Origin of the sequence: Pantoea sp. GM_Pan_4, from assembly GCF_026541005.1 — a bacterium.
Taxonomy (GTDB): Bacteria; Pseudomonadota; Gammaproteobacteria; order Enterobacterales; family Enterobacteriaceae; genus Pantoea; species Pantoea dispersa.
Genome location: NZ_JALNUZ010000014.1, coordinates 1 through 57,671 on the forward strand (window position 1 = coordinate 1; position 57,671 = coordinate 57,671).

The following is a 57,671-nucleotide window of genomic DNA, read 5'->3' on the forward strand; positions in this document are numbered from 1 at the left end:
TCTGAATCGTCTACACTTCAGGTTGAAAAAGCCGCAGCGGTGTAAAAATGGCGTAAAAATTTGGCCGATTGGTATAAAAATCGTGTACAAAAAAACGCCACCCCCTACCGATTACGCCGCTGAAACGCTATCTTCGCCAGCATAAAAGTGGGTGATTGCGACACGCCAGTGCGGTTGATGGCGCTCGCCCTTTCTCCCTGAAAAAACAGGAAATGTATGAGTCAATCAGAGAAACAGTCTCTGCCTGCTGGCATGCTGGCCGCCGCCGGCATCGTGTTTGGTGATATCGGTACCAGCCCGCTGTATACCCTGAAAGAGTGTCTGTCGATTTTGCCGGACGGCGCGCCGTCGGCGCTGGCGGTGATGGGCTTTCTGTCGCTGATCTTCTGGGCGCTGACGCTCATCGTCACGTTGAAATATGTCTGCTTCGTGATGCGCGCCGACCACGACGGCGAAGGCGGCATTCTCACCCTGATGTCGCTGGCTCGCCGCAACGTTGGCCGCAAAGCCGGTCATATCATCGTGCTGGCCGGTCTGATTGGCGGCGCATTTTTCTATGGTGATGGCGTGATCACTCCAGCCATCTCGGTGCTGTCGGCCATCGAAGGGATTCAGGTGGTCTCGCCCGGGCTGGAAAAATATGTGGTGCCGCTGGCGCTCACCATTCTCGCGCTGCTGTTCATTATTCAGAAACACGGCACGGAAAAGGTCAGCCGGGTGTTTGGCCCGGTGATGTTTGTCTGGTTTGTGGCCATCGGCGCACTTGGCATACGCGGTATTCTGCTCAACCCGGAAGTGCTGCACGCGCTCAGTCCGTCCTATGCGCTGACCTTCCTGCTCAGCCACAAAGCGCTCTCGCTCGCGGCGATGGGCATGGTGGTGCTGGCGGTGACCGGCGCGGAAGCGCTGTATGCGGATATGGGCCACCTGGGCAAAGCGCCGATTCGTCTCGCCTGGCTGGTGATCGCCATGCCGGCGCTGATACTGAATTACTTCGGCCAGGGCGCGCTGGTGATCGCCGATGCGCAGGCGCTGAACAATCCGTTCTTTAACCTGGCTCCCGGCTGGGCGCAGATTCCGCTGATTGTGCTGTCAACGCTGGCCACGGTCATCGCGGCGCAGGCGGTGATTTCCGGTGTCTATACCCTGACGCATCAGGCCATTCGCCAGGGCTTTTTACCGCCGATGCGCATCATCTTTACCTCGCATACCGAGTCCGGGCAGATTTACATTCCGGTGGTTAACTGGCTGCTGTTCACCGCCGTGATGCTGATTGTGCTGGTTTTCCGTCAGTCGTCGGCGTTGTCCTCGGCATACGGCATCGTAGTGACCGGCACCATGGTGATCACTGCGTGTCTGGCGGGCGTGGTGGCGCTGCGTAACTGGCGCTGGCCGCTGCCGCTGGCGCTATTGTTCCTGCTGTGTATGCTGGTGGTCGACGTGCCGCTGTTCATCGCCAACCTGATGAAACTGCTGTCCGGCGGCTGGGTGCCGGTGCTGCTGGCGCTGACCATGATGGGATTGATGCTGATCTGGAGCAGCGAGCGTAACCGCCTGATTCGCCGTTTGAATAACGATCATGACGGTTTACTGGCGCTGGTGAAATCGCTGGAGAGCAATCCGCCGAACCGCGTCGAGGGCACCGCCATCTTCCTCGCGCGCAAGGAGTTTGAAATTCCCCAGGCACTGTTGCACAACCTCAAGCACAACCGCGTGCTGCACCGCCGCGTGGTGCTGTTGCATATCCGCACCACCGACACGCCGCGCGTCTATAACCAGCAGCGCATTAGCATTACGCAATTGTCGCCGTCGTTCTGGCAGGTCACTGCCGCCTACGGCTGGCGTGAAGTGCCGTCGATGGCCGAGATTCTGCATCTGTGCGGACTGGAAGGTTTTGGCTGCACGGTGAATGAAGCGTCATTTTTTACCGCGCACGATACGCTGGTGATGAAAAAACGCCGCGGCCTGGCGCGGGTGCGCGGCGGGATTTTTCACTTCTGCCAGCGCAACGCGCTGCGCGCCCATGAGCAATTTCATATTCCGCCCAATCGGGTGATCGAACTGGGCGGCCAGCGCGAATTTTAAGCCGCAGGGCCACGGATGGCCGGATTTGCCTGCACATGATGCAGCGACTTTTTTAATGGCAAATGTAAGCAGATGAAAAAATATTAGCGAAACATTACCGGAGTTGTGGCGGAACTTTTCTTAACATCTGATTAGCAATTAAAGCTAAAACGCATAACCTCAAAAGGTGTTTATTAACCCTACCGGCATGATGATTCACCGTGCGCTTTGCCGGAATGTATAAACCAATAAACAACGATCTCAGGATCGGTTAATTCACTTCCGGCTCTGTTGTTATTTTTGAGGAGTAAGACCATGAAAGCGTTAATTAACGATGTGATTTCCATTTTTACGCCGCAAAATGTTAAACCGGTTTTAATTCGCGCCGATTTGACGCACCGCGAATTATCCTCAATCCATCCGGCAGGTGTGACCTCAGTAAGCTGGGCCACGTCAATGGAAGAGTTAACAGACGCCATTGTGAAAAAAGCCCAGGCGGCTGGAGCCGTCGGTTATCACATCACCGACGTTGAATCGCATGAGCCGGGCCACGACGGCCAGCACGTGATGGCTGCCACCGCCACGCTTTATCACATCAATGACAAGGTGGCTTACGGCTGATGCCGGGATTAACGCGTTTTTCTGTTTATGGCCTGCCCGTCATTTCCGGCAGGCTTTTTTCATTAAAATAGGCGGCGAGAAAATCGAGAAAAACTTTAATACGCTGCGATTCTGCGGCGCGTTGCGTATACACCGCCCAGATATTGGCTTCCTGATACCACTGCGGTAATACCGCCACCAGCTCGCCCGTCGCCAGATACGGCGCCACATCCCACGCTGAACGCAGCGCAATACCATGCCCCTGCAACGCCCAGTGCAGAATCACCTTGCCGCTATTGGAAGAGTAATGGCTGTTCAGGCGACACAATACCTGCTGCTCGCCATTGGTCAATGCCCAGTTTCCAAATGAATTATCGCGTTCATTAATGATCAGACAGCTGTGATGAATTAACGCATCCAGCGAGGCTGGCATACCGGCGCGGGATAAATACGCCGGCGCGGCACATAAAATGCGCCGGTTGGCAATCAGCCGGCGGGCAATATAGGAAGGATTGAGATCGTCGCCAACGCAGATTTCCACATCCGTGCCGCTCTGTAGCAGGTCGAATGCCCGATCGCTTAGCATCAGTTTAATATTCAGCGACGGATGCTGGTGAATAAATGCCGAAACCGCATCCGATAAATAGTCCTGACCGAAACCAAATGAGCAGCCGACGGTAATTTCCCCGGTCAGCTCGCCGCGCCACTGACGGAAATTATTGAGAAAGCCATCCATTTCCTGCACTACCTGCAGCGCGCCCTCCAGCGCTTTTTCACCTTCCGGCGTCAGGCGCATCACGCGGTTAGTGCGGAAAAACAGCCGCGTCTCCAGCTGTTTTTCCAGAATGGCGATGCGTTTACTGATGTAAGACGGTGACTGACCCAGCTCAATCGCCGCGCGGCCGAAACCGTCATGCCGCGCCACGCTGATAAACACGTACAGGTCTTCAATCGACGGCCAACCCTGTAACGGCTTCTGATAACTTTTTCCGGCAAGCAGTATTTTCATAACAGCACATGGTGAGTGAACGCCACGTGGTTATAACACAGATCCCAGGAAGCGCTGAAGCGAGTGCAGAAACCGCTCTGGCACCTCTTCCTGCGGTGAATGGCCGCACGGTAACGCCTCGCCCTGCACCCGCAGCGCCTTGTCCTGCCAGGTGTGCACCACATCATACAGCTGACCGACCGTGCCCTTTTCGCCCCATAGCAGTAACAGCGGGCAGGCAATGCGCCGGTCGCTGTCAGCGGCATCGTGTTGCAAATCGATGCTGGCGGCGGCGCGATAATCTTCACATACTGCGTGGATCATCGCCGGATCCCGATAGCAGCGCAGATAATCTTCGAATATCGCCGCTTCGGTCGCACCCGGCGTTTTCAGCTGGCCATCAATGTGTTTACGCAAAAAGAACGCCGGATCGTGACCAATCATGGTCTCCGGCAGCGGGTGCGGCTGAATCAGGAAGAACCACCAGAAATAGCGCGTGGCGAACGCCTGATCGGTCAGCGCGTACATGGTGGCAGTGGGTGCGATATCGACAAACACGCAGCAGCTGACTTTCTCCGGGTGATCGAGCGCCAGCCGGTGCCCGACGCGCCCGCCGCGATCGTGGCCGACAAACGCCACGCGCTGCAGGCCGAGCGCGTCGATCAGCTGGCTGATATCCTGCGCCATGCTGCGTTTGGCATACGGCAGATGTTCAGCGTCACTGGCGGGCTTGTCGCTGGCACCGTAGCCGCGCAAATCCGGCAGGATCACCTGATAGTGCTGCGCCAGCTGTGGTGCGATTTTACGCCAGGCCAGATGATTTTGCGGATGGCCGTGCAGCATCAGCAAAGGCGTGCCCTTGCCGCCGCTGGCCACGCGTAGCGTAACGCCATTATCCAGCGTCACATCCTGCAGGGTAAAACCGGCGATAAACGGCGACGGGCCGCGGTCGATAATCTTACTCATGGTTGCTCCCTGGTGCGCTGCAGCCACGGGCGCTGCGCAAAGTGCTGCGCTTCAAACTGGCGGATATCTGCTTCATATTGCAGCGTCCAGTCTACCGCGCTGCCGCCACCGATCAGCATCTCGCGCTTCAGGGCACTGACCGTAAAGTGAATCACTTCATCCGCGAACCGAATGGTTTGCTGCTCCAGCGATACGCTGATGGTGTTGCGCTGCGCATCGGCGGCCACCGCGCTCAGACGCTGATAATCCGCCTCGCTCAGGCTCAGCGTCAGCACGCCGTTACGCTGGCAGTTGTCGTCAAAAATGCCGGCGAAGCTGGTGCCGATAATCGCGCGGATGCCCAGCTGATTCAGCCCCCACACTGCATGTTCGCGGCTGGAGCCACAGCCAAAGTTGGCGCCGACCAGCAAAAACGTCGCGTTCTGCCAGCCCGGCTGATTGAGGATGAAATCAGGGTTTGGTGCACCGTCGGCCAGAAAGCGCAGGTCAAAGAACACGCCGCGATCCAGCCCCTGCCGGTCAATGCCTTTGAGAAACTGCTTGGGCATAATCACATCGGTATCGATGTTAGCAGCCGGCAGCGGTGCCAGCTTGCCGGTGATGGTAGTGAAAGCTTGCATATTAAACCCCGGATTGCAGATAGTGACGAACATCAACCAGATGGCCCGCCAGCGCAGCGGCGGCGACCATCGCCGGACTCATTAAGTGAGTGCGCGCGCCCGCGCCCTGACGGCCGGCAAAGTTACGATTGGTGCCCGATGCGCAACGATCGCCCGGTGCCAGCACATCTTCGTTCATCGCCAGACACATCGAGCAGCCCGACTGACGCCACTCGAAGCCGGCGTCGATAAAGATGGCCGCCAGCCCTTCCGCCTCCGCCTGCTGCCGCACCTGGGTTGAGCCCGGAACAATGATGCCGCGCACGTGCGGCGCGATTTTTCGGGTGCCAATCACTGCTGCCGCAGCGCGCAAATCTTCAATGCGCCCATTGGTGCAGGAGCCGATAAACGCGTGGGTGATGGCAATGTCGGCCAGCGGCGTGCCGGCCTGCAGCCCCATGTAGTGCAGTGCATTTTTAATCGCCTGCTGTTTCACCAGATCGGGTTCGTCAGCCGGATTGGGCACGTGGCCGCTGATGGCGCAGGCCTGATCCGGGCTGATGCCCCAGGTGACTTTCGGTTCCAGATCGCTGCAATCAATGGTCAGTTGCCGCTCAAATACCGCATCATCATCGCTGCGCAACGTGCGCCACTCGGCCAGCGCCTGCTGCCACAGCTCGCCCACCGGCATTTGCGGTTTGCCGGCAATGTAAGCGTAGACCTTGTCATCCGGCGCGATAATCGCCCCGCGCGCACCGGCTTCCACTGCCATGTTACACAGCGTCATACGCCCTTCCATGCTCAGCGCATCGATCGCGCTGCCGGTAAACTCAATCGCATACCCCGTAGCGCCGGATGCGCCAATCTGTTCGATCAACGCCAGCACGATGTCTTTGGCGGCGCAGCCAAACGGCAGCTCGCCGGTAACTTCAACGCGCATGGTTTTCAGCGTGCGATAAATCAATGTCTGTGTCGCCAGCAGGTGCTCGATTTCCGAGGTGCCGATGCCAAACCCCAGCGCGCCAAACGCCCCGTAAGTGGTGGTATGGCTGTCGCCGGCGGCAATCACCATCCCCGGCATCACCAGCCCCTGCTCGTGCGCCACCACATGTTCAATGCCCTGTCGCGGGTCGAGCACGTCAAACAGTTCAATGCCAAAGTGCTCCGCATTTTTGCGGAAGTAATCGACCTGCAGCTGACCGCCTGCGTCGGTCATCGCCGCATCGCGCACCGGCCGCGTCGGGTTCACGTGGTCAACGTTGAGTAGAATGGTGGCCGGATGGCGCACGCGCCGCGACCGGTCGCGCAGACCGCTAAACGCCTGCGGGCTGGTGTATTCATTGAGGATTGACCGGTCGATGTAGAGCAGCACGTGCCCCTCATCGTCCAGGTGACGTACCACATGCTGTTCGATCAGCTTTTCATACAGGGTTTTGCCCGCCATGCTCATGTCCACGCGAAAGTTAAACAAGCCATCAGAGACCTTAGGGTAAACCCATTCGGCGTCAGATCATCAACACGCTCCGTGCAGTGATAGTGCATGATTTGTCATCGCGGCAGCGGATTTAATTTGACCTAAGTCGTGCCCGTGGTTATAAATAATAACCGCGCTCCGTTAGCGGATATATTGTTGCTTTTTCCCGCATTGCTGCTGTATTCCTGCCGTTTATTTCGCCATCCCGCTTTTATGAAAGTTAATTAATTGCCATCAATAGTTAATTAACTAAAAACAAGTTAATCTTTTCGTAACAATCTTTTAATTTGCCAACCGAATTTTTAACGTTCATCTGCAAAGAATAAACAGGACTGGCATGACTCAGACCAAAAAACTTGTGTCCGCGCTTTCGCTGACGGCACTGCTTGTCTCTTCAGCGGTTCACGCTGAGAACGCACCAGAAAAAACCGACGTGCTGCTGATTGGCGGCGGTATCATGAGCGCCTCGCTCGGTACCTGGCTGCAGGAGCTGCAACCGGGCTGGAAACAACTGATGGTTGAGCGTCTCGACGGCGTCGCGCTGGAATCCTCCAACGGCTGGAATAACGCCGGTACTGGCCACTCTGCCAACATGGAGCTGAACTACACGCCAGAGCGTGCAGACGGTTCCATCGATGTGAGCAAGGCGCTGGAAATCAATGAATCGTTCATGATTACCCGCCAGTTCCTGACCAGCCAGGTACAGCGTGGCGTGCTGCACGATCCGCGTTCGTTCATCAACTCCACCCCGCACATGAGCTTTGTCTGGGGCGACAAAAATGTCGAATATCTGACCAAGCGCTATGCGGCGCTGCAGAAAACCACCCTGTTCCAGGGCATGAAGTTCTCTACCGATCACAAGCAGATCGAGCAGTGGGCACCGCTGGTAATGGAAGGTCGCGATCCGAATCAAAAAGTGGCCGCCACCTGGACGCCGGTGGGTACCGATGTGAACTACGGTGAAATTACCCGTCAGCTGATCGGCAGCCTGCAGAAAGATCAGAACTTCAAGCTGGAAACTTCCTCTGAAGTCACCGATTTCAAACGCAACAGCGACAACTCCTGGCACGTCACCATCAAAGACGTGAAGAGCGGCGCAAACCGTGAAGTGGATGCGAAATACGTATTCATCGGCGCGGGCGGTGCGGCGATCAAGCTGCTGCAAAAAACCGGTATTCCTGAAGCCGATAACTACGGCGGTTTCCCGGTGGGCGGTTCGTTCCTGATGACCGAAAACCCGGAAATCACCAGCCGTCACCTGCAGAAAGTATATGGTCAGGCTTCCGTAGGCGCACCGCCAATGTCGGTACCGCACATTGATGCCCGTAACCTCGACGGTAAAAAAGTGGTGCTGTTTGGGCCGTTCGCCACGTTCTCAACCAAATACCTGAAGAACGGTTCGCTGTTTGATCTGCTGAGCGCCACCACCACCAGCAACTTCATGCCGATGACGCACGTGGGCATCGATAACTTTGACCTGGTGAAATACCTGATTGGTCAGGTGATGCTGAACGATGACGACCGCTTTGCCGCGCTGAAAGAGTACTACCCGAACGCGCGTAAAGAGGACTGGAAACTGATTCAGGCCGGCCAGCGTGTGCAGATCATCAAGAAAGATGCTGAGAAAGGCGGCGTGCTGAAGCTGGGTACCGAAATCGTGACCGATCAGCAGAAAACCGTGGCGGCCCTGCTGGGTGCTTCACCGGGTGCATCTACCGCGGCACCGATCACCCTGAACGTGATGCAGAAGCTGTTCCCGCAGCAGTTCGCGTCACCGGAGTGGCAGCAGAAGATCCGCGCTATCGTGCCAAGCTTCGGCCAGAAGCTGAACGGCAACACCGCGCTGACCCAGCAGGTATGGGATAACACCGCATCCGTGCTGCAGCTGACCAAACCGCCAGTGATTAACATGGACGATCAGCAGTCGGCACCTGCGCAGGCCAAACCGCGCGAAGAGTCCGCGAAGCAGGATATGGCGCTGTAATAGGCCATCGCTGAGTCAATCGAACCGATGCCGGTGCGCGAGCAATCGCCCATCGGCATTTTTTTATCTGGAATCTGATGATTGCTATGTCAGGTTGCGCAATAAATTGCGCCGCTACGGTTTGTGCGCGCTGTGTTTTCTACACCTTGCAACCGCACCTGGTGTAGCGGCACGATTTATCGTGCTGGTTGTCCATCGCACTGCTGCCTGTTGCGCAATAAATTGCGCCGCTACGGTTTGTGCGCGTTGTGATTACTGCATCTTGCAACCGCACCTGGTGTAGCGGCACGATTTATCGTGCTAGTTGTCCGCTGCGCTGCTGCCCGATGCGCAATAAATTGCGCCGCTACGGTTTGTGCGCGTTGTGATTACTGCACCTTCCAGCCGCACCTGTTGTAGCGGCACGATTTATCGTGCTGGTTGTCCATCGCACTGCTGCCTGTTGCGCAATAAATTGCGCCGCTACGGTTTGTGCGCGCTGTGAATACTGCACCTTCCAGCCGCACCTGTTGTAGCGGCACGATTTATCGTGCTGGTTGTCCATCGCACTGCTGCCTGTTGCGCAATAAATTGCGCCGCTACGGTTTGTGCGCGTTGTGATTACTGCACCTTCCAGCCGCACCTGGTGTAGCGGCACGATTTATCGTGCTGGTTGTCCGCTGCGCTGCTGCTCAATGCGCAATCAATTGCGCCGCTACGGTTTGTGCGCGTTGTGATTACTGCACCTTCCAGCCGCACCTGATGTAGCGGCACGATTTATCGTGCTAATTCAAAGGTTGCAAGACAACAGTACGTGAGGGCTTTGTGAATCTTCCGTAGGGTGCGCATTCATGCGCACCTGGAAAATAATTACGATTTTACGTAATCCGAATAGGCATTTTGCAGCGCGATGTGGTCGGCAATATATTTCGCATCGTGCCACACGCCGTAAATAAACGACGACGCCCGGTTGACCAGATTGGGCAGGCCAAGGAAATAAATACCGCGCTCGGCAGAAATACCGCGCTTGTGGAATGGCAGGCCCTGTTCATCGAAGGCATCCACCTGCAGCCAGCTGAAATCAAATTTAAACCCGGTGGCCCAGATAATGGTGCTGATGCCCGCCGCCTGCACGTCCAGCTGCATCAGCGGATTTAACAGGCAGTCCGGATCCGGCAACAGCTCCCACGCCTGCGGCTCGGCCGGTAAATCCAGCCCGTTGCGCTCAATGTACGCATCCGCATCGCGCAGCACCTCGAAATAGGCTCTGTCACCTTCGGCGATATTCTCTGCCAGCCCAGGCGCAAAGCGCAGCACGCCGTTATCCCAGCGCTCGGTGATGCCGACCAGCGTAATGCCCATATGGGCCAGCCGGCGGAAATCCACGGTTTTACCGCCTTCATAGCCGCTGACGGCAAAGGCCACGTGCTGTTTCTTCGGCTTGATTTTCACTTCGTCCCACAGCCCCAGCGCGCCAAGCCACCAGCAGTAATCACGGTCGCGATAGGCGCGTGGCGGGCGGTAGTGCTCACCGACCGACAGAAACACCTCGCGGCCGGCCTGACGCAGCTCTTCGGCAATCTGGGTGCCGGACGCACCCGCACCCACAACCAGCACCGCACCGGGCGCCAGCTGCTGTGGATTTTTGTACGCCGATGAGTGGATCTGCTGCGGCACCGCGCCTTCAGGCACAATGGCCGGGAACGCGGGTTTCTGAAACGGCCCGGTGGCAGCCACCACATTGTCCGCGTCGAATTCTCCCGCCGACGTCACCACCCGGAAGCCGCTGCGTCCGGGCAGCCGCGTCACCTGCTGTACTTCAACCCCGGTGCGCACCGGCGCGTTGAGCATCTTTGCGTAATCCTCGAAATACTGCGCCATGCGCTCTTTCGGCGGAAACGCCTCCGGTGAAATGTTATCAAACTTCAGCGAAGGAAAGCGGTCGTGCCACGCCGGGCCGTTGGCCACCAGCGAGTCCCAGCGTTCGGAGCGCCAGCGCTCGGCAATGCGGCTGCGCTCCAGCACCACGTGCGGGATCTGCATCTGCGCCAGATGTTCGCTCATGGCGATACCCGCCTGGCCCGCTCCGACAATCACGGTATTGATTTTTTCTACTGACATAGGTCATCCCCGAATAGTTGGCATGCCACCAGCGCGGCGCAAATATTACGCCGCTGGCGATTAACACCAGGTTGTCATGTTTAACGGCGGCCCGATGGCACAGCGAAATTAATGCCCGGCCTCAACGTTTAATATTTTTCCCAGCCCGAAAAATTTATTGGCGATTATTAACATCGCGGCGGTCACCACAATATAAATAACCGACAGCGCCGCCAGCGTCGGGTCGGCAAATTCACGCACGTAGTTGTACATCGCCACCGGCAGCGTCTGCGTCGCCTGGGTGGTAATAAACAGCGAGGCGGTAAATTCATTGAATGAGAGAATCGCGGCGAACAGCCAGCCACCAAACAGGCCCGGCAGAATCAGCGGCACGGTAATGGTCCATACCACGCGCAGCGGCGATGCGCCGAGGCTGGCCGCCGCCAGTTCTATCCGCTGCTCGAGATTTTTCAACGATACATAGACGCTGCGCAGCACGAACGGCAGCACCAGCACTACGTGGCAGAAAATCACCAGCGCGTAGCCGCGTCCCAGGTTGAGCTGCGACACCAGCATCAGCAGGCCGAGGCCAATGGTGAAATGCGGAATAAACAGTGGTGACAGCAGAATGCTCTCCAGCACCTGTTTGCAGGGAAAGCGATAGCGCTCGATGGCAATCGCCAGCGTGGCACCGATGACAACCGCCAGCGTTGACGCCCATGCTGTGACAATCAGTCCGGACCAGAAGCCGTGACGAAAATCGTCGTAGCTCAGCGCCCGCTCAAACCAGCGCAGCGACCAGCCTTTCGGCGGGAAGAACAGCACGGAGGTGCTGCTGAACGACGAGATAAACACCACGACGGTGGGCAACATGACAAACGCCAGAATGGCGATCACCAGCAGTTTACCCAGCAGCGCAATCAGTTTGTCGTTGTGAGAACGGGTCATATCAGTGCCCTCCCATGGCGTGCAGGAAGCGCGTCATGCGCTTCAGCGCCAGCAGCAGCAGAATGGTCAGCAGCAGGCCAGCAATGCTCAGCGCTGCGGCAAACGGGAAGTTCATCGAGGAGAAGCCCAGCTGATACACCAGCGTAGCCACGGTACTGACGCGCCCGCCGCCAATCAGTTGGGGCGTCGCGAAAGCGCTGAAGGTCCAGGCAAACGCGGTGGTCAGGCTGGCGATGATGCCGGGAATGGATAGCGGAATGGTCACCGTCAGCAGCGCGCGTACCGGCCCGGCACCAAGGCTGGTGGCGGCTTTTTCGTAGTCCGGATTGATGTGTGACAGCGCCGTCGCCAGCATCAGCACCATGATCGGCATGGTGACATGCACCAGCGCGACCACCACACCGGTCTGGGTAAACATAAACTGGATCGGCTGGCTGATGATGCCCAGCGCCAGCAGCAGGCTATTAAGAAAGCCGCTATTACCCAGCACGATAATCCACGAATAGGTGCGCACCACTTCCCCCAGAAACAGCGGAGTAATCGCGATGATCAGAATGGTGGATTTGATCCACGCAGTGCGGGTGCGCACCAGCGCATAGGCCAGTGGGTAACTCATCAGCAAACCAAACAGGGCCGTTTTGGCACTGAGCAGCACGGTATTGAGAAACGCGTCGCCATAGATGCGTTTGAACAGGCCACTGAAATTGGCCAGCGTAAAGCCGCCGACATCCAGCGAGCCGGGGATGTACGCGCGCACGCTGAACTGCATCACCGCAAACATCGCGACGACCAGCCCCATCGCGGTCAGCGTGGCGGGAAGAATGAACCAGGGTAAAAATGTCGGTTTTTTCGTCATGGACGTTACTGCCTGCATAGGTGTTACCGGCTACGGCGAGGCACCCGCCCCGCCGCAGCACCAGGACAATCAGTGAGACATGATGTTTTCAGAGAACCACTGACGCCACTCGGCAGTTTTCTCCGCACGCAGTTGGGGATCGGTATTGATGGTGGCATTCCACTGCGCCGGCGTGGTCAGCATACCTGGCAGCTTCGCCAGCTCCGGATCGATATGCGCGTTGGTCACCGTGGGGCTACCGCGATAGATCTTCGCCACCTGCTGCTGTATTTCCGGTTTCAGCGCGATGTTGATGAACTTGTACGCCAGATCGGTATGTTTGCTGCCTTTATTGATGCCGACGGTATCCACGCCGAGGATCGCGCCCTCTTTCGGTATCGCCAGCTTGATGTTGACCCCTTCCGCAATCATGCTGTAGGCGTTCATCGACAGCATCACCTGCACCGGCGTTTCTCCGGTGGAGATCAGCTGCTGGCTGTTGGCATCATCGGTGTAGAACGATTTGATGTTAGGAATCAGCGCTTTCAGCTTCGCCTGGCCCTGCTGCCAGTGCGCCGCATCGCTGCCGGAGAGTTTGGCGGCCACGGCGATGATGTGGCTTGGATCCCAGTCGGGCAGCGCCAGCGTGCCTTTCAGCTCCGGTTTCCACAGGTCGTTCCAGCTGGTGAAGGTTTCCCCTTTCGGCACCAAATCCGGACGGTAGCCAATGGTGTAGACGTAGCCCCACACGCCAAGGTGATACGGGCTGACTTTCGCCTGCTGCACCAGGTTGACCGCGTTAGGGATTTTGCTCATGTCGAGCTTCTCGAACAGGCCGCTGTTGGCATACAGATAGCCGACGTGCGCGGTGGTAAAGGTCACGTCAGTTTCCGGCGAACCGCCCGCCAGTTTGGCTTTGTTGAGGCGATCGATGGTGCCGCCGGTGACGAACTGCACTTCGACGCCGGTCTCTTTGGTGAACTCTTTAGCGATGGTTTGATCGATCAGATCTTTAAAGCTGCCGCCCCAGGTGCTGACAATCAGCTTGTCGGCGGCCATGGCATTCCCTGCGCTCAGAATTCCCGTGGTTAACAACGTTAAGGCACACATCTTACGCAACATATTTTTGTCCCCAGTGAATGAAAAGGCTGTTATCGCTGCTCTGAACCACCGTTGATTCGCCACGGCGCGCTGCGCCAAAACAGTGCGAAAGTGAAAAGCAGGTGTCACAGCGATTCTGCCGCTGGCCGCTGCTGCGGTAAAACAGCCTTTTCCTCGCCGTTGCATCGGAATTTCTGACGCTAAAAAAGTCGCTGCTTTGCAACGGATTTTCTTAAGCCCTGGTGAGGCAGAAGCGAATGGGCGTGAAGCGTCAGGCAGGGGATTATGCTGCTATTCGCTGTCCGGCATGATAAATGCATGGAAACAGGGGTAAATAGAAAAGCCGGCGCGACAAGATCGCGCTGGCGACACCAGGAGAATCTGCATGCTCAGTCGCATCACCCAGCGCCAGCTGGAATACTTCGTCGCGTCCGGCGAAGCCGGCAGCATTATTGGCGCATCCGAACGTATTCACGTGTCGTCACCGTCGATCTCGGCCGCCATTACTCACATCGAATCCGAGCTGGGGGTGCAGCTGTTTGTGCGCCACCACGCGCAGGGCGTGTCGCTCACCGCCATTGGCCATCAGGTATTAAAAGAGGCGAAGCTGATTCTGGAACAGATGTCGAATCTGTATACCATCGCCTCAGAGTCGCTGAACAACGTGCGCGGCCCGCTGCGCGTCGGCTGTCTCGACACGCTGGCCCCGATGCTGACGCCGGAGCTGGTATTTGGCTTTGGCCGCGCCTTCCCCGGTGTGCGCATCACGCTGGTGGAGGGCAATCATGAACAGCTGCTGAAACAGCTGCGCGCCGCCGATATCGATATCGCGCTGACCTACGATCTGGTGCCGGCCAGCGACATCGCGTTTCAGTCGCTGGCGCAGCTGCCGCCGTATGTGATGGTCGGCGAACATCACCCGTTTGCCAGTCAGTCTGCGGTGACCATTCAGGATCTCGCTACGGTGCCGATGGTGCTGCTGGATATGCCATGGAGCCGCGAATATTTTCTCAGCCTGTTTAGCGAAGCGGGCGTCACGCCCAACATTGTGATGCGCTCTGGCAATATGGAAGTGGTACGCGCGATGGTGGCCAACGGCGTGGGATTTGGCATCGCCAATGTGCGGCCCAAAGCCAATCTGTCGCAGGATGGCAAACGGGTGATCCGCGTGCGCCTTGCCGGCGTGAACCGGCCGATGTTGCTGGGATACGCCACGGTGGCCCACGTGCAGCAGTCGATGGTGGTCAACGCCTTCGCCGAACGCTGCCGCATGTTCATCTCCGATCAATACATTCCCGGCATGGCCGCGCCAAGCTACTTCGACCCGCAGGTGGTGCGCGTCGCCTGACGCGCTCAGTAACCCCGCGCGGGAAACACCTGGTTGAGCACCGGCTCGCCGCGCATCACCCGCTGGATGTTATCAGCCACCTGACGCGCGGCGCTGGCCGGGATCGCTACCGACGCCAGATGCGGCGTAATCAGCACATTCTCCATGCCCCACAGCGCATCGTCGGGCGGCAGCGGCTCGCGATCAAACACGTCTAATGTGGCGTGCCCGATCTGTCCGCTCTGCAGCGCCGCGGTCAGCGCGGGCTGATCGACAATCGCGCCGCGCGACACGTTGATCAGCGCGCAGCCCGGTGGCAACCGCGCCAGACGCTGCGCATCCAGCAAACCGTGAGTTTCCGGCGTGAGCGGCAGCATCACCACCAGAATGTCGCTGCTGGACAGAAACGCATCCAGCGCCTGCGCACCGTTGACGCAGTGAATGCCGTCCAGCGCTTTGGGCGACCGCGACCAGCCGCGCACGTCAAAGCCCTGACGCGCCAGCTCGCGCGCCGCATACGCACCCAGTTCGCCCAGCCCCAACACGCCCACGCGAATCGACGCCGGCTCGCGCGGATGCAGATAGTGCCAGCGATGTTCACGCTGTGCGCGCTCAAATGCCGGTATGTCACGCGCGTAACGCAGCACGGCAAACAGCACGTAACCGGCCATCATGCGCGCCATATCCGGGTCCGATAGCCGGACGATCGGGATGTCAGGCAGGTCGTCGCGCCCTACCAGCGAGTCGACGCCCGCGCCCAGATTCACCAGCAATTTCAGCTGGCGATACGGGGCAAAAAAGCCGCGCGGCGGCTTCCACGCCAGCGCAAACTGCACGCTATCGGCATCCGCAACCTGATCGGCACGGCAGATAGCGACATCCGGTAACTGCGGTGCCAGCAGCGCCGACCACGCCTCAAAGCTGTCGAACTCGCTGTAAAACACCAGAGTCGTCATGCGCTGGGCTCCTGAAGCAGCGTCGCCAGCGCATCGATAGCCAGTTCATAACCCAGCGCGCCCAGCCCGGCGATCACGCCGGTGGCGGCTTTCGATACCAGCGACTGATGACGAAACGGCTCGCGCTGCCAGAGATTGCTCATGTGCGCTTCGATGATCGGGCCATCAAACATCAGCAGCGCATCCAGAATCGGTACCGAGCGATACGACAACCCGGCGGCATTGATGATCAGCCCGTTTGCCTGCTGGCGCGCTTCCTGAATCCAGTCCACCAGCACCCCTTCATGATTGCTCTGACGAAACTGCAGCCTGAGGCCGTGCGCGTCGGCGCGCCGCTGACAGCGCTCGCCGATGCTGGCGAAACTGTCGCTGCCGTAGGTACCGTGGCGATCCATGCCGTAGAGATTGGCATTCGGCCCATTGAGAAAGAAAATCTGAGACATGGCGGCTCCGTTACAGGTGCGGGCGCGTCGCGGCCATCGCCGGGTGCGCGTCAAAAAGGGCAAACCAGGCGGCGCTCTGCGGATGCGTGGCGCGCCAGTTGAGTTCAGCAAAACGGAAGTCGAGGTAGCCCAATCCGCAGCCGATGGCGATCAACCCGAGATCGTCGGGCGTGCGGCTGAACGCCTCCGCCTGCTGCTCAATGGCCGCCAGCGCAGCCGCCACTTTGGTCAGCTGCGCATCGCGCCACGCTGACCACTGCTTTTCCAGCGGGCGGGCGCTGGTTTCGTAGCGCGCCAGCAGCGCGGCGTCCAGCAGCCCATCACCCAGCGCCTGGCGCGTGAGGCACAGCCAGCGTGCCTCGCCGTCTGTCGGCAGCAGCTGGCCCGCAGCGCGCTGGTTAAGGTATTCGCAGATCACCCGGCTGTCGTATAAACATAGTCCCTGTTCGGTGCGCAGCGCCGGCACTTTGGCCAGCGGATTAAACGCGGCAATGCGCGCATCGCGCTCGATGGGGTGCGCCGCCGACGCCAGCAGGGTGATCTCCGGCGCCAGACCCAGCAGCCGGGCGCACACCATCACTTTTCGCACGTAAGGCGAGGTAGAGGCGTAATAGAGTTCCATCATGGCATAGCCTCCGCATCTGGCAGCAGCAGCACTTTACCGATATTGGCATTGGCTTCGAGGATGCGGTGCGCCTGCGCGGCGGCCGTCAGTGGCAATCGCTGATGCACCTGCGGCGTGATGCGCCCGGCGGCCAGTAAAGGCAGCAGATGGGCGCGCACGCACTGCGCCAGACGCGCTTTTTCCGCCGCGCTTTTCGGTCTCAGCGTGGAAGAGGTCAGGCTTAAGCCTTTGCGCATGATCAGCTGTAAATCGATCTCCACCGTGGCCCGCTGCATAAAGGCGAGGCTGACGTGCCGCCCGCCCGCTGCCAGCACACTGAGGTTGCGCGCAATGTAGTCGCCGCCGACGTTATCCAGCACCACATCCACGCCGCGTTCCCGGGTCAGCGTCTGAATCACCGCCACAAAATCTTCGCTATGGCGATCGATGGCGCGCCAGACGCCCAGCTGCTGCAGCGCGGCAATTTTCTCCGCACCGCCAGCGGTGGCAATCACCCGTGCGCCACAAGCCTGGGCGCACTGGATCGCCAGCGTGCCCACGCCGCTGGCCGCGCCGTGAATCAGCACGCTGTCGCCCGGCATCAGACGGCCCAGCTCAAACAGGTTGTGCCAGACGGTAAACGCGGCTTCGGGAAACCCCGCCGCGTGGCTGAGCGGCAGCGTGTCCGGCACCGGCAGGCACAGGTCGGCGCGCGCCACGCAGTATTGTGCATAACCGCCGCCGCTGAGCAGCGCCATCACCGCCATGCCCGGCTGCAGTTCGCTGACGCCTGCGCCGAGCGCAACGATGACGCCCGCCGCTTCCAGCCCGAGGATATCGCTGCAGCCTGGCGGCGGTGGCATGCCGTTGCGCTGCAGAATATCAGGCCGGTTAACCCCTGCGCTGACCACGCGCAGCAACACTTCGCCCGGTCCCGGCTGCGGCACCGGACGCTGCACCGCAGTCAGCACCTCTGCACCACCCGGCTGTGCGGCGATGATCGCCGTCATGGTTTCCGTTGTCATGCGTTAACCCTGTGCGTCGCTGGCGAAGGCACAAACGCCCTCATCATCAAAAGTCAGCCCCACCACGCTGCCGACCGGCCAGCGCGTCAGCGCCTCCAGTCCGGACTGACGGGCAAACAGTGAGGCACTGCCGAGCGCCGGGATATCGAGGTGCACGTCAACGTGATCGCCCTGAAACACGTGTGTCAGTACCGTGGCACTGAGCAGCGCCTGCGGACCGAGCGGCGCCAGCTGCACATTTTCCGGACGCACATACACATCGAGCCGGTCGCCGACGCTGGCCTGCACCCGTTTGGCCGGCAGGCGCAGCGTGTTGCCGCCCAGCTCCAGCAGCGCGCTGGTGTCGCGGCCGGCGTAGCGGCCCGGCAGAATATTCACGTCACCAACGAAGCTGGCGACAAACGGATCCTGCGGGCGGCGATAGATCTCATCCGGCGGCCCAATCTGGCGCACGTGACCGGCCGACATCACTACCACGCGGTCGCTCATGCTCAGCGCTTCGCCCTGATCGTGGGTAACAAAGACCGTGGTCACGCCGAGTTTGCGCTGAATCGCTTTCAGCTCGACCTGCATGGATAAACGCAAATTTTTGTCCAGCGCGGAGAACGGCTCATCCAGCAGCAACACTTTGGGACGAATCACCAGCGCGCGTGCCAGCGCCACGCGCTGCTGCTGCCCGCCGGACAGTTCACGCGGCTTGCGCTGGCCGTAACCCGCCAGCTTCACCAGCGCCAGTGCCTGCCCGACCCGCTCGGCGATCTCCGCTTTCGGCACGCCGCGCATACGCAAGCCGTAGCCGACATTTTTCTCCACCGTCATGTGCGGAAACAGCGCGTAGTTCTGAAACACGATGCCGATCTCGCGCTGATAGGGCGGGATTTCTGTCACCAGTTCGCCATCGATAAAAATCTCACCGCCGTCGGCTTCGGCAAAGCCGGCCATCAGGTTCAGCAGCGTGGTTTTGCCGCAGCCGGACGGGCCGAGCAGCGTAATGAACTCACCTTCGTGGATGGTGAGAGAAATTTTATGCAGCGCGATGGCATCACCAAAGCGCTTCAGGACGCCATCCAGCTGCACCGCCACGTTGGCCTTATGCGGTGCCGATGACAGCGGCTGCGGAAACGGGGTTACTTCTGCACTGACCATACAATCTCCGGATTCGGACGGGGTGGCTCGTCGCGGGTTCATTCGCACATCCAGGTCGCCAGCCGGCGTAACAGGCTGTCACAGGCGTCCAGCTGTGCGAGGGTGATAAATTCGTCGGGCTTATGGCCCTGCTCCATACTGCCGGGACCGCACACCACACAGGGGATGCCGGCGGCGGCAAACAGTCCTCCTTCAGTGCCAAACGCTACGGTGCCGAAGCTGTCGCTGCCGCTCAGCCGGGCAATCAGCTGTGCCGCGGCACTGTGCGCGGCGGTATCCAGCCCGGGATAGGCGCTGAGCGGCGAGAAGCGGATGGCGCTGGCGGGCTGCACCGCGCGCATCTGCGGCTCCAGCGTCTGCTGCGCATACGCCACCAGCTCCTCTGCCACCTGCTGCGCATCCTCCTGCGGCAGCGTGCGTACTTCGAAATCAAAACTGCAGGCGTCAGGCACGATATTCAGCGCGCGTCCGCCGTGGATCACCCCGGTTTGCACGGTGGTAAATGGCGGATCGAAGCGCGCATCCTGCCGATCCGGCACCGCCAGACGTTCACCGATGACGGTTAAGCGCTGGATCAGCTTCGCGGCGTATTCAATCGCATTAACGCCCTGCGGCGCGTACGCCGAGTGGCAGGCCGCGCCCTGCACTTCACAGCGCATTGCCAGCTTGCCTTTGTGGCCCAGCACCGGACGCAGTTCTGTCGGCTCGCCAATCAGGCAGATCGCCGGTCGATCGCTGCGCTGCGCCAGCGCCTTCACCAGCGAGCGCACGCCGAGGCAACCCACCTCTTCGTCATAGGAGATAGCCAGATGCAGCGGCTGACGCAGCGGCTGGGCGAGAAAATGCGGCACAGCAGCCAGCATGCAGGCGAGAAAGCCTTTCATGTCTGCCGTGCCGCGTCCGTACAGCTTGCCGTCACGTTCGGTGAGCGCAAACGGCGGCACCGTCCACGTCTGGCCATCAACCGGCACCACATCGCTGTGACCCGATAGCATCACCCCGCCGCTGCCGGCTGGCCCGAGCCGCGCATAGAGATTGGCCTTGCTGCGTTCTGCGTTGTGCATCAGTTCACAGGTCACGCCCAGCCCGCTGAGGTAGCGCCAGCAGAAATCGATCAGCGCCAGGTTGGATTCGCGGCTGGTGGTGTCGAAAGCCACCAGATGTTCGAGCAGGTTACGGCTGGTCAACATCGCGTCTCCTCACGCTTATTCATCACCCGGCACGCCGTAACGGGGTGCCAGCGTGGGATTGAGCGCGCGCGTCAGGTAATCCTGCATCTGCGGCTGATAGGCCAGCCACAGCTGATGAAGTTCTGCGATGGGATCGCCCTCCGTCCAGTCAACGCGCAGATCAACCAGCGGCCACGACGGTTCGCCCACCACTGCCAGCGCCGCCGAATGAACCGGCCCGGCTTCACCTCCGGCGGCCATCCCGGCCTGCATGGCCGCGATTAACCGTGCGGCCAGTTCGCCCGGCTGCTGCGTAAACGCGCTGACCATCGCCGCAATCACCTCGGGATTCGCCAGCAAATTACCGGCCGCCACGCAGTCGCTGCCGCACAGCGCGTGATTCACCCCCAGCGTGTGCGTTCCGCTGAAGCAGGCACTGCTGCCGTCGGCCGCCAGCACCGTAAGCTGGCGATAATCAAAAAAGTCATCGCTGGCAAGGCCGCTCTGCAGCGCCTGCTGCGCCGTCTCGCCCTGACTCAGACGATCAAGGATGCGCGGGCCCAGCGCCGGCAGCGTGATGTTCTGTGTGGAGACCGCGCCGACACCGGCGCGCAGCCACGGACAGCGTGCGCCGACCGCAATACTCGACGAGCTGACCGCAATGCCCAGCTGGCCGGTTTGCGCACAGCGTCCAACAATCGATAACGTCATGATGCGATGCTCCTTATTGCGGCTGCCAGTCGTCGGGGATCACCGCAATCACGTCGATCTCCATCAGCCACTGCGGCTGGCCCAGTCCCGAGATCACCAGACCGGTGGAGATGGGAAACACGCCTTTCAGCCACTTGCCGACCACCTGATACACCGGCTCGCGATAGCGCGGGTCGATGATGTAGGTGGTGGTTTTCACGATGTGCGACAGGTCGCTGCCCGCTTCTTCGAGCAGTTGCTTCACGTTTTTCATCGCCTGCTCGGCCTGCGCTGCCGGATCGCCCAGCCCCACCAGGTTGCCTTCGAAGTCGGTGCCAATCTGGCCACGCACGTAAACGGTGTTGCCGGCGCGCACGGCCTGACACAGGTCGTTGTCCAGCGACTGATTAGGATAGGTATCTTTGGTGTTGAATTTGCGGATGCGGGTATGGGTGCTCATGATGCCTGCCAGCGTTTAATTGGTTTCCGCAAGGTATACCGGGCTTAGCGCAGCAGGGAAAACAGCATTAACTGAGGTGTTGCTTTGAAAAATCCGAAGGAGTGCGGCAGGCCTGCTGGCCCGCCGGTGAGTGATTAATGCGCAGCCTTACTTAGCCGCATAAACCGCATCACAAAATGCTTTGCGCGCGCCCAGTTTGGCTGACAGGCGTGCAGCCGCTTCGCGCATCAACACACCTAACTCTTCATCTTTGCGATTCAGCGTCAGACGCGAAACCGGGCCGGTCAGCGCCAGCGCAGCGGTCAGCCGGTCATTTTCGGCGAATACCGGTACGGCAAAGGCCGCGATGTGCGGATCGCGCGCGCCCGAACTGAATATTGGCAGCGACGGCAGCGCATCGAAGAGATTTTCATTCATGCCCCAGAAACGCAGCACCTTACTGATGGCTGAGTTATCGAGCGGAAAAATCGTCCCCGGCAGGCGCGTATGACGCAGGCCATCAGACGATTCAGCACGAAACAGGCACAGACGCTGGCCGTTATCCAGTACGTACCAGCTGGCGCTCTCGTTGGTCGCCGTTGCCAGCGCCTGCAATTCCGGCTGCACCACGCTGGCCAGATGGAATGATTGCTCATAAAGCTTGCCGAGGTATAACAGACGCGGGCCGAGCGTGTAGACACCGCTGTCACTGCGCACCACATAGCCCATCCTTTCCAGCGAGTTCATCAGACGATAGACAGTGGTTTTGTGATAGCCGGAAAGCTGCGACAGCGCAGTCAGCGACAGGCTCTCTTCGCCCGGCTTAAAACAATCCAGCAGCGACAACGCCTTCTCCACCGCATTAACGCCTTCATTTCCCATTTTTTCCTCCTGATTTGTGCCGTCCTGAGTGTACCTGAAAACTGTGAGTCACATCGTGTTTACATCACAAACACCTTCGTAACACTGGCATGCGGCGTCAGATCGTCGATATAGTTGTTTTATATTGTACAACATTGTTGTACCAGGTAAAACAAACCACGAGGTGAATTATGTCTGTGTCTGCAAATAACTTGATCAACCGCAACATCGAGCGCGTCAGCGCCCTGTCCGTCAGCCAGGCCGCCGCATTCCAGGCGGCGATTCTGGCCGATGTCGCCGGTCGTCGCGGCACCCTGCATGGCCGCGTTAAGCCGCTGTCGCCGCAGATGAAAGTCGCCGGGCCGGCCATCACGGTGGAAGTGCGTCCGGGCGATAACCTGGCGATTCACGCAGCGCTGGCTATCGCCCAGCCGGGTGATGTGCTGGTGGTGGACGGCAAAGGCGACATCAGTTGCGCGCTGCTGGGTGAAATCATGGCTACCCAGGCCGAAGCGTCCGGCATCGCCGGCATCATCATTGATGGCGCGGTGCGTGATGCTGACGCCCTCGCGCAGGGCAGCTATCCGGTGTTTGCGGCCGGCCTCAACCCGAGCGGCCCTACCAAAAGTATTCCCGGACGCGTGAACCATCCGGTGTCGGTGGCCGGTGCGTCGATTGAGCCGGGCGACCTGGTGGTCGGCGATGCCGATGGCGTGGTGGTGATCGCTAAACAGGATGTGGAACGCATCATTGCCCTGGCGGCGAAGAAGCTGGACGCCGAAACGCGCCGCATCGCGGGTATTAAGCAGGGCGATTTGCGTCCGGGCTGGCTGGAAGGTGCCCTGCGCGCGGCGGGTATGTTAGCAGAAGGAGAATCGCTGTAATGAGCAACGTAAAAACTATCCTCATCACCGGCAGCGACCTGGCTGCTGAAGCCGTCGAGCTGCTGCAGGACTATCAGCTGATTTATGCCGGACGCCAGCCGCAGGAAGCCGATTTGATCGCGCTGTGCGAGCGCCATAATCCTCAGGCGATCATTGTGCGCTATGGCAAAATCAACGGGCGCATCATGGACGCCGCGCCGGCGCTGCGCGTGATCTCCAAGCACGGCAGCGGTATCGACGTTATCGATCAGCAGGCGGCGGCGGAACGCCAGATTGCGGTCCGCGCGGCAGTAGGCGCCAATGCCGCCGCCGTGTCGGAGCATGCGTGGGCGCTAATCCTCGCCTGTGCTAAATCCGTGCCGCAGCTGGACCGCCGGATGCGCGACGGGCACTGGGATAAAGCGCAGCATAAATCGCTGGAGCTGGAAGAACGCACGCTCGGCCTGGTCGGTCTGGGTGCCATCGGCAGCCGCGTGGCGCGCATCGGCCAGGCCTTCGGTATGCAGGTGCTGGCCCACGATCCTTATGCGCAAACCTTGCCGGCTGGCTGTGAAGCGGTTGAATCACTGGATGAACTGTACAGCCGTGCCGATGTGGTGTCGCTGCACTGTCCGCTGACGGACAGCAATCACCAGATGATCAACGCGGCCGCCCTCGCCCGTTTTAAGCCTGGCGCGATTCTGGTCAACACCGCGCGCGGCGGACTGATTGACGATCAGGCGGTGGCGACCGCGCTGCAAAACGGCACGCTGCGTGCCGCCGGACTGGACAGCTTCACCAGCGAGCCGCTGACTGCACCGCATCTGTGGCAGTCGCTCAACAATGTGATTATTACGCCGCACATTGGTGGCGTGAGCGACAATGCTTACGTGCGCATGGGCACCGGTGCCGCGCGCAACGCGTTGCAGGTTCTGCAGGAGCAGGAGGCGGTATCATGACCGTGCTCACCGTACCGGAGGTGCGCGAGTTAACGCTGTTTTCGCGCCTGCCTGAAGCGTTTCGCCGGCCGGACGCCGGCAATGTCTGGGCTGCCGCCAATCGCGGCGGCCAGCTTACCGACTCCTTTCTCGAAGGCCCGGTGTGGCATCCCTCCGGCTGTCTGTATGTCACCGACATTCCCTATGGCCGCATCTTTCGCGTCGATATGAGCGGCAACTGGGAGCTGGTGGTGCAGTATGACGGTGAGCCCAACGGCATGAAGCTGACCGATCCGGACACGCTGATCATCACCGATTACCGTAACGGCCTGATGAAGCTGTCAATCAGCAGCGCCACTATCACGCCGTGGCTGACGCGGCGTAATAGCGAAAGCTTTCGCGGCGTCAACGATTTAACGCCTGACAGTCGCGGCAATCTCTATTTTACCGATCAGGGCCAGACCGGGCTGCACGATGCCAGCGGACGCGTCTATCGGCTCAGTCCGGATGGCCGGCTGGATCTGCTGCTGGATAACTGCCCGAGCCCGAACGGCCTGGTGCTTTCGCCGGATGAGAAAATCCTCTACGTGGCGATGACGCGCGGCAACTGCGTGTGGCGCGTGCCACTGCTGGCGGATGGTTCGGTGAGCAAAGTTGGACTGTTCTTTACCTCGCACGGACCCAGCGGGCCGGACGGGCTGACCATCAATCAGCGCGGCGAACTGCTGATCGCCAATCCCGGCCTGGGGCGCGTCTGGCGTCTTAACGATCTGGCTGAACCGGAAGAGATTCTGCTCAGTCCGCTGGGTCGCTCCACCACCAACCTGTGCTTCGGCGGGGCCGACCTTAACCAGCTGTTTATCACCGAATCGGTCAGCGGCAGCATCCTGACCTGCACCCAGAACACGCCAGGCCGCGCGTTGCCGGCCATCGATACCTCGTTTCTCTGACTACAACTCTGCGTCATCCGAACGCACCGGAGATTACTATGACCCTGCACTCAACATCCAGCCCTGCGCCGGCTCAGCCGGCTGCGGTGCCACCCCGCCATGAAACGCTCAGCGAACAGGATTTCCAGGACAGTGAGCAGGCGGCCGCCAAAGCCTTTCGTCGCATTCTGCCGTTTATCTTTATCTGCTATGTGGTCAGCTACCTTGACCGCACCAACGTCAGCTTTGCCGCGCTGGGCATGAACGCCGATCTCGGCATCACCGCCGAACAGTTTGGCTTCGGCGCAGGCATGTTTTTTATCGGCTATTTCCTGTTTGAAATTCCCAGCAACCTGATCATGCAAAAAGTGGGCGCGCGCATCTGGATCGCGCGCATCATGATTTCGTGGGGGTTGATTTCGATGGCGACCGCGTTCATCAGCGGCCCCGTCAGCTTTGCCATTGCGCGCTTCTGTCTCGGCGTAGCAGAGGCCGGCTTTACCCCCGGCATCTATCTGTTCTTTACCTACTGGTTCCCTGGCAGCTGGCGCGCCAAAATCACCGCCGCGTTCCTGGTCGGCATTCCGGTGGCCAATATCATCGGCTCACCGATTTCCGGCGCGCTGATGCAGATCACCGGCCATGAGCATATCCGTAACTGGCAGTGGCTGCTGTTGATTGAAGGCTTACCGGCGGTGATCCTCGGCGTCATGTGCCTGTTTGTCCTGAGCGACCGGCCGGAGAAAGCGCGCTGGCTGGCACCGCGTGAACAGCAGTTGCTGAGCCGCCGGCTGGCCGATGAGCAGCAGCAAATCGCGGCAACGCACGGTTCCCAGATGCGCGACGCGCTGCGCAATCCGCTGCTGTATCTGCTGGCGTTTATTAACTTTTGCGGCATTGTGGGTTCGATCGGCGTGGGACTGTGGATGCCGCAGATCATCAAACAGCTCGGTGTGAGCCATACGGCAACCGGCTTTCTTGCCGCGCTGCCCTATGTCTGCGGTGCCGTGAGCATGCTGTTGTGGGCGCGCCGCGCTAATGCATCAGCGCACCGTATTCGCTGGATCAGCGGCGCGCTGGTGATCGCCGCCTTAGCCCTGATGTGCAGCGCGCTGAGCGATGCGCCGGTGATCAAAATGCTGGCGCTGTGCTGCACCGTCAGCGGTATTCTGGCGTTTCAGGCCTCGTTCTGGGCGCTGCCTTCCGGCTTTTTAACCGGCAATGCCGCCGCAGGCGGCTTAGCCATGATTGTCTCGATTGGTAATCTCGGCGGCTTCTTCGGCCCGTCGCTGATCGGCTATGTGCGTCAGTCTACCGGCGGCTTTATGTGGGCGCTGCTGGCGGTGGCGGCAGTCCTGATGATTGGCGCACTGGCGGTCGCCATGGTGAAAGATCCGTGGCGCCAGCGCAGCGCTGAGCAGAGATAATAACGCCGCGTTTCCCGGTGTGCCTGTGGCGCATCGGGAAACGGATGTTTTACAGGATGAAAGCAGGATAACGGCAGACGTGATGAGCCAGATACGTGCCCTCCCTGGCACAGGCTCATGAGATTATTTCCCGGTGCTGGCCACCGGCTGTTCCGCTTCAACGTGCAGCTTTTTGCTGCGTCCCATCAGCAATACCGCAATGCCGCCCGCCGCACACAGCAGCGCCAGAGGAATCATCGCCATCGCATGGCTGCCGGTTTTCTCATTGATGATGCCGTAAACGTTCACCATCAGCCCGCCACCAATCAGGTTGGCCATCGCGCCGATAGCAGCCAGACCGGCCGCTGCGGTGGTTGAGGACATCCAGCCCGAGGCCAGCGCCCAGAACGGCCCTTTCATCGAGTAAGCACCAATCAGCACCAGTGACAGAATCACCACGCTGCCCGCCAGCGTATCGGTCAGGAACGCCGCCAGCAGTCCACCGGCAATCAGGAACAGCGTCAGCGCGGTGTGCCAGCGACGCTCACCGCTGCGGTCCGAACTACGGCCCCAGACAATCATCAGAATCGATGCCAGACCATACGGGATCGCATTCATCAAACCGGTGGTGAAGTTATCCAGGCCAAATGATTTCAGCAGCTGCGGTGACCAGACGCTCAGCGTCGAACCCGCTGCCGACGCGCCGGCGTAAATCAGCGCCATCACCCAGATATGCTTGTGGCGCAGCAGCTGCCACAGCGTGATATGACCAATCGCTTTACGCTGTGCATTCTCTTCAGCCAGTTTGCCGCTCAGCCAGTTGCGCTGTTCGCTGGTCAGCCAGTGGGCATTTTCCGGACGGTTGCTGAGCAGGAAGAAAGCCAGCACCCCCAGCACAATCGCCGGGAATCCTTCGATGATAAACAGCCAGTGCCAGCCGCGCAGGCCGAACCAGCCGTCCATCGTCAGGATTGCGCCCGAGATCGGCGAGCCAATAAAGTTGGCTGCCGGGATCGCCACCATAAAGGTCGCAATTACGCGCGCGCGATATTTCGCCGGAATCCAGTAAGTCAGATAAAGGATCACGCCGGGAAAGAAGCCGGCTTCGGCAGCGCCCAGCAGAAAGCGAAGCACGTAGAGCATTTCCGCACTGCTGACGAACGCGGTGCACACCGAGACAATGCCCCACGTCACCATGATGCGCGAAATCCAGATTTTGGCGCCAATCTTCTGCATCGCGAGGTTGCTTGGCACCTCAAACAGAAAATAGCCAACAAAAAACAGGCTGCTTGCCAGGCCAAACACCGCTTTGCTCAGCCCGAGATCTTCATTCATTTGCAGGGACGCCATGCCGATGTTGCCGCGATCGATAATGGCGATCAGATAGCAGACGATCAGGAACGGCAGAATGCGCCAGATGACGCGTTTTACGGTCTGCTGCTCAATATCGGGCACAGCGGCCGCGCGGGTTATCTTGTCAGACATAGAGTTCCTCACAGAGTCATGGCTTAACGCAAATCGGCCAGTGTTGTTGTTTTACTCTGTACAACCTTCGTGTACATAGTAAAACCATTATGTTTGGCCGCGCGACCCTGCGCAGAAAAATGTGTCCGGGCTGCGTGATTTGTCACAAAAAGGTAGCCAGTTGATTATGGATATGTGATGCAGCTGTCAGTTTCTGCTGCAGCACGGGAAAATACCAGCATTCATTCTGCCAGGCGACAGTGGAATTACTTTGCAACATCTTGCCGTTTACCCGCGGCGTCATTCTGAGGTATACCCATTGCCTCACCGCGTAACGCGCTTATCAGGATGCAAAAATGTTCGTAAAGCACTATGACGTAGATGAAAGCCATATCGATTTTCAAGGCGTGGTCGACGGGCTGTACTACCCGTTTTACATGGAGTGGACGCGCCACGCTTACATGCGCGAGGCGCTGGGTATCGACATTGAAGAAAAGTTCAGTCAGGGCAAGATTTACATGGTGCTGGAGTACACGCTGCGCTTCCGCAAGAGCCTGGTGAAAGGCGACAAGGTGGAAGTCACCTGCGCGCTGGAACAGAACGAGAAGCGCAATCGCGTGAACTTCGTGCAGCAAATCAAGGTCGACGGCGTGGTGTATGCCGAGGCCACGTTTGTTGCCACCTGTCTCGCCAATGGGCGTCCGTCAATGCCGGAAGCGGTAACGCGCGCGCTCGGCCTGTAACGTTACGCACTATGTGGCAGCAGCCTGCTTTATGCCTGCTGCCACTCAGCAACCAGCGTCTCCACCAGCTGTGCCGCCGGCAGCGCGCGCACCCGCGCCACGCCCTGACCGGCCCATTGGGCACCAAAGCCGTCCTCGCCGTGCGCCGCAGCAGCAGCCGCCAGGGCTTTTCCCAGCGCATAAGTCAGCGGATAGTCGGGAATCTCCTCCGGCGTTACGTCATGGCACAATTCACAAAATGCGTTGCGCACGCAGCGCGCCTGACGCCCGGAGATCGCCGCCGTCATTACCGTGCCACGCTCGCCAGCTGCCAGCAGCGCGCGACGATAGGCCGCACTGGCCGCCGACTCCGGACACAGCACAAACGCCGTACCGAGCTGTACACCGCTGGCACCGAGTTTCATCATCGTCGCGATGCCGGCACCGTCCATCACGCCGCCCGCTGCCACCACCGGCAGCGTGGTGTGCTGCCGAATCGCCTGCACCAGCGCAACGGTCGAAAGCTGCTGGTCTGGCGCGCCCGGATCAAAATGGCCGCGATGGCCACCGGCTTCATAACCCTGCGCCACAATGATATCGATACCGCTGCGTGCAATTGCCCGCGCTTCCTGCGGACTGGTGGCGGTCGCTAGCGTGACAATGTCACGTTGCTTTAGCCGGGCGATGGCCGTGGCATCGGGAAGGCCGAAATGGAAACTGACCGCCGCCGGCCGCGCCTGCTCCAGTACCGCCAGCATCGCCTCATTGTGCAAAAAGCTCTGATAGATCTCCGTTAGCGCTGGCGGCAGCGCCGTCTGGTACTGCGCAAACTGCGGGCTGAATCGGCTGATCCACGCCGCCTCGCGCGCGGCATCCCGCCTTGCCGGCGCGTGACAAAATACGTTGACGTTGATCGGCTCGCTCGTCAGTGCCTGGGTGTGGGCAATCATGTCTGCCGCCTGCTGCGGCGTCACCGCGCCGACGCTAATCGATCCCAGCGCCCCGGCATTGGATACCGCTGCGGCCAGCTGCGGCGTGGCGACACCGGCCATCGGTGCCTGAATCAGCGGATACTGCAGTTTTAACAGCTGGCACAGCGCGGTCGTCATGGTGGTTTTTCTCCAACCCGTCATCGGGCGTTGATTGCGTCACGTCTCGGGCATTAACATACATTTAACATGCATCTTTTAACAAGTCCGCTGGACACTTTTCTTACCCGCACGCGCGGCGTTGATCACTTTTTTCTCACATTTTTAACGCCACGGTCGATAATCAAAGTTGCATAGCAAAAACAGCTTTCAGCTTGCGCTGTAACAACATCAGGCAGGTAACACTATTACACACCCCACCTGCGCACATCGGTGCGTAGCGAGACAGCAGCCGGTGCCTGTGGCACGGCTGTAATGGACAACCGGGGTAATCATGCGGTGCCCTCCACTGGAGGCGCCGAATGCGTTAGCACGCGCGCATCTGCGCCTGCATTTCGTTCAACAGCATACCAAGCGCCTGAGGTCTCTCATGTTCGGGGTGAAAAAATCGAGCCTTTCTCTGCCATTTGCCAAAAGTGGCGACATTGCTAAGGATATTGAAGCGATAAAGCAGCATGTTGCGTGGATTGAGTTTTCACCGGCCGGTGAAATCCTCAGCGCCAATGCACAATTTTTACAGGTCACCGGCTATCAGCTGCATGAAATTCAGGGACAGCATCACCGGATTTTCTGCAGCCCTGCTTACAGCCAGTCATCCGACTATTACGCCTTCTGGCAAACGCTGGCCGCCGGCGAATCGGTGAACGGCATTTTTGAGCGTTTCAACAAGCAGCATCAGCGCTTCTGGCTCAGCGCGACCTATTTTCCGGTGAGCGATGAGCGCGGCAAAGTGTACAAAGTGATCAAGGTCGCGAGCGACATCACCGCGCGCCATCAGGAGCTGGAGCATAAAGAGGCGGTGATAACGGCGCTGGACCGTTCGATGGCGGTGATTGAATTCACGCCGGACGGTCACATCATTACCGCCAACGCCAACTTCCTAACCCACATGGGCTATACCCTGCCAGCCATCGCCGGCCAGCATCATCGCCTGTTCTGCTTCGACAATTTTTACCGCGAGAACCCGGACTTCTGGCGCAAAATTGGCAATGGTCAGCATTTTGTCGGTCGTTTTGAGCGTAAGACCGCCAGCGGCGAGCGCATCTGGCTGGAGGCGAGCTACAACCCGGTGTTTGACGGCGATGGTAAGGTCTACAAAGTGATTAAGATCGCCTCGGATATCACCGCGCGCGTCGAGGCGGCGAAGCGCGTGGCGGATATCGCACTGACCACCTCTGAGCAGACCTCACAAATTACCGATAACGCTAATGAAGTGCTGGATGAAACGGTGCGTAACTCCGGACTGGTGGCGCAGCAGGTGAATGCCGCCGCCGAAATTGGCGCGCAACTCACCGCCTCGGCCAGGAGCATCAGCGACGTGGTGGAAACCATCAACCTGATTGCCTCACAGACCAACATTCTGGCACTGAATGCCGCCATCGAATCCGCACGCGCCGGCGAGGCCGGACGTGGCTTCAGCGTGGTGGCAGGTGAAGTGCGCCGCCTGGCGGCCTCGACCGCCAGTGCCACCAAACAGATATCCGTGGTCGTGGAACAAAACGCCGACCTGATCCAGCAGATGTATCAGCAGCTGGATGAGGTCAGGCAATTTGTGGTGACTGAACAGGAGAAGATCAGCGTGCTGTCGCGCAGCCTGCGGGAAATCAACAGTGGCGTACACGAGTTTGTGAACGTCATTCACCGGCTGGATGTGTGACAGAGTACGCGGGAGCGCTGGCTCCCGCGCGATTACAGCCCGCTGCCCGCCTGCGGCGCGGGCTGCCGCTTCCACTTCAGCGCATTACGCAGCGCCGGTTCCGCATATTTACTGATCAGCCAGGCAACATAATACAGTACGCTGGCCACCACCACCGGCAGCATCGTCATCACCGCTTCATTTTTGATATAGCCATTAAGCTTTATCAATATCGCGATCATTAAATTTTCATGAATCAGATACAGGGCGTAACTGACAAATCCGATGGCGGTGAAAAAGCGCAGGGAAAGCCAGCGCTCAATCTGTCTGGAATAAAAGCTGGCGATAAAAAACAGCATTACCAGTAACAGCGGCACCACGGCGACCACGCCGCTGTTTTTAACGTAGTAGCTGAAATTAATCAGCAAGGCCAGCGCGGTCAGCGCGTAGTGATAACGTTTATCGCGCCCGTGCAGACGTTCATAAACCAGACAGCCGACCATAAACCAGGCGTAGTGAATAAAACCGAATTTTGAAATTACATCGATTAATAATGGATGGCCGAGTGATTTCAATACCGATGAGGCGGAAAGTAATAACATCGGCACAATCAGCGCCGGCAGAAAATATTTACGTCCAAAGGTAAAATAAACCGCGCCAATAATCAGATAAAACAGCGCTTCAACATAGAGAGACCAGAACGATCCGGCCATGGAGCGGAATTCAATGCCGGTCAGTTGCGTCAGCGTTTCAGGATTAACAAAGATCAGGCCGGGCAGCAGGTTGCGGCTTTCCGGTGTCATCAACGACCATTCCGGGAAAAAACCACCGGCGATATACAGCAGCAGACTGGCAATCAGCATCGCCGGAAACAGGCGCAGCCAGCGTTTTTTAAGGAAGCTGAGATAGCCGTGTGATTTATCCAGCGTCATAAATATGACAAAGCCGGAGATCATAAAAAACAACTGCACGCCAACCCAGCCAAATGCCAGCAGCGGAATATGCTGGGTAGTGGCGGCATACGGCAACAGTTCGGGCCAGCGGGCATAGGCGTGATAAGCAATCACCAGCAGGATCGCTAATCCGCGCATGCCATCAAGATGCGTGATACGTGGTTGCATAAGTGGTCTCTGGAAAGAGGAGCAGATGGGTTTCAGCAAATTAGCACTGACAAAGATTTACACTCAACAAGAATAGTCCTGGATAACGCAGCATTAATTAAAGATAAAACTCTGCCAGCCTGAACGTTAAATCATGCTCTGATAAATTATGGCTGTAATATATTCACAGTCATAATTCTTAAATAAACGCTAAGCTATTAGCGCAACGGGAAAAGTTTACCGGCATTTGCCGTATTGCACTGGAGCAAACGCAGCGGCAGGGCCTTTTATTAACAGACCTTATGCGAATCTGATTGCGCCACGGCATCGTCGGGCACCTGGCAGAATATGCGATCTGTTTTTGCCGCTCCGCTCACGCTTTTTTTACTTTTTCGCCCAGGTTCGGCGCAGTCATGCCGATACTCATAACGTACTTATGAAATATCATTTTACTGGTTTGTGATAAGTCTATGATGGCGAAACGTTCACTGATGGATTTCCCGACCGATGGTCGGATGCGCGGACTGATGCGCCAGCCGATGCTGCTGATGGTGCTGCTGATTTTTCTCTCCTTTATGGTGGCGCTGGTGACGCTGTGCTTTATCGCCAGCGATCTCAACCAGCAGGAGGCGCGGCAAAACCGCCTGTTGCTGGACAAGGCGTTGCAGACGCGTCAGGAAGTGATGCAGTTTCACCTCTCCGATAATGCAGAATGGGGCGAAGCCTACCAAAACCTGCACCGCACGCTGAATACTGACTGGGCGTGGACGCGGCAGAATCTGGGTGAGTCGCTGTTCCAGACCTTTGCCTACGAGGGCGTGTTTGTCATCGCGCCGCGCGGCGATACGGTTTACAGCGTGATCGACGGTCAGCTGCAGCAACGCGATTTCACCGACTGGCTCGGTCGCCAGCAACTGCCCGCGCTGCGTCAGCAGTTACAGCACAATGACGGTAAGGCGCTGTCGCGCTTTGTGGTGGTAAACCAGCAACTGGTGCTGCTGTGCGCCGCATGGATCACCACCGGTGGCGATAACAGCGTGCCGCAGGAGCCCGGCCCGCCATCGCTGATGATCTTTGCCGATCGCCTGACGCCGGACAAGCTGCTGCAGCTGGGGCATGAATACGGCATCAACGCGCTGCGGGTGGAATTCGCTGCACCCCGCGCGCCAGTGGCGGAAAGCCTGCGCCTCGCCGCCGACGGCCATGACGCCACGCTGCGCTGGACCAGCAGCAACCCCGGCGGTAAATTGCTGACCGCCCTGCTGCCGCTGCTGGTGATCGCCATGCTAATCACGCTGTATGGCGCCATCATGCTGATGCGCAACGCGCTGCGTAAAGCGCAGCTCAATGATGAAAATACGCTGCTGCTGGCGCAAAGCCAGCGGGCGCTCAGCGCCAGCGAACGCCGCTTCCGTGATATCGCCGAAATTACCACCGACTGGATTTGGGAGATGGACGAACAGCTGCGCTTCAGCTGGGTTTCCGGCCGTTTCCCGGTAGTTACCGGGTTTACCAGCGAGGAGTGGCTGCAGCGCACGCTACTGGATTTCCTGCTGTGCGATGAACACCAGCGCGCCCGGCTTTTGCAGCTGGCAGACTCTGGCGGTCAGCTTACGCTGAACGGCTGCCGCTATCTCTCCGCTCAGCATCAGCCGCGCTACTGCAATCTGACCCTCAAGCGCGTCAGCCTGGCGCATGGCGTCAGCGGCTTTCGCGGCAGCGCCAGCGACGTAACGCTGGAAGTTGAAGCGCAGGCGCGCGCGCACTATCTGTCGCACTTCGATGAACTGACCGGACTGGCCAACCGCGTGCAGATGCGCGAATTCCTCACGGGGCAGCTGAGCCTGCCGCTGCCGGCGCAGCCGCTACTGGCGATGATTATGATCGACCTGGATAAATTCAAACCGGTCAATGATCTCTACGGTCATGCGGCGGGCGATCAGGTGCTGCATGCGGTATCAGATCGTATCCGGCGCACGCTGAACGGCAACGGCCTGGTGGCGCGGCTCGGCGGCGATGAGTTTGTGGTGATTCTGCCGGAGGCGGGCAGCCGCGAGCAGGTCGACGCGCTGTGTCAGCAGCTCATCGCCCAGCTCAATCTGCCGTTCCCGGTGTACGACAACGACATCCACATCGGCGGCAGTCTCGGCATCGCGCTGGCCCCGCAGGATGCCGACAACGCCAGCGATCTGCTGCGCTTCGCCGACATCGCGCTGTATAAAGCGAAAAACAGCGGCCGCAACCAGTGGATATTTTTCGACCGTGACATGGAAGAGAAAATTGTGCAGCGGCGCGAAATGGAGCATGAGCTGCGCGCAGCGCTGCAGGAGAACCAGCTGCGGCTGGTCTATCAGACGCGCTATGACCTGATCGCGCAGCACATCAGCGCGGTCGAGGCGCTGGTACGCTGGCAGCATCCGCGGCTGGGCTTACTGATGCCCGATCAGTTTATTCCGCTGGCCGAAGAGACCGGCCTGATCAGCGCACTGAGCGACTGGGTGCTGCTCAATGCCTGCGAGGATATCGCCCGTTACCGGCCGGAAATGGCGGTTTCAGTGAATATTTCCGCCAGCGAGTTGCAGGATAGCGCCTTAGCCGAACGCATCACCCGGGTGCTGCAGCTCAGCGGCTTGCCGAGCCAGCGGCTGGAAATTGAAGTCACGGAAAACGCGCTGCTGAGCGATCCGGATAAAACCCTGGCGGTGATGCAGGCGGTAAAAGCGCTGGGGGTGAGATTTCTGATTGATGATTTTGGCACCGGCTATGCGTCGCTGTGCTACCTGCGCGCCTTCCCGTTCGACGGCATCAAAATCGATAAATCCTTTATTTTTCCGCTGGCCGATTCGCCCCAGGCGCGCCAGGTGGTGGAAAACATGATTGGACTCGGCAAAGCCTATTCCCTCTCGGTAACCGCGGAAGGCGTGGAAACGCCGGTGCAAATGTCGCAGCTGCAGGAGCTGGCGTGCGATGCCATTCAGGGTTACTACATCGGACGACCGCTGCCGCTGCCGCAAATCTCGACCGAGCCGCCGCAGAGTGAACCGGCGCTGCACATGAATATTTGATAAAAGGTGGCGATCCTTCGCCAGAGGTGATTACAGCGACTGGTGCGCGGTTTCTTTGGCTTTCCATAAGGCAAACAGGGTGATCGCCAGCGCCAGCGTCACATATAGCGACACCCACAGCGTGCTGCCCAGCTCTTTATACAGCGAGGTAATGATCAGCGGGGCAAAACCGCCGCCGATGATGCCGGCCAGCGTATAGGCCAGTGACGAACCGGCATAGCGCACGTGACTCGGGAACTGCTCGGTGACAAACGCCGCCTGCGGACCGTACATCATGGCGTGAATCAGCAGGCCAATCACCACCGCCAGCACAATCAGCCACGGCTGAGTGCTGTCGAGCAGGACAAAAAACACAAACGACCAGACAATAGCCAGCAGCGCGCCGGCAATGTACACCGGACGGCGGCCGAGGCGGTCGGACAGCGCGCCAAACAGCGGCACCGTCAACGCGTTGCCAATCGCGCCGACCATCGTCGCCATCAGCGCCAGCGGACGCGGCAGCTGTAACACGGTGGTGACGTATGTCAGGGTGAACACCACCACCAGCGCGTACAGCACGTCAGAGCCGATGCGCGAGCCGCCGGCGATCAGCAGTTCACGTGGATAGCGCAGGAACACCTCTTTCAGCGGCGTGTGGCTGGTTTTCTCCGCCTGCTGCATCGCCACGAAAGTCGGGGTTTCTTCCACGCCACGCCGCAGCCACAGGCCAAACATCACCAGCAGCAGACTGAGCAGGAACGGGATGCGCCAGCCCCACTCCTGAAACTGTTCGCCGCTGAGTGACAACGTCACTAAAGTGATAAAGCCGGTGCCAATCAGCGTACCGCAGGAAGGCCCGACCTGGGCGAACGAGGCGTTACGCCCGCGCTTACTGGCTTCGCCGTGCTCCATGGAGAGCAACACCGCGCCGGCCCATTCGCCGCCCAGCGCGATGCCCTGCACAAAGCGCAGCGCCACCAGCAGAATCGGGCTCCAGATGCCCCATAGCGCATAACCGGGCAGCATGCCCATCAGCGCCGTGGTCACGCCCATGATCACCAGCGTGGTGATCAAGACCGCCTTGCGTCCGGCGACATCCCCGAGATGGCCAAAGATAAAACCACCCACCGGACGTGATACATAACCGACCGCGTAAGTTGAAAACGCCAGAATGGTGCCGACCAGCGGGTCGAAGCTGGGGAAAAACACATGGTTAAACACCAGCGCCGCCATGATGTTGTAAACGGTAAAGTCGTACCACTCCAGCGCGGTGCCGATGGAGCTGGCCGCAGCAAGACGGCCGGTGTGGGTTTTCCCTGCTGCGGCACGCGCGGCGTGCGGCAGAGTAGAATCAGTATTCGCCATGTGCCATCTCCTGTTTAGTGAGCTGCCAGCTGAGCGCATAAAATTCAGCGCGGGCATTGAGCGCCTGTGACGCGGCCGCCGCCAGTGTCTGGCAGGCATCGGCGCACGAACAGCTGAGCAGCAGCATCGGCTGCATGGCACGCTGCGCCCGATCTTCCTGCGGCAGCGGCGTGCTCAGCGTGGTGTCCGGCGTAAGTAAGCGCGAGGCGATATAGCCCGGCACCGTAGCAACCTGCTGCTGCCAGGCGTTGAGCGTTGCAGTTTCAATGCCAGCCTGTAGCGTCAGCACCGCAAGGTGGCTGCCGCTGCCCTGACCGTGCTGCTGGGTGATGGCGCACACGCGGCGCATCGGTTTGATCATCCGCTCCAGGTTCTTTACCGACCACGGCGTCTGGCGCGTAAAGGCGGCGTAGTAATCGGCGCTGGTGAAGGTTTCCAGCGAGCGGGTTTCATACAGTCCGAGGTACTTGCGTTCAGCCTCCAGCGCCTGATAGCGCGTGCCGCTGAGAAAGCCGTCAATGGCGACGCGCTCGGCGACATGTTCATGGTCATACCATTGATTGAAATCAGCTTCGTTTTCAGCGGCGACGTTGGTGGCGACAAACAGCATGCCGTGAGGATGTGTCATTTTCAGAGACTCCGTTGCAGGATGGATTCAAGCGCCAGCGCCCAGCTGAGCAGCGCGGCATCGTGGCCATGGGTGGCGGCCAGCATCAGACCCACCGGCGCACTGCCGGGCTGATGACAAGGCAGGGAGATGGCGCAGCCGTCCAGCATGTTGATCACGCTGGTGTTGCGCAGCATCAGCAGGTTGACCTGGCGATAGCGCTCCGGGTCGTCGAGTTCGGCGATGGTCGGCGCAATCAGCGGCACGGTGGGCAGCAGCAGGCCATCGAACGGTGCCACCGCCTGCTCCACCCGCTGCCGCCAGTCGGCGCGCTGCTGATACAACAGTTGTGCGTCAGCCTCATTCAGCAACGCGCCGCGCTCAATGCGCATCCGCACCTGCGGGTCATAACCCGCCGCGTGCGACTGCAGCAGCGACTGATGCCACTGCCAGGCTTCCCAGGCGGTGATGCCGCCTCGGGCGTTCATGGTTTCCAGTTCCGCCAGTTCAGGCAGCGGCAGCTCGGTGAGCGTGGCACCCTGCGCGCGCAGCTGTGCCAGCGCGTGGTGCCACGCCTGGCTGACCGCGAGATCCAGCCCGTCCAGCACCCGGGTCTGTGGAATCGCAAAGTGCGCCCGCGTGATATCACGCTCTGCCAGCTGCAAAGGCCGATCGGCGATGACGCTGTCGAGCAGCCAGCAGCTGCGCACGTCATGGGCAATTACGCCAATACTGTCGAGTGCCGCCGATAGCGGTAGCGTGCCAGCCTGATTGATACGGCTGGCGCTGGGTTTGAAGCCGGTCAGCCCACACAGCGCCGCCGGTATCCGCACCGAGCCGCCGGTGTCCGTGCCGACCGCCGCGAGGCACATGCCGTCGGCCACCGCCACCGCCGCGCCGGATGAAGAACCGCCGGGAATGCGTTTTTCGCCGCGCTGCCATGGGTTAGCTGGCGTGCCGTAGTGCGGATTGATACCGAGCCCGGAAAAAGCGAACTCGGTCATGTTGGTTTTGCCGACGATAGCGGCACCGGCCTGTTTCAGCTGCTGCACGATATGCGCGTCGCGCGCGGCGGGCGGCGCATCCGCCAGCACGCGCGAGCCGGCGCAGGTGGGTTCGTCCGCCACATCAAACAGGTCTTTGATGCTGATTGGCAGTCCATCAATCGGGCTGCGCGGCTGCTGCTGTTGCCAGCGCGCATTAGCCTGCTGCGACTGCTGAACGGCGCTGTCGGCGTAGGTCCGCGTAAACACGTGTGCGCCTTCGCCTGACGGCTGCTCAGCGGCGCGTAGTGCCTGTTGCGTCGCGGCGCTTGCGGTGAGGTCTCCGGCGCGCAGTTGCTGGCTCGCCTGCCATAAGGTGGTCATACGCATCTCCTCAGGCAATCACCGGCAGCGCGCCGGTGACATAGTGATGTTCCAGCGTGCGATTCAGCAGCGGATCGTGCAGCGCCATACGGAACTCGCTGGCCGGACGGATGCCGCCAATCGCGCTCAACGTGCCGCATGACATCGCAAAGCCTTCACTGACCGGGCGATCGCCAAAGTAGCGCGCCAGCAGATCCATCGGCGTGAGCAGTGATGCCAGCGTGCCCTGCTGATAAGTCACCCAGTCGCCGTTGACTTTGATCCACGCGCGCAGCTCCAGCCGATCCCAGTGCGGCTCAACCTCTGCCATACGCCACGCATGACCGGCGACCGGCTTAACGCAGGCCTGCTTCGACAGTGCCACGCTGAAGGTTTCCAGGTGACGGTCGGTGTGATCGGAAATCAGCGACACCCAGTATTCGCCGCGATGGAAAAACACAAACGGCTCGGCTTCGCCGGAGGTTTGCTCGCCCACCACTTCCAGCGGGCTGTGCTGCGCCAGCTGCTGGGTGGCTACGCGATAAAACAGCGGGACTGCACCAGGTGCGGGCACGCCCAGCGCCTCCAGCTCCCTGATATGGTGCAGCACCGCCGCCTGGTCGCGGCCTACCCACCCGGCAATGACCAGCTGCTTAATGTCGACATCCAGCACCGGGGCGCCTTGTGAGTCGGTTGTAAAGCGTAAATGCATGCGATGATCTCCTGATGAAAAATGCGTGTGAAATTTCACTGCAATTTCAAGATAGCCATTTTCATGCCAGGTTTTTGTGTAAGATGTCTCAGTACCCAAATAAGGATCTGCGTGATGAGTGATTCAGTTGCTGAAAATGTGAAGTCACAGGCCGGACAAAAAAGCGTTTCATTGAATGAACAGGCCTATCTGGCGTTCAGGCATCGCCTGATTACGCTGCGCTATAAGCCAGGTGAATATCTCAATACCGCGCAGGTGATGGAGGATCTGGCAATGGGCCGCACGCCGGTTAATCAGGCGGTACACCGGCTGGCGACCGAAGGGTTACTGCAGATTATCCCGCGTAAAGGGGTGATGGTGGCACCGCTGTCGATTGACGATGCGCTGGAGCTGATTGAGGTGCGGCTGGTGAATGAAGCGCTGTGCCTGCGGCTGGCGACGCAGCGCGTGAATCCGGCGCAGATTGCCCAGCTACGGGCGCTGAATCAGCGCATCGCCGCCGCCAGCGTGGCGCGCGATCGTGAGCAGATGATGCTGCTGGACCGTGAATTTCATCAGGTGCTGGCTGACATCGCCGGCAATGGTCGTCTGTCAGATATTCTCAGTATCATTCACGCCCAGGCGCAGCGCTTCTGGGCAACCACCCTGTCGAGCGCGCAGCACATGCAGGAGGTGATTGCCGAGCATGACGCAATCATTGCGGCGCTGGCGCAGGGTGACGTAACACGGGCAGAAGACGCCGCGCGCGTGCACATCTATTCGTTCAAGCAGGCGCTGCTGAACGCCTGATTTCAGCCAGGGTAAAACGGGCCGGGACCGACGGATTCACGCAGAATCAGCTCGCCGGCAAAGGTTTTGCGGTTACGCATTTCGCCGCCGTCGAGCATCGACACCAGGCGTTCAATGGTCTCCTCGATCATGCCGGTCACCGGCATGCGCACGCTGGCCAGCGCCGGAATGGTATAGGGCGCCAGCGGAATATCGTCGAAACCCAGCACCGCCACCTGCTGCGGCACGCGGATGTTATGCGCCGCCAGCGCTTTCAGCGCGCCCACCGCCATTTCATCGTTACTGGCGACCAGCGCGCTGAACGGTTTACCACGCGCCAGCAGCGTTTCCACTGCCGCTGCCCCGTGCTGCGCCTGCCATTTGCCCTCCACCACCAGTGCGTCATCCGCCACCAGCTGATGCTGCGCCAGTGCCGCGTGATAACCCGCCAGGCGCTCGCGCCCGGTCGGCGAGTCAAGCGATCCGGTGATAAAAGCGATATCGCGATGGCCGAGTGCAATCAGCTGCGCCACCGCCTCGGCGCTGGTGCGCTGCTGATCGGAGTAGATGCAGTAACTGTCGTGCTGACGCAGCCGCCGGTTGATCACCAGAATCGGATGGCGGTGCTGGGCAATGATGCTGTCCATCTCATCGATGGTGAGAAAACGCGGATAGATGATCACACCATCGCAGCGCAGATCGAGCAGAAACTGAATCGCCGCACGCTCCTCTTCGGCGCTGTGTTTGCCATCCACCAGCAGTAGCTGACGGCCCTGCTGCTCAAGAATACGCGCCGAATGCTGCATCATTTCGCTGAAATAGCTGCCGGTATACAGCGTGTTGGTGATCACCAGGCCGATGGTCTGGCTGGATTTAGTCGCCAGATTGCGCGCCAGCAAATTCGGCCGGAAGCCGGTCTCGGCAATCGCCTGGTACACCCGATCGCGCTTCTCCTGGCTGACGTAGCCGTTGCCGGACAACACGCGCGACACCGTCGCTTTTGACACGCCGGCCTTTTTTGCCACCTCAAGTATGGTTGCCATGCTTCACTCTGCTTCGCTGCTCATCGCCTCAGTGTACCTAAGCGATGAATAAGACGGGGAATTTTCTTGTCGCCCTGCGCCTGCGGGTGAAGATCCCGCCGCACGTCAGCCGATCAACATCACAAAATTAAAACGAAGATAGCGATTTTTCTTGTCTGAATGAATGCGCCTGTTCATGATTTTGTGAAACCGGTTTCTCATGAACACATAATAGCCAGACGAAACCGACGTTTCCTCTACCCTACAATCAGAGACAAACATTCATGGCGACCAACTACGCTGACGCCGCACGAGCCATTGTGGCCTCGCTCGGCGGATTAGAGAATATTGAAGCCGTTACCCACTGCATGACACGCCTGCGCTTCGTGGTGAAAGACAGCGCGCGCGTCGATAACGCCACGCTGAAAGCCATTCCCGGCGTGATGGGCGTGGTGCACACCGACAGCCAGTGTCAGGTGATCATCGGCAACAACGTCAATCTCGCCTTTCAGGAAGTGATGAAACTCGGCACGCCGGGCAACAGCGACAGCGCGCCGGTGAAACGGAAAATCACGCTGCGCAGTATCGGCGCGGGCATTCTCGATGCGCTGGTCGGCACCATGTCACCGCTGATCCCGGCGATCATTGGCGGATCGATGGTGAAACTGCTGGCGATGATGCTGGAGATGAGCGGCGTGCTGCCCAAAGGCTCGTCGACGCTGATCATCCTGAATGTGATTGGTGACGGCGCCTTCTTCTTCCTGCCGGTGATGGTGGCGGCTTCGGCAGCGCTGAAATTTAAAACCAATATGTCGCTGGCGATTGCCATTGCTGGCGTGCTGGTGCATCCCAATTTTATCGACCTGATGGCCAAAGCGGCGCAGGGTCAGGTGGTGGAATTCGCCTCGGTGCCGGTCACCGCGGTGAAATACACCTACACGGTGATCCCCGCGCTGGTGATGACGTGGATTCTGTCGCACATCGAATACTGGGTCGATCGCTTTACCCCGGCGGTGACCAAAAACTTCCTTAAACCGATGCTGATTGTGCTGATTGCTGCCCCCATCGCCATTGTCTTTATTGGTCCGCTGGGTATCTGGATCGGTAGCGGTATTTCGGCGCTGGTGTACACCATTCACGGTTATCTCGGCTGGCTGTCGGTGGCGATCATGGGCGGTCTGTGGCCGCTGCTGGTGATGACCGGCATGCATCGCGTGTTTACCCCGACCATTATTCAGACCATCGCTGAGACCGGCAAAGAAGGCATGGTAATGCCGTCGGAAATTGGCGCCAACCTGTCACTGGGCGGCTCATCGCTGGCGGTGGCATTCAAAACCAAAAATCCGGAACTGCGGCAGACGGCGTTCGCGGCGGCAGCTTCCGCCATCGTCGCCGGCATTTCCGAACCGGCGCTGTACGGCGTGGCGGTGCGCCTGAAGCGCCCGCTGATTGCCAGCCTGATCAGCGGCTTTATCTGTGGCGCGGTGGCCGGCATTGGCGGCCTCGCCAGCCACTCGATGGCCTCACCGGGCCTGTTTACCAGCGTCCAGTTTTTCGATCCCACCAACCCGATGAGCATCGTCTGGGTGGCTGGCGTGATGGTGCTGTCAGTGGTGCTGTCGTTCATTCTGACGCTAATTCTTGGCTTTGAAGATATTCCGGTGACGGAGACCGCGCCGCGCCCCGGTAAGCCGGAAGCGGCAAAGCCGGTCAGCGCGAATTAATAATGGACTGTGATTGAGGTGAGTGATGTCTGAAGTGACATTTCCTGCGGGATTTTTATGGGGCGGCGCGTTAGCCGCCAACCAGTCAGAGGGGAGTTATCGCGCCGGCGGTAAAGGCTTAACCACGGTGGACATGATTCCCCACGGCGAGCACCGTATGGCGGTTAAGCTGGGGCTGGAGCCGCGCTTTACGCTGCGCGACGATGAGTTCTATCCGAGCCACGACGCCATCGATTTTTATCACCGCTATAAAGAAGATATTGCCCTGATGGCGGAGATGGGCTTCACGGTGTTTCGCACCTCCATCGCCTGGAGCCGCATTTATCCCAACGGCGATGAGCTGACGCCGAACGCGGCAGGTATCGCCTTCTATCGCAGCGTATTTGAGGAGTGCCGCAAATACGGCATCGAACCGCTGGTCACGCTGTGTCACTTCGATGTACCGATGCATCTGGTCACCGAATATGGCTCGTGGCGCAACCGTAAAATGATCGATTTCTTCGCCCGCTACGCCCGCACCTGCTTCGAAGCGTTTGATGGGCTGGTGAAGTACTGGCTGACCTTTAACGAGATCAACATTCTGCTGCACAGCCCGTTCTCCGGTGCCGGTCTGGTGTTCGCGCCGGATGAGCATCACGAACAGGTGAAATATCAGGCAGCGCATCATGAACTGGTCGCCAGCGCGCTGGTAACCAAAATCGCCCATGAGATCAATCCGCAGAATCAGATTGGCTGCATGCTGGCCGGCGGCAACTTCTATCCGTGGTCCTGCAAGCCGGAAGATGTGTGGGCCGCGTTACAGAAAGATCGCGAGAACTTATTCTTTATCGATGTCCAGGCGCGCGGCGCTTATCCCGCTTATGCCGCCCGGGTATTCCGCGAGAAAGGCGTGGAGATTGTCATGGCGGAAGGCGATAGCGAACTGCTGCGCCATACCGTCGATTTCATCTCCTTCAGCTATTACGCTTCGCGCTGCGCGTCGGCAGAGATGAATGAACAGAACAGCAGCGCCGCCAACGTGGTGAAGTCTCTGACCAATCCGCATCTGGCGCGCAGCGCCTGGGGCTGGGGCATTGATCCCCTTGGCCTGCGCATCACTATGAATATGATGTACGACCGCTATCAGAAACCGCTGTTTCTGGTGGAAAACGGTCTCGGCGCGCACGATGAAATCAATGCCAGCGGGGAAATTGCAGACGATTACCGCATCAGCTACCTGCAACAGCACATTCGCGCCATGGGTGAAGCGATTGCTGACGGCGTGCCGGTGATGGGCTACACCACCTGGGGCTGCATCGATCTGGTCGCGGCGTCGACCGGTGAAATGAGTAAACGCTACGGGTTTGTCTATGTCGATCGCGACGACCACGGCAACGGCACGCTCAACCGCCTGCGCAAAAAATCCTTCTGGTGGTATCAGCGGGTCATTGCCAGCAACGGCCGGGATTTGGATTTTTAATTAAAAAAATGCGGTGAATGGCGCTGAATGATTGTTCAATTCAGGGCCATTACGCCACAAAGGGAATATCCGGCGGCACCGGGCAAATCTTTTTGCGAAAAATCTCGCCGCTGCGCTAATTTTGCTGCGGGAATATCCGGCAGAAGTCAGCCTTAATACGCTTATCCTGCTGATTTTTTATTCATTACTCTTTTAACTCTCTATTTAAATCCGGTCCTGACGAATTTATTCTACCCTGCCTGATCGCGGTATCAGCGCCTGTACGGCGGTACTCTTTTGTACAGCGCGATGGTACTATTTCCCGGTTGCTGTTCAGAGATAGCGCTATGTTACAACTACAATTAAAGGTGAAGGGCGACAGCCAGCTGCTCTATTTATTGCAGGGCTTACGCGCATTTCTTCCCGTATTTTCTCTCATTTATCTCCTCTGTTTTCCTGCTGCTCAGGCGGCAAACAGTGCGGTTCAGCGTGACGATCAGGCTAACCGCATCGTCAGCGGCATCATCAGTTTTAGCCACTGGCCACAGTTAACACAGCCGCCACAGCTGTGCGTATTCGCTTCAGCACAGCACCTTGCGCAGCCTCAGGGCCCGACGCCGTTCAGCGTGGTGTGGATTAACCAGACCAGCGAACTCAGCCGCCAGCGCTGCGATGCCATTTACTTCGGCGATCAGACGCCGCAGCAGCAAACTGAACTGCTGGCGATGCTACAGGGTAAAGCCGTCCTGTCCATCGCGGAAAACAACCCGGACTGTACGGTTGGCGCGGCCTTTTGTCTGATCTTTAACCGCGATCACACCGCATTTTCCGTCAACCTTGACTCGCTGGCGCGCAGCGGTGTCAGAGTGAGCCCGGACGTGTTGTTGCTGTCCCGCAAAGGAAGCAAATAAGATGAAGTTTGATAGCATAAAAAAAGATAAATCATCGATTCGCAATAAGTTGCGTCGTATCAGCACCGTCAATGCCGCCGTGATATTACTGCTGTGCTGGCTGCTGCTGACATCGACGTCTTTACTGTTTATTAAACGCTATGAGAAAAGAAACCTCGAACTCATTGCCGCCACACTCAGCACCAGCCTGACCGCCGCGACGGTATTTGAAGACAGCTATGATGCCCGCAACAAAATAGCCCTGCTCGGCAATGAAGGGATGTTTGCCTCCGCGAAGCTGGTCACGGCGGGCAATACCGTACTGGTGGACTGGCACGATCGCCAGCAAGAGAGCGGCTGGTATGAAACGCTACTGCGTCGCTGGATCTATCAGCAGCCGCTGACGGTGGAAATTAATCACGCCGAAACCCAGGTCGGCCGTTTAATGCTGGCCGGCACCGTCAGCGGTGCGGCCGATTTTATTCGCTATTCGGTGATGATTTTATCCATCGGTATGCTGTGCGTGCTGGTGATTTCCTGCCTGCTGAGTGAATTTCTGCATCGCGGTATTCTGCGCTCGCTGCGCAATATCACCAGCGCCATCCATTACGTGATTCGCTCTGGCGATTTCTCGACGCGCGTACCGCAAAATCCGACCAAAGAGTTTCAGCTGTTTTCTGAAGATCTCAACTCGCTGCTGAGTGAAATGCAGACGCTAAAAGCCTCACTACTGCGCGATAACCGTTCACTGGCGGCCAAAGCGCTGGAGGATCCGTTAACCGGACTGGCCAACCGCTCGGCGTTCGTTGGCCGCCTGTCGCAGTTGCTGGATCAGCAGCTGGCGCATGAGAATTTTGTGCTGCTGTTTCTCGACGGCGATCGCTTCAAGAGCATTAACGACAACTGGGGCCATGCCGCCGGTGATGAAGTATTGAAGGCCATCGCGGCGCGCCTCAGCGCGCTGGCGTATCAGGACGATCTGGTGGCGCGGCTGGGCGGTGACGAGTTTGCCATGCTGATCACCAGCCGCACCTCAGAAGCCGATCTGCAGCAGCTGACGGAAGATATTCGTACCGCAATCGCGCAATCGATTGTGATTTCGGAAGGCACGCAGATCACCACATCGGTGACCATCGGCTACGCCTGGTCGCAGCATGGCGATTCGGTGGCGTCGATTCTGGAACGCGCCGATATGCACATGTATAAAAACAAAGGAATGAGTAAGGTACGCGTATGAAACTGAAATCATGTTTGCTGGTTATGGTGCTGGCCTGTGTCGGCTGTCAGTCAACCGGGCGTTTTAGCGACGCGCAGATTAAAGCGATGCGCGACGCCGGCTTCAGCGAAAACACCGAAGGCTGGGGACTGGGCCTGTCCGATAAGATCCTGTTTGGCATCAATGAATCTGACCTGACGCCCGCCAGCAAAGCCAGCATTGCGCAGATGGCGAAAAACCTGGCCGCTACCGGCATCGAACATCTGCGCGTTGACGGCCACACCGATAACTACGGCAAAGCAGATTACAACCAGCAGCTGTCGCTGAAACGCGCCAACGCGGTGGCCGATCAGTGGGCCACCGGCGCGGCGATTCCACGGCAAAACATCGTGACGCGCGGGCTGGGCATGAGCGCGCCGGTCGCCAGCAATAACACTGCGCAGGGCCGGGCGCAAAATCGCCGCGTCGCCATTGTGATCACGGCACCGTAAGCGGTTAATCAGCGCGTCTGCGCATAGTCATACAGGCGATCGCGCGCGAGGTTCTTCATTTTGACTTCGCACATGATGTCGAAGCGATCAAACGACAGCGCCCAGTCATTCAGCGTCTGGTTGAAATAGTAGTCAGAATGGGCGCGCAGCTTCGGCTTTGAGGCGGCGAGTTGCTCCTGATCGGGAAAGCCGCTCTCCGGAATCAGCCCTTCCTGGGCGATCGAATAGTGCAGCACCGGCCGCACGCCGCGCCACGACTCCAGAATCAGCGCCACGCGTTCATCGCTGGCCTGAATAAACTGATTCTCTTTCACCCAGTGATGGTGAATATCCAGCACCACCGGACACAGCGCACGCGCCTGCAAGACGTCATCCAGCGAGCAGGAAATTTCGTCATTTTCCACCGTCAGCATGTTGCGGGCTTCCGGGCTGAGGCGCATAAACGCCGCGCGAAAACCCTCTATACCGCGTTTGCCGTTCATGTGGATGTTGATTTTGAAATCCTGAAACTGCCTGCCGTAGCCCATCAGTACCGCGCAAAGCGTGTGGTACTCGACATCCTCCAGCGCCCGATCCACCACGTCATCATTATCCGAAGCCAGCACCGTATACTGGCCGGGATGGAACGACAGGCGAATGTTGTGCGCGCGGGCCAATTCGCCGCAGCGGCTAAACAGCGGCTGCAGCTCGGGCAGAATATCGCCATACAGTTCAGTGGCCAGCGGCACGGTGTACAGCGGCAGCAGATCGCTGCCGATGCGCATCATGCGCAACGCATCCGGCTGCTGCGCCAGCTGTTCCAGCGTCAGAGAGAGGTTCTGCAGGTTATTTTGTGCCAGTGTCAGCAGCAGCGTGGCCGCCGCGTTACGCTCCATAGCGAGAAAGCGTGTGCGGGTGGTGGTTTTAAATGGAAATGGCTGTTTAGCCTCAGAATCAAAGTACTTACACGCAAAACCCAATTTCATTATGTTCCCCTTCAGGTCAGCTAGTGAGTCTAGCTGCCGCTGGCAATTATGCGAGGAACGCCGCGTGATTAAACGGGCAGCCGCCTTGCACGGCTGCCCGCACTGTTACACGCTCGGGTAAGTGATATTGCTGCCCGGCGCTTCACGATGCAGATGGATAAAGTTCAGGTGTCGCTCGTACTGATCGAGAATGTCGATGATTACCTGCTCCTTGTTGTAGTCCATCAGATCGTTGCCCTGGCTGCCCTCCAGCAGGAAGGTTTCCAGCCGGTAATAGTGCGACTTACCGCTGCGGGCGCGATAGGTAAAGCCCGGCACCGAATACTGCTGCGGCCATACCTGATAGACGAAATCCTGCTCCTCGCCGAGGTGCACGCGCAGATCAAGGTAGCCCAGCGGCTGGCCCTCTTCCGGCGCGACGCTCTCCAGCGATACGCGACCGCCGCGCAGCTCCAGCTCTTTGGCGACATCCTGCATCGCCGGATAGATCACCGTTTCCATCATCTGCTGGGTATAGCGCGTGCCCGGATAGTTCATCAGGCGCGACAGCCGCTTTTTCCAGCTCAGACGATCATTGCTCGCCGGAATATAGGGCGCGGTATCACGGCTGGCGCTGGCGCGGCGATGATCTTCCACTTTGAGTGATTTATACAGCCCGGCCATCACAAAGAAAATCACGAAGCTGAACGGCAGGCCCATGATCACCGTGGTGTTTTGCAGCGCAGAGATGCCGTTGGTCATCAGCATGCCCATGGTCAGCACGCCAATCGCCACCGACCAGAAAATGCGCAGCCAGTTTGGCGCATCGCTGTTGATATCCTTCAGCTTCGAGGTGAAGTTCCCCAGCACCAGCGAGCCGGAATCCGCCGAGGTAACATAAAACAGCATGCCAGTAATGGTGGCGACCGAGGCGCTGAACTTAAACGCCGGATACTGCGCCAGCAGGCTGTAGAACCCGCGCTCGGCATGCGCCATCACTTCCTGGGCAAAACCGGCATCGCCGTGGATGATCTCGTACAGCGCCGCGTTACCGAACACCGACAGCCACAGCAGCGTGAAGGTGAACGGGATAATCAGCGTGCCGAGCACAAACTCACGGATGGTGCGGCCACGGGAAATACGGGCGAGGAACAGGCCGACAAACGGCGACCACGCCACCCACCACGCCCAGAAAAACAGCGTCCAGCTGTTCATCCACTGCGTCGGACGATCAAAAGCAAAGGTGTTGAGCGTCATGCCCATAAAGCGGTTGATGTAATCACCGACGTTCAGCACCAGCGCGTTGAGCAGGAAATCCGTCTTGCCCATAAACAGCACAAACAGAATCAGACCGAGCGCCAGCGCGACATTCAGCTCCGACAGGATGCGGATGCCTTTATCCACGCCCGAGGTCACCGAAATGGTGGCAATCACCACCGACAGTACAATCAGCGCCATCTGCGCCGTCAGCCCTTCCGGCACATCAAATAACACTTTCAGCCCGTAGTTGAGCTGTACCACGCCGATACCCAGCGTGGTGGCGATACCAAAAATGGTACCGATCACCGCCGCGATATCCACCGTGTGGCCAATCGGGCCGTTAATGCGCTTGCCGAAGATCGGATAGAGCGCCGAGCGAATAGTGAGCGGCAGATTATAGCGGTAGCTGAAGTAGCCGAGCGCGATGCCCATCAGCGCATACATCGACCAGCCGGTCAGACCGTAGTGAAACAGCGTCCACACCATCGCCTGACGCGCCGCTTCCAGGGTCTGCCCGGCCCCCTCCGGCGGCTGCATATACTGGGTGACCGGTTCCGCCACCGAGAAGAACATCAAATCGATGCCGATGCCGGCGGCAAACAGCATCGCCGACCAGCTCAGCAGACTGAATTCCGGTTTGGACTGCTCCGGGCCCAGCTTGATGGCGCCGTAGCGTGAACAGGCCATATAGATGACGAAGACGATATACAGCGTGGCGGCCAGCATGTAGTACCAGCCAAAAGTGGACGATACCCAGTTGACGGCGCTCTGGATCCAGCCGGCAGCGAGATCGCTGTACAAAATGGTGACAAGTGAAAATGTCAGAATCAGTCCGGCAGAGGTGTAAAACACCACGGGATTGATTCTGTCTTTTTCACTGGCAGGTGGATTAATCATCGGTTACCTCTGGTTAATTTCCTGTAATTATTCAATGAAGTAGCAGGGCCGTAGCGATCGGCCTTATCGGTATCGTTCTCCTGTTTTCCCTCCTGATTGTTCGGCACGGTTCAGTATTCACCTTCCCGTTGCGCTTTCATAACAACCGAAGCACAGTATCCTAACAAGTTTCTTTTTTATATTGAACGTGCAATCAAAAAAAGTTTTAATAGGGGTCTTACATTGCGGTGGAGCTGGAGTCATGCCAAAGGTGGGAATGCAGCCGATACGTCGTCGGCAACTGATTGATGCGACCCTGAGTACCATTAACGAAGTCGGGATCAATGACGCGACCATTGCGCAGATTGCGCGGCGCGCCGGCGTCTCGACCGGCATCATCAGCCACTACTTCAAAGACAAAAACGGTTTGCTGGAAGCCACCATGCGCGACGTGACGCGTCAGCTGCGTGATGCGGTGGCGGCACGACTGAAACCGCTGGCGGGAGCCGGCACCGAAGCGCGCCTGCTGGCGATTGTCGAAGGTAACTTCGACGACTCCCAGGTGCACAGCGCGGCGATGAAAGCGTGGCTGGACTTCTGGGCCAGCAGCATGCATCAGCCGCAGCTGGGTCGCCTGGAACGCGTCAGCAGCCGTCGCCTGTTTTCCACGCTCGCTGCCGAGTTTCGCCGCGAGCTGCAGCGTGAGCAGGCGCGGCTGGCCGCGCACGGTCTGGCCTCGCTGATTGATGGCCTGTGGCTGCGCGCCGCGCTGAGCGGCAAACCGTTTGATCTGGCGATTGCCAGAACGCTCACCACCCAATTCATTCGCCAGCAGCTGGCTGGCGCCGCGAATCACTGAGGAAGGAGCAACCATGTCCCGATTCACCGAGCAGCATTTATACATTGATGGTCAATACGTTGCCGCAGCAGCGGGCGACACATTCCAGACCATCAACCCGGCCAATGGCGAAGTGCTGGCCGAGGTCCATGAAGCCACGCAGGCGGATGTCGATCGCGCGGTCGCCGCCGCGCAAAAAGGCCAGAAAATCTGGGCGGCCATGACGGCGATGGAGCGGTCACGCATCCTGCGCTGTGCGGTGGATATCCTGCGCGAGCGTAACGATGAGCTGGCGGCGCTGGAAACCCTCGACACCGGTAAACCGCTGAGTGAAACCCAGGCGGTGGACATTGTTACCGGTGCCGATGTGCTGGAGTACTACGCCGGCCTGATTCCGGCGCTGGAAGGCCAGCAGATCCCGCTGCGTGATACCTCCTTCGTCTATACGCGCCGCGAACCGCTTGGCGTGGTCGCCGGGATTGGCGCATGGAACTATCCGATCCAGATCGCGCTGTGGAAATCTGCGCCGGCGCTGGCGGCCGGTAACGCGATGATCTTCAAACCCAGCGAAGTGACGCCGCTGAGCGCGCTGAAGCTGGCAGAAATCTACAGCGAAGCCGGCGTACCGGATGGCGTGTTCAACGTGCTGAACGGGCGCGGCGCGGTGACCGGTCAGCTGCTGACCGACCATCCGGGCATCGACAAAATCTCCTTCACCGGCGGCGTGGCCAGCGGCAAAAAAGTGATGGCCAACGCGGCCGGCTCCACGCTGAAAGAGGTGACCATGGAGCTGGGCGGCAAATCGCCGCTGATCGTGTTTGACGACGCCGACCTCGATCTCGCCGCCGACATCGCCATGATGGCGAACTTCTACAGCTCCGGCCAGGTGTGCACCAACGGCACGCGCGTGTTTGTGCCGACGGCATTGCAGCAGGCGTTTGAAGCAAAAATCGCTGAACGCGTGTCGCGCATCAAAGCTGGCGATGTCAACGATCCGGCCACCAACTTTGGCCCGCTGGTCAGCTTCCCGCATCGAGACAATGTGTTGCGCTATATCGAATCCGGCATTAGCGAAGGCGCGCGCCTGCTGTGCGGCGGTAAACGTCTGAGCGGCGCGGCGTTTGATAACGGTGCCTGGGTAGAACCGACCGTGTTCACCGATTGCCGTGATGAGATGACCATCGTACGCGAAGAGATTTTCGGACCGGTGATGTCGATCCTGACCTACGACAGCGAGGAGGAAGTGGTGCGCCGCGCCAATGCCACCGAATACGGCCTGGCGGCAGGTCTGGTCACCCGGGATCTGAATCGCGCGCACCGCGTCATTCACCAGATTGAAGCGGGCATTTGCTGGATCAACACCTGGGGTGAATCCGCCGCTGAAATGCCGGTGGGCGGTTACAAGCACTCCGGTATCGGCCGTGAGAATGGCCTGATGACGCTGCAGAGCTATACCCAGGTGAAATCTGTGCAGGTCGAACTGACCCGTTTTCAGTCGGTATTTTAATCAAGCTTAACCTGAGGAGCGACTAATGGAATTTGATTACATCATTATCGGAGCCGGATCCGCAGGGAACGTTTTGGCAACAAGACTGACCGAAGACAGCAGCGTGAACGTCCTGCTGCTGGAGGCCGGCGGTCCCGATTACCGCTTTGATTTCCGCACGCAAATGCCGGCGGCGCTGGCCTGGCCGTTACAGGGCAAACGCTACAACTGGGCGTACGAAACCGAGCCTGAGCCACACATGAATAACCGCCGCATGGAGTGCGGACGCGGTAAAGGGCTGGGCGGTTCGTCGCTGATCAACGGCATGTGCTACATCCGTGGTAACGCCATGGATCTCGACAACTGGGCGCAGCAGCCGGGTCTGGAAAACTGGACTTACCGCGACTGCCTGCCCTACTACCGCAAGTCGGAAACGCGCGATATCGGTGCTAATGATTATCACGGCGGCGAAGGCCCGGTGAGCATCACCACCTGTAAGCCTGGCAACAACCCGCTGTTCGCCGCGATGATTGAAGCCGGCGTGCAGGCGGGCTATCCGCGCACCGACGATCTCAACGGTTATCAGCAGGAAGGATTTGGTCCGATGGACCGTTTCGTGACGCCGCAGGGCCGCCGCTCCAGCACCGCGCGCGGTTATCTGGATACGGCAAAACAGCGTCCGAACCTGAAAATCATCACCCACGCCACCACCGATCGTATTCTGTTCGAGGGCAAACGCGCGGTCGGCGTGCAGTATCTGCACGGCGCCAGCGATACGTCGCACACCGTGCATGCGCGGCGTGAAGTGCTGCTGTGCGCCGGTGCTATCGCCTCGCCGCAGATTCTGCAGCGTTCCGGCGTTGGCGCGGCGGCATTGCTGAAGCAGCACGACATCCCGCTGGTGCATGATCTGCCGGGCGTCGGTGAAAACCTGCAGGATCATCTGGAGATGTACCTGCAGTACGAGTGCAAAGAGCCGGTATCGCTCTATCCGGCCCTGAAATGGTGGAACCAGCCGAAAATTGGTGCCGAGTGGCTATTCAAAGGCACCGGTATCGGCGCCAGCAACCAGTTTGAGGGCGGTGGCTTTATCCGCAGCCGGGAAGAGTTTGCCTGGCCCAACATTCAGTATCACTTCCTGCCGGTGGCGATTAACTATAACGGCTCGAATGCAGTAGAAGCGCACGGTTTCCAGTGTCACGTCGGTTCGATGCGTTCGCCAAGCCGCGGTCACGTGCGCATTAAGTCGCGCGATCCGCGCCGTCATCCGGCGATTCTGTTTAACTACATGGCGCACGAGCAGGACTGGCATGAGTTTCGCGATGCCATCCGCATCACGCGGCAAATCATCAACCAGCCGGCGCTGGATAAGTATCGCGGCAAAGAGATCAGTCCGGGGCTGGAGTGCCAGAGCGACGAGCAGCTGGATGAGTTTGTGCGCAACCATGCTGAGACCGCTTACCATCCGTGCGGCACCTGTAAAATGGGCAGCGATGAGATGGCGGTTGTGGATGGCGAAGGTCGCGTACACGGCCTGCAGGGGCTGCGCGTAGTCGACGCCTCAATTATGCCGCTGATCATCACCGGTAACCTGAACGCCACCACCATCATGATTGGTGAGAAGATCGCCGACAACATTCGTGGCCGCCAGCCGTTACCGCGCAGCGAAGCGGACTACTTCGTGGCGGGCGATCGCCCGGTACGCGGCGAACCGCTGCGCGCATAAAGCAGTGATATCTCAGGGGAGAACGCATGGTTCTCCCCTTTTTTTCACCCTCTTCTCTCTCGTCACCCCGCCTGCCATCAAGGCCTGTCAGACTTTACGCCGCACGGTGCTGGCACCCGGGTTGATGTAGCAAACTAACAGTATGTTGTAACTAGAATGCCTTAGCGCCTCTGCTAAGCGCCGGGCTCGTCCAGCGCCAGCGCCTGCAAAAAGCGTTGCAGGATGGTGTTGTGACGCGGGCCCTGGCGCGTAACGAGCGCGATTTGACTGTGGTAGTGGAACTGCTGTGGCGCGAGGGCGCGCATCTGCTTTTTCTCCACCCACTGCGCGGCGTAGTGGTCCGGCAGGAAACCGATATAGCGCCCGGTGAGAATGAGAAACGCGATCCCTTCGCGATCGGAAGCGGTGGCGCTGCAGTTCAGCTGCTGATGCAGCGCAATCGCCCCCGCCGGCATGCGAAACAGTGGCGCTATCGCATCGCAGGCCGCCAGCGCGTGGTGTTCCGGCCGCTCCGCCTGGTTAAACAGCGGGTGCGCGTGGCTGCAATAGAGCTGCGCATGTTCATCATACAGCTGTGCGTACGCCAGCCCGGAGACCGGCGCCGCCATCGGCAGCGCGCCGACGTGCAGGCGTCCTTCCAGCAGGCCACGCTCGATGTCCGCCGCGGTTAACATACTGATGTTGATACGGATCCCTGCCCCGCTCTCCCGCAGCGCCGCCAGCGCATGGGTGAGACGCATGCGCGGCTGCGTCACCAGATTATTGATGATGCCGATGTTGAACTCTCCACGCAGCTGCTGATGCATCTGGTTCACCTGCTGGCGAAAATCTTCCACCGCCGCCATCATGGTCTCGCTGTGTCGTAAAATTTCACGCCCTTCCTCAGTGAGCGCAAACCCGGCGCGACCGCGCTGGCACAGGCGCATGCCCAGCCGTTTTTCCAGATCGCTCATATGCAGGCTGATGGCCGAGCGCGTAATGCCGAGCAGGCTTTCGGCGGCGGAAAAGCTGCCGCACTCGCTGACGGTTTTGAAAACGCGCAGCAGTCTGAGGTCAAAGTCGGTCACCTGGGCCAGCGTTTTCTTTTTCATTCAGGTGAGTAAATCCATAAGTGAAGACAAGTTAATTAGCATTTAACTTAACCGGGGGCGGATTGCAAACTCTGCTTAACACATGCCGGAGAAAACCCGATGTCACAGCCGATCAATACCGCCGACCTGAATTTACAGGCGCACTGGATGCCGTTCACTGCTAACCGCTATTTTCACCAGGATCCCCGTTTTATTGTCGCCGCGCACGGCCACTGGCTGACCGATGGCGACGGCCGCCAGATTTTCGATAGTCTGTCCGGCTTATGGACCTGCGGCGCAGGCCACACGCGCCGTGAAATCCAGCAGGCAGTCGCACAGCAACTCGGTACGCTGGATTACTCGCCGGGCTTTCAGTACGGCCATCCGCTGTCGTTTCAGCTGGCCGAGCGCATCGCCAGCCTGATGCCCGGCCATCTCAACCACGTGTTCTTTACCGGTTCGGGTTCGGAGTCGGCGGATACTGCGGTGAAAATGGCGCGCGCCTGGTGGCGGGCCAAAGGCCAGCCCAATAAAACCCGGTTGATTGGTCGCGCGCGCGGCTATCACGGCGTGAACATTGGCGGCACCAGCCTTGGAGGAATCGGCGGCAACCGTAAGGCCTTTGGTCAGCTGCTGGAGGTTGATCACCTGCCGCATACGCTGCAGCCAGAGCTGGCGTTCACACCCGGTCAGCCCGCCACGGGCGGCGAGGCGCTGGCGGATGAGATGCTGAAGCTGATTGAACTGCATGATGCTTCGACTATTGCCGCGCTGATCGTTGAACCGCTGTCCGGATCTGCCGGCGCGATTATTCCGCCGCACGGCTACCTGCAGCGCCTGCGTGAGATCTGTACGCAGCACGATATTTTGCTGATTTTTGACGAGGTGATCACCGGCTTTGGCCGCATGGGACGCTGGAGCGGCGCGGAGTATTTTGGCGTCACACCGGATCTGCTCAACTTCGCCAAACAGATTACCAACGGTGCCATTCCGCTGGGCGGCGTGGTGGCCAGCAGCGAAATCTATCACACCTTTATGTCTCAGCCGCTGCCGCAGCACGCGGTTGAGTTTGCGCACGGCTACACCTATTCGGCGCATCCGGTGGCCTGCGCGGCCGCGCTGGCGACGCTGGACGTGCTGGAAAACGAGGCGCTGATTAGCCAGTCGGCCGAACTGGCACCGCATTTTGAACGTGCGCTGCACGGGCTGCGCGATTGTCCGCAGGTGGTGGATATCCGCAACTGCGGGCTGGTCGGTGCCATTCAGCTGGCACCCCGTGAAGGTGACGCGACCGTGCGGCCGTTTGAAGCGGGCATGGCGTTGTGGAAAGCCGGCTTTTACGTCCGCTTTGGCGGCGATACGCTGCAGTTCGGCCCGATGTTTGATACCCAGCCGGCCGAACTGGACCGGCTATTTGATGCGGTAGGCGAAGCCCTGCACGGCCTCAGATAATCTCAGTGCTGTAGCTGACCGGTTGCGGCGGAATAAATGCCTGCACCGGCGTCAGCTCGCCGCGGTATTTGCGCAACTGCACCACGGTGATTTGTCCGCTACAGCCCTGCGCCAGCGATGAAGTACCGATATCCAGCGTTAGCACATTCGGATTGCCGTGGCGACACAGCGGTCGCAGCGCGGTGGGATCGACCGGATCGTACCAGGCGCCGGTCGGCAACTGCACCACACCGGGCATAATGCTTTCGGTAACGCGAGCGCTGGCCAGCACGTGACCGCGCTGATTGTACAACTCGATAATGTCGCCGTCGGTAATGCCGCGCGCGGCGGCATCGTGCGGATGCAGGCTGCACACCTCACGTCCTTCGCGTTTGCCGCTCAGGCTGTAGTCACCAAAATCCAGCTGGCTGTGCAGACGCGTGGCCGGCTGATTCGCGATCAACCACAGCGGATGTTCCGCATCCGGCTGCTGCTGCGGCGCGCGCCACACCGGATGGCCGGGGCAATTTTCATAGCCAAAGCTGGCGATGGTGGCGGAAAAGATTTCGATTTTGCCGCTCGGCGTCGGTAGCGGTGCCGCCGCCGGATCGGCCCGAAACGCATTGATCATCCGCCCGCCATCTTTCAGCTGCGGCAGTTCAATCACACCCTGCAGCCAGAACTGGTCGAAGTCAGGAATCGTCACCTGATGCGCGGCCAGTTTTTCCTGCAGCTGCGCATAGTGATGGCGCAGCCAGCCGCGGGCGTCGCGTCCTTCGGTGAATGCCTCTTCACGGCCTAAACGACGCGCCAGTTCAGCAAAAATGGTGTAGTCATCCTGCGCCTGCGCGTAAGGTTGCGCCACCGGCTGCATGGCAAACAGATGACGATCGGTCGGCGCACCGCCGATATC

General features: G+C 59.2%; 50 protein-coding genes (1 of these 50 running past the window's edge). 21 read left to right on the plus strand and 29 right to left on the minus strand.

Annotated features, from left to right (window positions below; all coding sequences use genetic code 11):
• Positions 1-216: 216 nt before the first annotated feature.
• Together kup and OXR61_RS20420 are read left to right on the plus strand one after the other, a co-directional pair.
• On the plus strand, positions 217-2,085 hold the full coding sequence (gene kup, locus OXR61_RS20415; RefSeq protein ID WP_021509482.1) for a low affinity potassium transporter Kup: 1,869 nt from the start codon (positions 217-219) through the stop codon (positions 2,083-2,085).
• Between the two features lie 294 nt (positions 2,086-2,379).
• Entirely contained in the window at positions 2,380-2,685 is a 306-nt protein-coding gene (locus OXR61_RS20420; protein ID WP_021509483.1) for a DUF1471 domain-containing protein, read from the plus strand.
• Between the two features lie 25 nt (positions 2,686-2,710).
• On the opposite strand, the gene OXR61_RS20425 is transcribed toward OXR61_RS20420, so the two are convergent.
• The 4 genes from OXR61_RS20425 to leuC are packed head-to-tail and all read right to left on the minus strand — an operon-like array spanning position 2,711 to position 6,661.
• A complete protein-coding gene (locus OXR61_RS20425) occupies positions 2,711-3,673 on the minus strand; it encodes a LysR family transcriptional regulator (protein WP_021509484.1) in 963 nt (320 codons plus the stop codon).
• A 30-nt stretch (positions 3,674-3,703) separates the two neighbouring features.
• Positions 3,704-4,618, minus strand: a complete 915-nt coding sequence (locus OXR61_RS20430) for an alpha/beta hydrolase (protein WP_021509485.1) — start codon at positions 4,616-4,618, stop codon at positions 3,704-3,706.
• Positions 4,615-5,238 carry a 3-isopropylmalate dehydratase small subunit gene (leuD, locus tag OXR61_RS20435; protein WP_021509486.1) on the minus strand — a complete coding sequence of 208 codons (624 nt, stop codon included), beginning with the start codon at positions 5,236-5,238 and terminating at the stop codon, positions 4,615-4,617. The genes OXR61_RS20430 and leuD overlap by 4 nt, the downstream gene beginning before the upstream one ends.
• Position 5,239: 1 nt before the next feature.
• The gene (gene leuC, locus OXR61_RS20440; protein WP_241798511.1) at positions 5,240-6,661 is read right to left on the minus strand and encodes a 3-isopropylmalate dehydratase large subunit; all 1,422 of its coding nucleotides are present in this window, start codon (positions 6,659-6,661) and stop codon (positions 5,240-5,242) included.
• Between the two features lie 367 nt (positions 6,662-7,028).
• Here leuC and mqo point away from each other — a divergent pair, with 367 nt between their 5' ends.
• On the plus strand, positions 7,029-8,675 hold the full coding sequence (mqo, locus tag OXR61_RS20445; protein ID WP_021509488.1) for a malate dehydrogenase (quinone): 1,647 nt from the start codon (positions 7,029-7,031) through the stop codon (positions 8,673-8,675).
• Between the two features lie 849 nt (positions 8,676-9,524).
• Here mqo and OXR61_RS20450 read toward each other — a convergent pair.
• The 4 genes from OXR61_RS20450 to OXR61_RS20465 all read right to left on the minus strand — a co-directional run bounded on the left by OXR61_RS20450 (position 9,525) and on the right by OXR61_RS20465 (position 13,659).
• Complete coding sequence (locus OXR61_RS20450) at positions 9,525-10,775, minus strand: NAD(P)/FAD-dependent oxidoreductase (protein ID WP_021509489.1); 1,251 nt, start codon at positions 10,773-10,775, stop codon at positions 9,525-9,527.
• A 108-nt stretch (positions 10,776-10,883) separates the two neighbouring features.
• Entirely contained in the window at positions 10,884-11,702 is an 819-nt protein-coding gene (locus OXR61_RS20455; protein WP_021509490.1) for an ABC transporter permease, read from the minus strand.
• 1 nt (position 11,703) lies between these two features.
• Positions 11,704-12,558 carry an ABC transporter permease gene (locus OXR61_RS20460; protein WP_021509491.1) on the minus strand — a complete coding sequence of 285 codons (855 nt, stop codon included), beginning with the start codon at positions 12,556-12,558 and terminating at the stop codon, positions 11,704-11,706.
• A gap of 69 nt (positions 12,559-12,627) precedes the next feature.
• Entirely contained in the window at positions 12,628-13,659 is a 1,032-nt protein-coding gene (locus tag OXR61_RS20465; protein ID WP_031280105.1) for an ABC transporter substrate-binding protein, read from the minus strand.
• 364 nt (positions 13,660-14,023) lie between these two features.
• Between OXR61_RS20465 and OXR61_RS20470 the strand changes: the two genes are divergently transcribed.
• Positions 14,024-14,986, plus strand: coding sequence for a LysR family transcriptional regulator (locus OXR61_RS20470; protein ID WP_021509493.1), 963 nt, complete (start codon positions 14,024-14,026; stop codon positions 14,984-14,986).
• A 5-nt stretch (positions 14,987-14,991) separates the two neighbouring features.
• On the opposite strand, the gene OXR61_RS20475 is transcribed toward OXR61_RS20470, so the two are convergent.
• The 9 genes from OXR61_RS20475 to OXR61_RS20515 form a co-directional block, all read right to left on the minus strand.
• A complete protein-coding gene (locus tag OXR61_RS20475) occupies positions 14,992-15,921 on the minus strand; it encodes a glyoxylate/hydroxypyruvate reductase A (RefSeq protein WP_021509494.1) in 930 nt (309 codons plus the stop codon).
• Positions 15,918-16,364, minus strand: a complete 447-nt coding sequence (locus OXR61_RS20480; protein ID WP_021509495.1) for a type II 3-dehydroquinate dehydratase — start codon at positions 16,362-16,364, stop codon at positions 15,918-15,920. Before OXR61_RS20480 ends, OXR61_RS20475 begins: the two co-directional genes overlap by 4 nt.
• Before the next feature lie 10 nt (positions 16,365-16,374).
• Positions 16,375-16,989, minus strand: coding sequence for a glutathione S-transferase N-terminal domain-containing protein (locus OXR61_RS20485; RefSeq protein WP_021509496.1), 615 nt, complete (start codon positions 16,987-16,989; stop codon positions 16,375-16,377).
• Complete coding sequence (locus tag OXR61_RS20490; protein ID WP_021509497.1) at positions 16,986-17,993, minus strand: NAD(P)H-quinone oxidoreductase; 1,008 nt, start codon at positions 17,991-17,993, stop codon at positions 16,986-16,988. The genes OXR61_RS20485 and OXR61_RS20490 overlap by 4 nt, the downstream gene beginning before the upstream one ends.
• A 3-nt stretch (positions 17,994-17,996) precedes the next feature.
• Positions 17,997-19,139, minus strand: coding sequence for an ABC transporter ATP-binding protein (locus tag OXR61_RS20495; RefSeq protein WP_021509498.1), 1,143 nt, complete (start codon positions 19,137-19,139; stop codon positions 17,997-17,999).
• A gap of 38 nt (positions 19,140-19,177) precedes the next feature.
• Positions 19,178-20,329 carry an acetylornithine deacetylase gene (argE, locus tag OXR61_RS20500; protein WP_021509499.1) on the minus strand — a complete coding sequence of 384 codons (1,152 nt, stop codon included), beginning with the start codon at positions 20,327-20,329 and terminating at the stop codon, positions 19,178-19,180.
• Between the two features lie 15 nt (positions 20,330-20,344).
• The gene (locus OXR61_RS20505) at positions 20,345-21,019 is read right to left on the minus strand and encodes a DUF1028 domain-containing protein (RefSeq protein WP_021509500.1); all 675 of its coding nucleotides are present in this window, start codon (positions 21,017-21,019) and stop codon (positions 20,345-20,347) included.
• Between the two features lie 13 nt (positions 21,020-21,032).
• Positions 21,033-21,458, minus strand: coding sequence for a RidA family protein (locus tag OXR61_RS20510; protein WP_021509501.1), 426 nt, complete (start codon positions 21,456-21,458; stop codon positions 21,033-21,035).
• A 147-nt stretch (positions 21,459-21,605) separates the two neighbouring features.
• On the minus strand, positions 21,606-22,319 hold the full coding sequence (locus OXR61_RS20515) for an IclR family transcriptional regulator (protein WP_021509502.1): 714 nt from the start codon (positions 22,317-22,319) through the stop codon (positions 21,606-21,608).
• 170 nt (positions 22,320-22,489) lie between these two features.
• Here OXR61_RS20515 and OXR61_RS20520 point away from each other — a divergent pair, with 170 nt between their 5' ends.
• The 4 genes from OXR61_RS20520 to OXR61_RS20535 are packed head-to-tail and all read left to right on the plus strand — an operon-like array spanning position 22,490 to position 26,455.
• Positions 22,490-23,182, plus strand: a complete 693-nt coding sequence (locus OXR61_RS20520) for a diguanylate cyclase (RefSeq protein ID WP_021509503.1) — start codon at positions 22,490-22,492, stop codon at positions 23,180-23,182.
• Complete coding sequence (locus OXR61_RS20525; RefSeq protein ID WP_021509504.1) at positions 23,182-24,120, plus strand: hydroxyacid dehydrogenase; 939 nt, start codon at positions 23,182-23,184, stop codon at positions 24,118-24,120. Before OXR61_RS20520 ends, OXR61_RS20525 begins: the two co-directional genes overlap by 1 nt.
• Complete coding sequence (locus OXR61_RS20530; RefSeq protein ID WP_021509505.1) at positions 24,117-25,049, plus strand: SMP-30/gluconolactonase/LRE family protein; 933 nt, start codon at positions 24,117-24,119, stop codon at positions 25,047-25,049. Before OXR61_RS20525 ends, OXR61_RS20530 begins: the two co-directional genes overlap by 4 nt.
• A gap of 38 nt (positions 25,050-25,087) precedes the next feature.
• The gene (locus OXR61_RS20535) at positions 25,088-26,455 is read left to right on the plus strand and encodes an MFS transporter (protein ID WP_021509506.1); all 1,368 of its coding nucleotides are present in this window, start codon (positions 25,088-25,090) and stop codon (positions 26,453-26,455) included.
• A gap of 123 nt (positions 26,456-26,578) precedes the next feature.
• Here OXR61_RS20535 and OXR61_RS20540 read toward each other — a convergent pair whose 3' ends face one another.
• Positions 26,579-27,919, minus strand: a complete 1,341-nt coding sequence (locus OXR61_RS20540) for an MFS transporter (protein ID WP_021509507.1) — start codon at positions 27,917-27,919, stop codon at positions 26,579-26,581.
• 335 nt (positions 27,920-28,254) lie between these two features.
• Between OXR61_RS20540 and OXR61_RS20545 the strand changes: the two genes are divergently transcribed.
• A complete protein-coding gene (locus OXR61_RS20545) occupies positions 28,255-28,641 on the plus strand; it encodes a thioesterase family protein (RefSeq protein ID WP_267412530.1) in 387 nt (128 codons plus the stop codon).
• A 29-nt stretch (positions 28,642-28,670) separates the two neighbouring features.
• Here OXR61_RS20545 and OXR61_RS20550 read toward each other — a convergent pair whose 3' ends face one another.
• Positions 28,671-29,729, minus strand: coding sequence for a nitronate monooxygenase (locus OXR61_RS20550; protein WP_021509509.1), 1,059 nt, complete (start codon positions 29,727-29,729; stop codon positions 28,671-28,673).
• 409 nt (positions 29,730-30,138) lie between these two features.
• Here OXR61_RS20550 and OXR61_RS23365 point away from each other — a divergent pair, with 409 nt between their 5' ends.
• Positions 30,139-31,425 (plus strand): PAS domain-containing methyl-accepting chemotaxis protein, encoded by a 1,287-nt coding sequence (locus OXR61_RS23365; protein WP_021509510.1) that lies wholly within the window; start codon positions 30,139-30,141, stop codon positions 31,423-31,425.
• Between the two features lie 32 nt (positions 31,426-31,457).
• Here the strand turns inward: OXR61_RS23365 and OXR61_RS20565 are convergent, their stop codons facing one another.
• Positions 31,458-32,525 carry an acyltransferase gene (locus OXR61_RS20565; protein WP_021509511.1) on the minus strand — a complete coding sequence of 356 codons (1,068 nt, stop codon included), beginning with the start codon at positions 32,523-32,525 and terminating at the stop codon, positions 31,458-31,460.
• 449 nt (positions 32,526-32,974) lie between these two features.
• On the opposite strand from OXR61_RS20565, the gene OXR61_RS20570 reads away from it, so the two are divergent.
• A complete protein-coding gene (locus OXR61_RS20570; RefSeq protein WP_276591612.1) occupies positions 32,975-35,569 on the plus strand; it encodes an EAL domain-containing protein in 2,595 nt (864 codons plus the stop codon).
• Between the two features lie 30 nt (positions 35,570-35,599).
• Here the strand turns inward: OXR61_RS20570 and OXR61_RS20575 are convergent, their stop codons facing one another.
• Genes OXR61_RS20575 through OXR61_RS20590 form a run of 4 tightly spaced genes read right to left on the minus strand, consistent with a single transcriptional unit; the run spans position 35,600 to position 39,578 of the window.
• Entirely contained in the window at positions 35,600-36,913 is a 1,314-nt protein-coding gene (locus OXR61_RS20575) for an MFS transporter (RefSeq protein WP_021509513.1), read from the minus strand.
• The gene (locus OXR61_RS20580) at positions 36,900-37,541 is read right to left on the minus strand and encodes a DUF4286 family protein (RefSeq protein WP_031280108.1); all 642 of its coding nucleotides are present in this window, start codon (positions 37,539-37,541) and stop codon (positions 36,900-36,902) included. The genes OXR61_RS20575 and OXR61_RS20580 overlap by 14 nt, the downstream gene beginning before the upstream one ends.
• A 2-nt stretch (positions 37,542-37,543) precedes the next feature.
• A complete protein-coding gene (locus OXR61_RS20585) occupies positions 37,544-38,893 on the minus strand; it encodes an amidase (RefSeq protein WP_031280109.1) in 1,350 nt (449 codons plus the stop codon).
• A gap of 4 nt (positions 38,894-38,897) precedes the next feature.
• Positions 38,898-39,578 carry a DUF2848 domain-containing protein gene (locus OXR61_RS20590; RefSeq protein ID WP_021509516.1) on the minus strand — a complete coding sequence of 227 codons (681 nt, stop codon included), beginning with the start codon at positions 39,576-39,578 and terminating at the stop codon, positions 38,898-38,900.
• A 114-nt stretch (positions 39,579-39,692) separates the two neighbouring features.
• On the opposite strand from OXR61_RS20590, the gene OXR61_RS20595 reads away from it, so the two are divergent.
• Positions 39,693-40,367 carry a GntR family transcriptional regulator gene (locus tag OXR61_RS20595; protein WP_021509517.1) on the plus strand — a complete coding sequence of 225 codons (675 nt, stop codon included), beginning with the start codon at positions 39,693-39,695 and terminating at the stop codon, positions 40,365-40,367.
• A 2-nt stretch (positions 40,368-40,369) separates the two neighbouring features.
• Here the strand turns inward: OXR61_RS20595 and OXR61_RS20600 are convergent, their stop codons facing one another.
• Positions 40,370-41,389 (minus strand): LacI family DNA-binding transcriptional regulator, encoded by a 1,020-nt coding sequence (locus OXR61_RS20600; RefSeq protein WP_021509518.1) that lies wholly within the window; start codon positions 41,387-41,389, stop codon positions 40,370-40,372.
• A gap of 263 nt (positions 41,390-41,652) precedes the next feature.
• Here OXR61_RS20600 and ascF point away from each other — a divergent pair, with 263 nt between their 5' ends.
• From ascF to OXR61_RS20625, 5 genes are all read left to right on the plus strand, one after another.
• Complete coding sequence (ascF, locus tag OXR61_RS20605) at positions 41,653-43,092, plus strand: PTS cellobiose/arbutin/salicin transporter subunit IIBC (protein ID WP_021509519.1); 1,440 nt, start codon at positions 41,653-41,655, stop codon at positions 43,090-43,092.
• Between the two features lie 25 nt (positions 43,093-43,117).
• Entirely contained in the window at positions 43,118-44,551 is a 1,434-nt protein-coding gene (locus OXR61_RS20610) for a 6-phospho-beta-glucosidase (protein ID WP_021509520.1), read from the plus strand.
• Between the two features lie 326 nt (positions 44,552-44,877).
• Positions 44,878-45,441: a YfiR family protein gene (locus OXR61_RS20615; protein WP_021509521.1), complete on the plus strand. Its 564-nt coding sequence runs from the start codon at positions 44,878-44,880 to the stop codon at positions 45,439-45,441.
• Position 45,442: 1 nt separating this feature from the next.
• Complete coding sequence (locus OXR61_RS20620) at positions 45,443-46,657, plus strand: diguanylate cyclase (protein ID WP_021509522.1); 1,215 nt, start codon at positions 45,443-45,445, stop codon at positions 46,655-46,657.
• Positions 46,654-47,127, plus strand: a complete 474-nt coding sequence (locus tag OXR61_RS20625; RefSeq protein WP_021509523.1) for an OmpA family protein — start codon at positions 46,654-46,656, stop codon at positions 47,125-47,127. Before OXR61_RS20620 ends, OXR61_RS20625 begins: the two co-directional genes overlap by 4 nt.
• A gap of 8 nt (positions 47,128-47,135) precedes the next feature.
• Here the strand turns inward: OXR61_RS20625 and OXR61_RS20630 are convergent, their stop codons facing one another.
• Positions 47,136-48,092: a UV damage repair endonuclease gene (locus OXR61_RS20630; protein WP_021509524.1), complete on the minus strand. Its 957-nt coding sequence runs from the start codon at positions 48,090-48,092 to the stop codon at positions 47,136-47,138.
• Positions 48,093-48,197: 105 nt separating this feature from the next.
• Positions 48,198-50,228: a choline transporter gene (locus OXR61_RS20635; protein ID WP_021509525.1), complete on the minus strand. Its 2,031-nt coding sequence runs from the start codon at positions 50,226-50,228 to the stop codon at positions 48,198-48,200.
• Positions 50,229-50,469: 241 nt separating this feature from the next.
• Between OXR61_RS20635 and betI the strand changes: the two genes are divergently transcribed.
• The 3 genes from betI to betA are packed head-to-tail and all read left to right on the plus strand — an operon-like array spanning position 50,470 to position 54,257.
• Entirely contained in the window at positions 50,470-51,066 is a 597-nt protein-coding gene (betI, locus tag OXR61_RS20640) for a transcriptional regulator BetI (RefSeq protein WP_031280110.1), read from the plus strand.
• Between the two features lie 13 nt (positions 51,067-51,079).
• Positions 51,080-52,552, plus strand: coding sequence for a betaine-aldehyde dehydrogenase (gene betB / locus OXR61_RS20645; protein ID WP_021509527.1), 1,473 nt, complete (start codon positions 51,080-51,082; stop codon positions 52,550-52,552).
• Between the two features lie 25 nt (positions 52,553-52,577).
• Complete coding sequence (gene betA, locus OXR61_RS20650) at positions 52,578-54,257, plus strand: choline dehydrogenase (protein ID WP_021509528.1); 1,680 nt, start codon at positions 52,578-52,580, stop codon at positions 54,255-54,257.
• A 173-nt stretch (positions 54,258-54,430) separates the two neighbouring features.
• Here the strand turns inward: betA and OXR61_RS20655 are convergent, their stop codons facing one another.
• Entirely contained in the window at positions 54,431-55,348 is a 918-nt protein-coding gene (locus OXR61_RS20655) for a LysR family transcriptional regulator (protein WP_021509529.1), read from the minus strand.
• 99 nt (positions 55,349-55,447) lie between these two features.
• On the opposite strand from OXR61_RS20655, the gene OXR61_RS20660 reads away from it, so the two are divergent.
• Positions 55,448-56,779, plus strand: a complete 1,332-nt coding sequence (locus OXR61_RS20660; RefSeq protein ID WP_021509530.1) for an aspartate aminotransferase family protein — start codon at positions 55,448-55,450, stop codon at positions 56,777-56,779.
• On the opposite strand, the gene OXR61_RS20665 is transcribed toward OXR61_RS20660, so the two are convergent.
• Positions 56,772-57,671 carry the final stretch of a molybdopterin-dependent oxidoreductase gene (locus tag OXR61_RS20665; RefSeq protein ID WP_021509531.1) on the minus strand. It continues 1,413 nt past the right edge of the window, so 900 of the gene's 2,313 nt are visible here — the last part of the coding sequence; its start codon lies beyond the right edge, outside the window; it ends in the stop codon at positions 56,772-56,774. The two genes, OXR61_RS20660 and OXR61_RS20665, sit on opposite strands and share 8 nt — an antisense overlap.

Coding starts and splice junctions, on each gene's coding strand:
- betA (WP_021509528.1), top strand. CDS start 52,578: ATGGAATTTGATTACATCATTATCGGAGCCGGATCCGCAGGGAACGTT.
- OXR61_RS20630 (WP_021509524.1), bottom strand. CDS start 48,092: ATGAAATTGGGTTTTGCGTGTAAGTACTTTGATTCTGAGGCTAAACAG.
- OXR61_RS20515 (WP_021509502.1), bottom strand. CDS start 22,319: ATGGGAAATGAAGGCGTTAATGCGGTGGAGAAGGCGTTGTCGCTGCTG.
- OXR61_RS20525 (WP_021509504.1), top strand. CDS start 23,182: ATGAGCAACGTAAAAACTATCCTCATCACCGGCAGCGACCTGGCTGCT.
- betI (WP_031280110.1), top strand. CDS start 50,470: ATGCCAAAGGTGGGAATGCAGCCGATACGTCGTCGGCAACTGATTGAT.
- OXR61_RS20615 (WP_021509521.1), top strand. CDS start 44,878: ATGTTACAACTACAATTAAAGGTGAAGGGCGACAGCCAGCTGCTCTAT.
- OXR61_RS20420 (WP_021509483.1), top strand. CDS start 2,380: ATGAAAGCGTTAATTAACGATGTGATTTCCATTTTTACGCCGCAAAAT.
- OXR61_RS20535 (WP_021509506.1), top strand. CDS start 25,088: ATGACCCTGCACTCAACATCCAGCCCTGCGCCGGCTCAGCCGGCTGCG.
- OXR61_RS20660 (WP_021509530.1), top strand. CDS start 55,448: ATGTCACAGCCGATCAATACCGCCGACCTGAATTTACAGGCGCACTGG.
- betB (WP_021509527.1), top strand. CDS start 51,080: ATGTCCCGATTCACCGAGCAGCATTTATACATTGATGGTCAATACGTT.
- kup (WP_021509482.1), top strand. CDS start 217: ATGAGTCAATCAGAGAAACAGTCTCTGCCTGCTGGCATGCTGGCCGCC.
- OXR61_RS20425 (WP_021509484.1), bottom strand. CDS start 3,673: ATGAAAATACTGCTTGCCGGAAAAAGTTATCAGAAGCCGTTACAGGGT.
- OXR61_RS20635 (WP_021509525.1), bottom strand. CDS start 50,228: ATGATTAATCCACCTGCCAGTGAAAAAGACAGAATCAATCCCGTGGTG.
- OXR61_RS20455 (WP_021509490.1), bottom strand. CDS start 11,702: ATGACCCGTTCTCACAACGACAAACTGATTGCGCTGCTGGGTAAACTG.
- OXR61_RS20610 (WP_021509520.1), top strand. CDS start 43,118: ATGTCTGAAGTGACATTTCCTGCGGGATTTTTATGGGGCGGCGCGTTA.
- OXR61_RS20465 (WP_031280105.1), bottom strand. CDS start 13,659: ATGTTGCGTAAGATGTGTGCCTTAACGTTGTTAACCACGGGAATTCTG.
- OXR61_RS20580 (WP_031280108.1), bottom strand. CDS start 37,541: ATGACACATCCTCACGGCATGCTGTTTGTCGCCACCAACGTCGCCGCT.
- OXR61_RS20470 (WP_021509493.1), top strand. CDS start 14,024: ATGCTCAGTCGCATCACCCAGCGCCAGCTGGAATACTTCGTCGCGTCC.
- OXR61_RS20590 (WP_021509516.1), bottom strand. CDS start 39,578: ATGCATTTACGCTTTACAACCGACTCACAAGGCGCCCCGGTGCTGGAT.
- OXR61_RS20475 (WP_021509494.1), bottom strand. CDS start 15,921: ATGACGACTCTGGTGTTTTACAGCGAGTTCGACAGCTTTGAGGCGTGG.
- OXR61_RS20570 (WP_276591612.1), top strand. CDS start 32,975: ATGATGGCGAAACGTTCACTGATGGATTTCCCGACCGATGGTCGGATG.
- OXR61_RS20520 (WP_021509503.1), top strand. CDS start 22,490: ATGTCTGTGTCTGCAAATAACTTGATCAACCGCAACATCGAGCGCGTC.
- leuC (WP_241798511.1), bottom strand. CDS start 6,661: ATGGCGGGCAAAACCCTGTATGAAAAGCTGATCGAACAGCATGTGGTA.
- OXR61_RS20545 (WP_267412530.1), top strand. CDS start 28,255: ATGTTCGTAAAGCACTATGACGTAGATGAAAGCCATATCGATTTTCAA.
- OXR61_RS20565 (WP_021509511.1), bottom strand. CDS start 32,525: ATGCAACCACGTATCACGCATCTTGATGGCATGCGCGGATTAGCGATC.
- OXR61_RS20510 (WP_021509501.1), bottom strand. CDS start 21,458: ATGAGCACCCATACCCGCATCCGCAAATTCAACACCAAAGATACCTAT.
- OXR61_RS20600 (WP_021509518.1), bottom strand. CDS start 41,389: ATGGCAACCATACTTGAGGTGGCAAAAAAGGCCGGCGTGTCAAAAGCG.
- OXR61_RS20505 (WP_021509500.1), bottom strand. CDS start 21,019: ATGACGTTATCGATTGTTGGACGCTGTGCGCAAACCGGCCAGCTGGGC.
- OXR61_RS20625 (WP_021509523.1), top strand. CDS start 46,654: ATGAAACTGAAATCATGTTTGCTGGTTATGGTGCTGGCCTGTGTCGGC.
- leuD (WP_021509486.1), bottom strand. CDS start 5,238: ATGCAAGCTTTCACTACCATCACCGGCAAGCTGGCACCGCTGCCGGCT.
- OXR61_RS20490 (WP_021509497.1), bottom strand. CDS start 17,993: ATGACAACGGAAACCATGACGGCGATCATCGCCGCACAGCCGGGTGGT.
- OXR61_RS20595 (WP_021509517.1), top strand. CDS start 39,693: ATGAGTGATTCAGTTGCTGAAAATGTGAAGTCACAGGCCGGACAAAAA.
- OXR61_RS23365 (WP_021509510.1), top strand. CDS start 30,139: ATGTTCGGGGTGAAAAAATCGAGCCTTTCTCTGCCATTTGCCAAAAGT.
- OXR61_RS20430 (WP_021509485.1), bottom strand. CDS start 4,618: ATGAGTAAGATTATCGACCGCGGCCCGTCGCCGTTTATCGCCGGTTTT.
- OXR61_RS20480 (WP_021509495.1), bottom strand. CDS start 16,364: ATGTCTCAGATTTTCTTTCTCAATGGGCCGAATGCCAATCTCTACGGC.
- OXR61_RS20495 (WP_021509498.1), bottom strand. CDS start 19,139: ATGGTCAGTGCAGAAGTAACCCCGTTTCCGCAGCCGCTGTCATCGGCA.
- OXR61_RS20485 (WP_021509496.1), bottom strand. CDS start 16,989: ATGATGGAACTCTATTACGCCTCTACCTCGCCTTACGTGCGAAAAGTG.
- OXR61_RS20655 (WP_021509529.1), bottom strand. CDS start 55,348: ATGAAAAAGAAAACGCTGGCCCAGGTGACCGACTTTGACCTCAGACTG.
- OXR61_RS20460 (WP_021509491.1), bottom strand. CDS start 12,558: ATGACGAAAAAACCGACATTTTTACCCTGGTTCATTCTTCCCGCCACG.
- mqo (WP_021509488.1), top strand. CDS start 7,029: ATGACTCAGACCAAAAAACTTGTGTCCGCGCTTTCGCTGACGGCACTG.
- OXR61_RS20620 (WP_021509522.1), top strand. CDS start 45,443: ATGAAGTTTGATAGCATAAAAAAAGATAAATCATCGATTCGCAATAAG.
- OXR61_RS20450 (WP_021509489.1), bottom strand. CDS start 10,775: ATGTCAGTAGAAAAAATCAATACCGTGATTGTCGGAGCGGGCCAGGCG.
- OXR61_RS20550 (WP_021509509.1), bottom strand. CDS start 29,729: ATGACGACCGCGCTGTGCCAGCTGTTAAAACTGCAGTATCCGCTGATT.
- argE (WP_021509499.1), bottom strand. CDS start 20,329: ATGTTGACCAGCCGTAACCTGCTCGAACATCTGGTGGCTTTCGACACC.
- ascF (WP_021509519.1), top strand. CDS start 41,653: ATGGCGACCAACTACGCTGACGCCGCACGAGCCATTGTGGCCTCGCTC.
- OXR61_RS20575 (WP_021509513.1), bottom strand. CDS start 36,913: ATGGCGAATACTGATTCTACTCTGCCGCACGCCGCGCGTGCCGCAGCA.
- OXR61_RS20530 (WP_021509505.1), top strand. CDS start 24,117: ATGACCGTGCTCACCGTACCGGAGGTGCGCGAGTTAACGCTGTTTTCG.
- OXR61_RS20540 (WP_021509507.1), bottom strand. CDS start 27,919: ATGTCTGACAAGATAACCCGCGCGGCCGCTGTGCCCGATATTGAGCAG.
- OXR61_RS20585 (WP_031280109.1), bottom strand. CDS start 38,893: ATGCGTATGACCACCTTATGGCAGGCGAGCCAGCAACTGCGCGCCGGA.